The 54,769-nt window shown below is 65.3% G+C and carries 54 protein-coding genes; 24 read left to right on the top strand and 30 right to left on the bottom strand.

Annotated features, from left to right (window positions below):
- Positions 1 to 45: 45 nt before the first annotated feature.
- Positions 46 to 2,652 carry a leucine--tRNA ligase gene (gene leuS, locus MF6396_RS19955; protein WP_054916346.1) on the bottom strand — a complete coding sequence of 869 codons (2,607 nt, stop codon included), beginning with the start codon at positions 2,650 to 2,652 and terminating at the stop codon, positions 46 to 48.
- A gap of 237 nt (positions 2,653 to 2,889) precedes the next feature.
- On the opposite strand from leuS, the gene MF6396_RS19950 reads away from it, so the two are divergent.
- Both MF6396_RS19950 and MF6396_RS19945 read left to right on the top strand, forming a co-directional pair.
- Positions 2,890 to 3,207: a hypothetical protein gene (locus MF6396_RS19950; RefSeq protein ID WP_043863893.1), complete on the top strand. Its 318-nt coding sequence runs from the start codon at positions 2,890 to 2,892 to the stop codon at positions 3,205 to 3,207.
- Positions 3,208 to 3,341: 134 nt separating this feature from the next.
- Positions 3,342 to 4,103 carry a YdcF family protein gene (locus MF6396_RS19945; protein WP_078481382.1) on the top strand — a complete coding sequence of 254 codons (762 nt, stop codon included), beginning with the start codon at positions 3,342 to 3,344 and terminating at the stop codon, positions 4,101 to 4,103.
- Here MF6396_RS19945 and lnt read toward each other — a convergent pair.
- The 5 genes from lnt to miaB form a co-directional block, all read right to left on the bottom strand.
- On the bottom strand, positions 4,100 to 5,617 hold the full coding sequence (lnt, locus tag MF6396_RS19940; RefSeq protein WP_078481381.1) for an apolipoprotein N-acyltransferase: 1,518 nt from the start codon (positions 5,615 to 5,617) through the stop codon (positions 4,100 to 4,102). The genes MF6396_RS19945 and lnt overlap by 4 nt on opposite strands.
- A gap of 8 nt (positions 5,618 to 5,625) precedes the next feature.
- On the bottom strand, positions 5,626 to 6,465 hold the full coding sequence (locus MF6396_RS19935) for an HlyC/CorC family transporter (protein WP_078481379.1): 840 nt from the start codon (positions 6,463 to 6,465) through the stop codon (positions 5,626 to 5,628).
- A gap of 5 nt (positions 6,466 to 6,470) precedes the next feature.
- Complete coding sequence (gene ybeY / locus MF6396_RS19930) at positions 6,471 to 6,965, bottom strand: rRNA maturation RNase YbeY (RefSeq protein ID WP_043863889.1); 495 nt, start codon at positions 6,963 to 6,965, stop codon at positions 6,471 to 6,473.
- Complete coding sequence (locus tag MF6396_RS19925; RefSeq protein WP_043863888.1) at positions 6,958 to 7,959, bottom strand: PhoH family protein; 1,002 nt, start codon at positions 7,957 to 7,959, stop codon at positions 6,958 to 6,960. Before MF6396_RS19925 ends, ybeY begins: the two co-directional genes overlap by 8 nt.
- 122 nt (positions 7,960 to 8,081) lie before the next feature.
- Complete coding sequence (gene miaB / locus MF6396_RS19920; protein ID WP_043863887.1) at positions 8,082 to 9,410, bottom strand: tRNA (N6-isopentenyl adenosine(37)-C2)-methylthiotransferase MiaB; 1,329 nt, start codon at positions 9,408 to 9,410, stop codon at positions 8,082 to 8,084.
- A gap of 129 nt (positions 9,411 to 9,539) precedes the next feature.
- On the opposite strand from miaB, the gene MF6396_RS19915 reads away from it, so the two are divergent.
- The gene (locus tag MF6396_RS19915) at positions 9,540 to 9,866 is read left to right on the top strand and encodes a DUF1820 family protein (protein ID WP_043863886.1); all 327 of its coding nucleotides are present in this window, start codon (positions 9,540 to 9,542) and stop codon (positions 9,864 to 9,866) included.
- 8 nt (positions 9,867 to 9,874) lie between these two features.
- Here the strand turns inward: MF6396_RS19915 and MF6396_RS19910 are convergent, their stop codons facing one another.
- From MF6396_RS19910 to MF6396_RS19895, 4 genes are all read right to left on the bottom strand, one after another.
- Positions 9,875 to 10,423 carry a tetratricopeptide repeat protein gene (locus MF6396_RS19910; RefSeq protein WP_058540589.1) on the bottom strand — a complete coding sequence of 183 codons (549 nt, stop codon included), beginning with the start codon at positions 10,421 to 10,423 and terminating at the stop codon, positions 9,875 to 9,877.
- A gap of 224 nt (positions 10,424 to 10,647) precedes the next feature.
- Complete coding sequence (hemL, locus tag MF6396_RS19905; RefSeq protein WP_054916347.1) at positions 10,648 to 11,928, bottom strand: glutamate-1-semialdehyde 2,1-aminomutase; 1,281 nt, start codon at positions 11,926 to 11,928, stop codon at positions 10,648 to 10,650.
- A gap of 11 nt (positions 11,929 to 11,939) precedes the next feature.
- Complete coding sequence (gene thiE / locus MF6396_RS19900) at positions 11,940 to 12,566, bottom strand: thiamine phosphate synthase (RefSeq protein WP_078481378.1); 627 nt, start codon at positions 12,564 to 12,566, stop codon at positions 11,940 to 11,942.
- A gap of 23 nt (positions 12,567 to 12,589) precedes the next feature.
- Positions 12,590 to 13,387 carry a hydroxymethylpyrimidine/phosphomethylpyrimidine kinase gene (locus MF6396_RS19895; protein WP_054916370.1) on the bottom strand — a complete coding sequence of 266 codons (798 nt, stop codon included), beginning with the start codon at positions 13,385 to 13,387 and terminating at the stop codon, positions 12,590 to 12,592.
- A 261-nt stretch (positions 13,388 to 13,648) separates the two neighbouring features.
- Here MF6396_RS19895 and MF6396_RS19890 point away from each other — a divergent pair, with 261 nt between their 5' ends.
- The 4 genes from MF6396_RS19890 to MF6396_RS19875 all read left to right on the top strand — a co-directional run bounded on the left by MF6396_RS19890 (position 13,649) and on the right by MF6396_RS19875 (position 19,542).
- Entirely contained in the window at positions 13,649 to 15,637 is a 1,989-nt protein-coding gene (locus MF6396_RS19890; protein WP_054916371.1) for a sensor histidine kinase, read from the top strand.
- 74 nt (positions 15,638 to 15,711) lie between these two features.
- Complete coding sequence (locus MF6396_RS19885; protein ID WP_078481376.1) at positions 15,712 to 17,364, top strand: acyl-CoA dehydrogenase family protein; 1,653 nt, start codon at positions 15,712 to 15,714, stop codon at positions 17,362 to 17,364.
- Positions 17,365 to 17,433: 69 nt separating this feature from the next.
- Positions 17,434 to 18,906, top strand: coding sequence for an AMP nucleosidase (amn, locus tag MF6396_RS19880; protein ID WP_043863881.1), 1,473 nt, complete (start codon positions 17,434 to 17,436; stop codon positions 18,904 to 18,906).
- Positions 18,907 to 18,912: 6 nt separating this feature from the next.
- Positions 18,913 to 19,542 carry a pseudouridine synthase gene (locus MF6396_RS19875; protein WP_043863880.1) on the top strand — a complete coding sequence of 210 codons (630 nt, stop codon included), beginning with the start codon at positions 18,913 to 18,915 and terminating at the stop codon, positions 19,540 to 19,542.
- On the opposite strand, the gene MF6396_RS19870 is transcribed toward MF6396_RS19875, so the two are convergent.
- Both MF6396_RS19870 and MF6396_RS19865 read right to left on the bottom strand, forming a co-directional pair.
- Complete coding sequence (locus MF6396_RS19870; RefSeq protein WP_043863879.1) at positions 19,539 to 19,742, bottom strand: DUF2788 domain-containing protein; 204 nt, start codon at positions 19,740 to 19,742, stop codon at positions 19,539 to 19,541. The genes MF6396_RS19875 and MF6396_RS19870 overlap by 4 nt on opposite strands.
- Before the next feature lie 55 nt (positions 19,743 to 19,797).
- On the bottom strand, positions 19,798 to 20,274 hold the full coding sequence (locus MF6396_RS19865; RefSeq protein WP_043863878.1) for an Lrp/AsnC family transcriptional regulator: 477 nt from the start codon (positions 20,272 to 20,274) through the stop codon (positions 19,798 to 19,800).
- Positions 20,275 to 20,674: 400 nt separating this feature from the next.
- On the opposite strand from MF6396_RS19865, the gene MF6396_RS19860 reads away from it, so the two are divergent.
- Positions 20,675 to 21,472 (top strand): DUF6515 family protein, encoded by a 798-nt coding sequence (locus MF6396_RS19860; RefSeq protein ID WP_078481375.1) that lies wholly within the window; start codon positions 20,675 to 20,677, stop codon positions 21,470 to 21,472.
- An 89-nt stretch (positions 21,473 to 21,561) separates the two neighbouring features.
- On the opposite strand, the gene MF6396_RS19855 is transcribed toward MF6396_RS19860, so the two are convergent.
- Both MF6396_RS19855 and MF6396_RS19850 read right to left on the bottom strand, forming a co-directional pair.
- The gene (locus MF6396_RS19855) at positions 21,562 to 22,434 is read right to left on the bottom strand and encodes a cation diffusion facilitator family transporter (protein WP_054916351.1); all 873 of its coding nucleotides are present in this window, start codon (positions 22,432 to 22,434) and stop codon (positions 21,562 to 21,564) included.
- 21 nt (positions 22,435 to 22,455) lie between these two features.
- Positions 22,456 to 22,875, bottom strand: coding sequence for a hypothetical protein (locus MF6396_RS19850; protein ID WP_043863875.1), 420 nt, complete (start codon positions 22,873 to 22,875; stop codon positions 22,456 to 22,458).
- Positions 22,876 to 22,993: 118 nt separating this feature from the next.
- On the opposite strand from MF6396_RS19850, the gene hrpB reads away from it, so the two are divergent.
- The gene (hrpB, locus tag MF6396_RS19845; protein ID WP_078481373.1) at positions 22,994 to 25,519 is read left to right on the top strand and encodes an ATP-dependent helicase HrpB; all 2,526 of its coding nucleotides are present in this window, start codon (positions 22,994 to 22,996) and stop codon (positions 25,517 to 25,519) included.
- A gap of 3 nt (positions 25,520 to 25,522) precedes the next feature.
- Here hrpB and MF6396_RS19840 read toward each other — a convergent pair whose 3' ends face one another.
- Both MF6396_RS19840 and MF6396_RS19835 read right to left on the bottom strand, forming a co-directional pair.
- A complete protein-coding gene (locus tag MF6396_RS19840) occupies positions 25,523 to 26,602 on the bottom strand; it encodes an endonuclease/exonuclease/phosphatase family protein (protein ID WP_078481412.1) in 1,080 nt (359 codons plus the stop codon).
- Between the two features lie 63 nt (positions 26,603 to 26,665).
- Complete coding sequence (locus tag MF6396_RS19835) at positions 26,666 to 27,340, bottom strand: hypothetical protein (protein WP_043863873.1); 675 nt, start codon at positions 27,338 to 27,340, stop codon at positions 26,666 to 26,668.
- Positions 27,341 to 27,492: 152 nt separating this feature from the next.
- On the opposite strand from MF6396_RS19835, the gene MF6396_RS19830 reads away from it, so the two are divergent.
- From MF6396_RS19830 to MF6396_RS19820, 3 genes are all read left to right on the top strand, one after another.
- Positions 27,493 to 28,248 (top strand): DUF2076 domain-containing protein, encoded by a 756-nt coding sequence (locus tag MF6396_RS19830; RefSeq protein WP_054916353.1) that lies wholly within the window; start codon positions 27,493 to 27,495, stop codon positions 28,246 to 28,248.
- Positions 28,249 to 28,344: 96 nt separating this feature from the next.
- Positions 28,345 to 28,824, top strand: a complete 480-nt coding sequence (locus MF6396_RS19825; RefSeq protein ID WP_043863871.1) for a LabA-like NYN domain-containing protein — start codon at positions 28,345 to 28,347, stop codon at positions 28,822 to 28,824.
- Between the two features lie 18 nt (positions 28,825 to 28,842).
- A complete protein-coding gene (locus MF6396_RS19820) occupies positions 28,843 to 29,448 on the top strand; it encodes a 3'-5' exonuclease (RefSeq protein WP_043863870.1) in 606 nt (201 codons plus the stop codon).
- On the opposite strand, the gene MF6396_RS19815 is transcribed toward MF6396_RS19820, so the two are convergent.
- Positions 29,445 to 29,903 carry an Lrp/AsnC family transcriptional regulator gene (locus tag MF6396_RS19815; RefSeq protein ID WP_043863869.1) on the bottom strand — a complete coding sequence of 153 codons (459 nt, stop codon included), beginning with the start codon at positions 29,901 to 29,903 and terminating at the stop codon, positions 29,445 to 29,447. The genes MF6396_RS19820 and MF6396_RS19815 overlap by 4 nt on opposite strands.
- 152 nt (positions 29,904 to 30,055) lie before the next feature.
- Here MF6396_RS19815 and yedA point away from each other — a divergent pair, with 152 nt between their 5' ends.
- From yedA to MF6396_RS19800, 3 genes are all read left to right on the top strand, one after another.
- Positions 30,056 to 30,988 carry a drug/metabolite exporter YedA gene (gene yedA / locus MF6396_RS19810; protein ID WP_058540581.1) on the top strand — a complete coding sequence of 311 codons (933 nt, stop codon included), beginning with the start codon at positions 30,056 to 30,058 and terminating at the stop codon, positions 30,986 to 30,988.
- On the top strand, positions 30,985 to 31,839 hold the full coding sequence (locus MF6396_RS19805; protein ID WP_153046102.1) for a hypothetical protein: 855 nt from the start codon (positions 30,985 to 30,987) through the stop codon (positions 31,837 to 31,839). Before yedA ends, MF6396_RS19805 begins: the two co-directional genes overlap by 4 nt.
- A 66-nt stretch (positions 31,840 to 31,905) precedes the next feature.
- Positions 31,906 to 33,237 (top strand): DEAD/DEAH box helicase, encoded by a 1,332-nt coding sequence (locus tag MF6396_RS19800; RefSeq protein ID WP_054916356.1) that lies wholly within the window; start codon positions 31,906 to 31,908, stop codon positions 33,235 to 33,237.
- Positions 33,238 to 33,303: 66 nt separating this feature from the next.
- On the opposite strand, the gene MF6396_RS19795 is transcribed toward MF6396_RS19800, so the two are convergent.
- A complete protein-coding gene (locus MF6396_RS19795) occupies positions 33,304 to 34,539 on the bottom strand; it encodes a TIGR03862 family flavoprotein (RefSeq protein ID WP_078481370.1) in 1,236 nt (411 codons plus the stop codon).
- Between the two features lie 151 nt (positions 34,540 to 34,690).
- Positions 34,691 to 35,605, bottom strand: coding sequence for a histone deacetylase family protein (locus MF6396_RS19790; RefSeq protein WP_054916358.1), 915 nt, complete (start codon positions 35,603 to 35,605; stop codon positions 34,691 to 34,693).
- A 98-nt stretch (positions 35,606 to 35,703) separates the two neighbouring features.
- On the opposite strand from MF6396_RS19790, the gene MF6396_RS19785 reads away from it, so the two are divergent.
- Positions 35,704 to 36,129, top strand: a complete 426-nt coding sequence (locus tag MF6396_RS19785; RefSeq protein ID WP_043863863.1) for an EamA family transporter — start codon at positions 35,704 to 35,706, stop codon at positions 36,127 to 36,129.
- On the opposite strand, the gene MF6396_RS19780 is transcribed toward MF6396_RS19785, so the two are convergent.
- A complete protein-coding gene (locus MF6396_RS19780; RefSeq protein ID WP_078481369.1) occupies positions 36,095 to 36,940 on the bottom strand; it encodes a phosphatase PAP2 family protein in 846 nt (281 codons plus the stop codon). The two genes, MF6396_RS19785 and MF6396_RS19780, sit on opposite strands and share 35 nt — an antisense overlap.
- A 2-nt stretch (positions 36,941 to 36,942) precedes the next feature.
- Positions 36,943 to 37,635, bottom strand: a complete 693-nt coding sequence (locus MF6396_RS19775; protein WP_078481367.1) for a histidine phosphatase family protein — start codon at positions 37,633 to 37,635, stop codon at positions 36,943 to 36,945.
- A gap of 106 nt (positions 37,636 to 37,741) precedes the next feature.
- On the opposite strand from MF6396_RS19775, the gene MF6396_RS19770 reads away from it, so the two are divergent.
- The 4 genes from MF6396_RS19770 (at position 37,742) to MF6396_RS19755 (ending at position 40,175) form a co-directional block, all read left to right on the top strand.
- A complete protein-coding gene (locus tag MF6396_RS19770; protein WP_161493041.1) occupies positions 37,742 to 38,059 on the top strand; it encodes a TonB-dependent receptor in 318 nt (105 codons plus the stop codon).
- Between the two features lie 14 nt (positions 38,060 to 38,073).
- On the top strand, positions 38,074 to 38,643 hold the full coding sequence (locus MF6396_RS19765; protein ID WP_043863860.1) for a GNAT family N-acetyltransferase: 570 nt from the start codon (positions 38,074 to 38,076) through the stop codon (positions 38,641 to 38,643).
- 75 nt (positions 38,644 to 38,718) lie between these two features.
- Positions 38,719 to 39,588: an acyl-CoA thioesterase II gene (tesB, locus tag MF6396_RS19760; RefSeq protein ID WP_078481364.1), complete on the top strand. Its 870-nt coding sequence runs from the start codon at positions 38,719 to 38,721 to the stop codon at positions 39,586 to 39,588.
- Positions 39,585 to 40,175, top strand: a complete 591-nt coding sequence (locus MF6396_RS19755) for an HAD family hydrolase (RefSeq protein ID WP_078481363.1) — start codon at positions 39,585 to 39,587, stop codon at positions 40,173 to 40,175. Before tesB ends, MF6396_RS19755 begins: the two co-directional genes overlap by 4 nt.
- 66 nt (positions 40,176 to 40,241) lie before the next feature.
- On the opposite strand, the gene MF6396_RS19750 is transcribed toward MF6396_RS19755, so the two are convergent.
- The 3 genes from MF6396_RS19750 to MF6396_RS19740 all read right to left on the bottom strand — a co-directional run bounded on the left by MF6396_RS19750 (position 40,242) and on the right by MF6396_RS19740 (position 44,267).
- Positions 40,242 to 42,713: a TonB-dependent siderophore receptor gene (locus tag MF6396_RS19750; protein ID WP_078481361.1), complete on the bottom strand. Its 2,472-nt coding sequence runs from the start codon at positions 42,711 to 42,713 to the stop codon at positions 40,242 to 40,244.
- Positions 42,714 to 42,817: 104 nt separating this feature from the next.
- A complete protein-coding gene (locus tag MF6396_RS19745; RefSeq protein WP_078481359.1) occupies positions 42,818 to 43,765 on the bottom strand; it encodes a FecR domain-containing protein in 948 nt (315 codons plus the stop codon).
- Between the two features lies 1 nt (position 43,766).
- A complete protein-coding gene (locus tag MF6396_RS19740) occupies positions 43,767 to 44,267 on the bottom strand; it encodes a sigma-70 family RNA polymerase sigma factor (RefSeq protein ID WP_043863856.1) in 501 nt (166 codons plus the stop codon).
- A gap of 141 nt (positions 44,268 to 44,408) precedes the next feature.
- Here MF6396_RS19740 and MF6396_RS19735 point away from each other — a divergent pair, with 141 nt between their 5' ends.
- The 3 genes from MF6396_RS19735 to MF6396_RS19725 all read left to right on the top strand — a co-directional run bounded on the left by MF6396_RS19735 (position 44,409) and on the right by MF6396_RS19725 (position 46,253).
- Complete coding sequence (locus MF6396_RS19735; protein ID WP_043863855.1) at positions 44,409 to 45,419, top strand: zinc-dependent alcohol dehydrogenase family protein; 1,011 nt, start codon at positions 44,409 to 44,411, stop codon at positions 45,417 to 45,419.
- Between the two features lie 244 nt (positions 45,420 to 45,663).
- Entirely contained in the window at positions 45,664 to 45,912 is a 249-nt protein-coding gene (locus tag MF6396_RS19730) for a type II toxin-antitoxin system HicA family toxin (RefSeq protein WP_078481358.1), read from the top strand.
- Positions 45,912 to 46,253, top strand: coding sequence for a type II toxin-antitoxin system HicB family antitoxin (locus tag MF6396_RS19725; protein ID WP_078481356.1), 342 nt, complete (start codon positions 45,912 to 45,914; stop codon positions 46,251 to 46,253). Before MF6396_RS19730 ends, MF6396_RS19725 begins: the two co-directional genes overlap by 1 nt.
- A gap of 82 nt (positions 46,254 to 46,335) precedes the next feature.
- Here the strand turns inward: MF6396_RS19725 and MF6396_RS19720 are convergent, their stop codons facing one another.
- The 5 genes from MF6396_RS19720 to MF6396_RS19700 form a co-directional block, all read right to left on the bottom strand.
- Positions 46,336 to 48,627, bottom strand: a complete 2,292-nt coding sequence (locus tag MF6396_RS19720; RefSeq protein ID WP_078481354.1) for an autotransporter family protein — start codon at positions 48,625 to 48,627, stop codon at positions 46,336 to 46,338.
- Between the two features lie 290 nt (positions 48,628 to 48,917).
- The gene (locus MF6396_RS19715; protein ID WP_043863851.1) at positions 48,918 to 49,697 is read right to left on the bottom strand and encodes a class I SAM-dependent methyltransferase; all 780 of its coding nucleotides are present in this window, start codon (positions 49,695 to 49,697) and stop codon (positions 48,918 to 48,920) included.
- 117 nt (positions 49,698 to 49,814) lie between these two features.
- A complete protein-coding gene (locus MF6396_RS19710) occupies positions 49,815 to 50,870 on the bottom strand; it encodes a YkvI family membrane protein (protein WP_043863850.1) in 1,056 nt (351 codons plus the stop codon).
- Between the two features lie 96 nt (positions 50,871 to 50,966).
- On the bottom strand, positions 50,967 to 51,347 hold the full coding sequence (locus tag MF6396_RS19705) for a RidA family protein (RefSeq protein WP_058540570.1): 381 nt from the start codon (positions 51,345 to 51,347) through the stop codon (positions 50,967 to 50,969).
- A 28-nt stretch (positions 51,348 to 51,375) separates the two neighbouring features.
- Positions 51,376 to 52,512, bottom strand: a complete 1,137-nt coding sequence (locus MF6396_RS19700) for an NAD(P)/FAD-dependent oxidoreductase (protein ID WP_078481353.1) — start codon at positions 52,510 to 52,512, stop codon at positions 51,376 to 51,378.
- Between the two features lie 181 nt (positions 52,513 to 52,693).
- On the opposite strand from MF6396_RS19700, the gene MF6396_RS19695 reads away from it, so the two are divergent.
- A complete protein-coding gene (locus MF6396_RS19695) occupies positions 52,694 to 53,308 on the top strand; it encodes a helix-turn-helix domain-containing protein (protein ID WP_054916367.1) in 615 nt (204 codons plus the stop codon).
- A 63-nt stretch (positions 53,309 to 53,371) separates the two neighbouring features.
- On the opposite strand, the gene MF6396_RS19690 is transcribed toward MF6396_RS19695, so the two are convergent.
- Positions 53,372 to 54,409, bottom strand: coding sequence for an ABC transporter substrate-binding protein (locus MF6396_RS19690; protein ID WP_043863846.1), 1,038 nt, complete (start codon positions 54,407 to 54,409; stop codon positions 53,372 to 53,374).
- Between the last annotated feature and the right edge of the window lie 360 nt (positions 54,410 to 54,769).

Here is a 54,769-nt window from a genome sequence, read left to right as displayed (position 1 = left end):
TGAACCTTGTAGGCGGTGCGGGCGCCATCAAGGCGCCCGTTGCTCTCAGTTGGCGACGATATTGACCAGCTTGCCAGGTACCACGATGACCTTGCGGATGCTCAGGCCTTCGGTGAAACGCAGCACGTTCTCGTTGCTGCGCGCGGCGGCCTCGATTTCTTCACGGCTGGCACCGGCCGGCATTTCGATGTGCCCGCGCAGCTTGCCGTTGACCTGGATGACCAGTTCGAGGGTGTCCTGCACCAGCGCGCTTTCGTCGACCGCCGGCCAGCCGGCATCGATGATGGCCTGGGTGTGGCCCAGACGCTGCCACAGCTCGTGGCTGATGTGCGGGGTGATCGGCGCCAGTATCAGGGCCACGGTCTCCAGGCCTTCCTGGATCAGTGCACGGTCCAGGTCGGTGGCTTGCGAGGCCTTTTCCAGCACGTTCATCAGGGTCATCACCTGGGCGATGGCGGTGTTGAACTTGTTGTGCTGGCCCACGTCGATGCTGGCCTGGCGGATCGCCGAATGGGTGGCACGGCGTACCAGCTTCTGTGCGTCGTTCAGGTTGCCCAGCTCCAGCTTGCCCGGCAGGCCCTGGCCGACGTGGGCCTGGGCCAGGCGCCAGACGCGGCGCAGGAAGCGGTTGGCACCCTCGACGCCGGAGTCGGACCATTCCAGGCTCATGTCGGGCGGCGAAGCGAACATCATGAACAGGCGGCAGGTGTCGGCACCGTAGGCTTCGATCATCGATTGCGGGTCGACGCCGTTGTTCTTGGACTTGGACATCTTCTCGGTGCCACCGATGATCACCGGCAGGCCGTCGGTCTTCAGGCGCGCACTGATGGCCTTGCCCTTGGCATCCAGCTCGACTTCGACGTCGGCCGGGTTGAACCAGTCCTGGCCGCCGTTGCTGGCGACACGGTAGTAGGTGTCTGCCACGACCATGCCCTGGGTCAGCAGGTTCTTGAACGGCTCGTTGGAGGTGACCAGCCCTTCGTCGCGCATCAGCTTGTGGAAGAAGCGTGCATACAGCAGGTGCAGGATCGCGTGCTCGATACCGCCGATGTATTGATCGACCGGCAGCCAGTGGTTGGCCGCCTTAGGGTCGACCAGGCCCTGGTCGTAGTTGGGCGAGGCATAACGGGCGAAGTACCAGGACGACTCGACGAAGGTGTCCATGGTGTCGGTTTCGCGCTTGGCCGGCTGACCGCATTTCGGGCAGCTGCATTCGTAGAATTCAGGCAGGCGCGCCAGCGGCGAGCCGGCGCCGTCCGGAACCACGTTCTCCGGCAGGATGACCGGCAGTTGGTCTTCCGGCACGGGTACGTCGCCACAGGCGTCGCAATGGATGATCGGGATCGGGCAGCCCCAGTAGCGCTGGCGGCTGATGCCCCAGTCGCGCAGGCGGAACTGGGTGCGCGACTGGCCCAGGCCCTTGGTGATCAGTGCGGCTTCGATGGCATCGAAGGCGCCGGGGAAGTCCAGGCCGTCGAACGCGCCGGAGTTGATCAGCTGGCCGTGCTCGTTGTAGGCGGCCTGCCATTCGCTGCCCACTTGATCGCCGGCACTGGTGCGCACCACGGTCTTGATCGGCAGCTTGTACTTGGTGGCGAACTCGAAGTCGCGTTCGTCGTGGGCCGGTACGGCCATGACTGCGCCGTCGCCGTAGTGCATCAGCACGTAGTTGGCGACCCACACCGGGAGCTTCTCGCCGGTCAGCGGGTGCTCGACCAGCAGCGAAGTGGCCAGGCCCTTCTTCTCCTGGGTGGCGACGTCGGCTTCGGCAACGCTGCCGCTCTTGCACTCGTCGATGAACGCCTGCAGCTCAGGGTTGCCCTTGGCTGCGAGGGTCGCCAGCGGGTGCTCTGCGGCCACTGCCACGTAGGTGGCGCCCATCAGGGTGTCGGGGCGGGTGGTGAAGACTTTCAGCGTGCCCGCTTCGCCGATGCTGGCCTGGTCGTAGGGGAACTGCACTTCCATGCCGCGCGACTTGCCGATCCAGTTGCGCTGCATGGTCTTGACCTGTTCAGGCCAGCCCGGCAGCTCGTCGAGGCTTTCCAGCAGCTCGTCGGCGTAGGCGGTGATCTTGAAGTAGTACATCGGGATTTCGCGCTTTTCGATCAGCGCGCCCGAACGCCAGCCACGGCCGTCGATGACCTGCTCGTTGGCCAGTACGGTCTGGTCGGCCGGGTCCCAGTTCACGGTGCCGTTCTTGCGGTAGATCACGCCCTTTTCGAACAGGCGGGTGAACAGCCACTGCTCCCAGCGGTAGTAGTCCGGCTTGCAGGTGGTGATCTCGCGGGTCCAGTCGATCGCCAGGCCCAGGCTCTTGAGCTGGGTCTTCATGTAATCGATGTTTTCGTAGGTCCACTTGGCCGGTGCCACGTTGTTCTTCATCGCGGCGTTTTCCGCCGGCATGCCGAAGGCGTCCCAGCCCATTGGCTGCAGGACGTTCTTGCCGAGCATGCGCTGGTAGCGCGCGATCACGTCGCCGATGGTGTAGTTGCGCACGTGCCCCATGTGTAGCTTGCCGCTTGGGTAAGGGAACATCGACAGGCAGTAGTAGGTGTCCTTGCCTGGCTGTTCACTGACGTCAAAAGAGTGGTGCTCGTTCCAGTAAGACTGGGCGGCGGCTTCGATTTCGCGGGGCTGATAGAGTTCGTGCATGGCTACTTTGCGCTGAGAAATGGGAGACCTTATCCAGGCTGGTTCAAAACCGTTGTGCCCGGCAATCCGGTGTCAAGAGTGAACGCCGTAGCATACATGACCCCCGTCCATCGTGGGAAACCCTGATTGCACCGGATCGGCCGGCGTTCCGTTGGTCGCGGCAACGGGCTGGTTTTGGGAGTGCCGCTAAGCTGACGTGTGGGGGGAGATGAATCTTATCTTCAATGAGGTGAACGGATGGGAGAGTCGCAGCTGGAACCACTGAAGCCGGAGATTTACGAGCGGTTGCTCGATCGCCTGGGGCTTGCCCTGGATGTCGCCCGTACGGCCGCTCGATTGCGTGATGAAATGCCTGCCGAACTGGAACTGCGTGGCCTGAGCCGCGCCGAATTCGACGTGATCAGGGCCTATCTGGCGTCGTTGCCGGAGGGTGCGCCGGGTCGTGCCGAAGCGATGCAGCAAGCGCAGCCGCCGTCCAGGGCCAAGGTCGTCTGGCTCAAGCAGGCGGCGCGTTCCACCCACACGGCAAAGCCCGGAAAGCTGCACTGCAAATAGATAGGCAGTTGCCGGGCACAATCAGGCGCAGGCGGAGTGCGCCACTGGCACCATGATTCCCATTGATCGGCGCCTGGCGGCATTGTTGCCAGGCGCCGTTTGTCTGTAGCCTTGGGCATCCATGGAGGTGCCTGATGCCATTTCGCTATTTCATCAAACAACTAATTCTGCCGCCCGGCGTGCTGCTGTTGCTGCTGCTGGCAGCGTGGTGGCTGCGCCGGTCCTGGCCGCGTACCTCGCTGTTGTGTTTCATCGCCGGCCTGGGCGGGCTGTGGCTGATGAGCCTGCCGGTGGTGGTGGAGTTCGCGGCGCGCCAGCTGGAGCGTGTGCCGCCGCTTGCGACGCAGCAGTGGCAGGCGCTGGCCGGCCAGGCCGACGTGATCGTGGTGCTGGGCGCCGGGCGCGAGCGCGGTGATCCGGCCTGGGGTGGCGCCGACCAGCCCACCGGCGTGGCACTGGAGCGTATGCGCTACGCGGCGCAACTGGCCAAGGCCAGCGGCCTGCCGCTGTTGACCAGCGGTGGGCTGCACTACGGTACGCCGCCGAGCGAGGCGCGATTGATGGCCGATTCGTTGCAGCGCGATTTCGATGTGCCGGTACGCTGGCTCGAAGAGCAGAGCCGTACCACCTGGGAGAACGCCCAGATGAGCGCCGCGCTGCTGTTGCCGCAGGGCGTGAAGCGTGTGGTGGTGGTCACCCAGGCCTGGCACATGCCGCGTTCGGTGTGGAGTTTCGAACAGGCGGGGTTCGACGTGGTGGCGGCGCCGGTTGGCTATCTGGGGCATGCCTATGCACGCCCGTTCGGCGGCTGGATGCCCGAGAGCCGCGCCATGTGGCAGAGCGGCCAACTGCTCAACGAAGCAGTCGGCCTGCTGGGTTATCGCCTGTTCTACTAGACCGTCTTGGCAATGCGGCTGGCCAGCAGGGCCCAGCCGAACAGGCCCAGGCACAGGAGGGTCAGCGGCCAGGAGCGCCAGTGCAGGTAGGGCGTGAGTTTCTGCATCGGCACCACTTCACCGTAGAGGATGCCGCGTTCGAACTGCGGAATCTGCGCGGTGATCTTGCCGAACGGGTCGATCAGGCCGGTGACACCGTTGTTGGTGGCGCGGATCATCCAGCGCCCGGCTTCCAGGGCGCGCATCTGCGCCATCTGCAGGTGCTGGATGGGGCCGATCGACTTGCCGAACCAGGTGTCGTTGCTGATGGTCAGCAGGATGTCGCTCTTGGCGGCAAGGCTGGCGGCCAGTTCCGGGTAGACCACTTCGTAGCAGATCATCGGCGCCAGGTGGTAGCCCTTGGCCTGCAGCATGGCCTGGTCTTCGGGGCCGCGGGCGAAGTCCGACATCGGCAGGTCGAAGAAGGCGATCAGGCCACGCAGCATGTCCTGCAGGGGCACGTACTCGCCAAAGGGCACCAGCTTCTGCTTGAGGTAGGTGCCGTCACCCTCGCCGACCACGGTGATGCCGTTGTAGTAGCGCCGCTGCTGGTGCACCACCTCACGTACCGGCACACCCGTGATCAGCGCCGAATGCCGGTCAGTGGCGAAGCTGCCCATCATGTCCAGGTAGCCCTGGGCCTGCTCCTTGAGCACCGGCACTGCGGTTTCGGGCCACACGATCAGGTCCACGGGCCGGGAACTGAAGCTCATGTCGCGGTACAGCGCCAGTTGCCGGTTGAGCTGCTCGGGGTCCCACTTCAGTTCCTGCTCGATGTTGCCCTGGATTGCCGCGACCTTCAGCGGCTCGCCCGAAGGCACGGTCCAGGCATGGCCCTTGAGTGCCAGGCCGATGATCCACGGGGCGAACAGCAGTAGCGCGCCGATGGCCATGAAGCCCTTGCGCTCGCGCAGGCGGTGCAGGTTGCACAGCAGGGCGGCGGTCAGGGCCAGGGTGAAGGACACCAGCCAAATGCCGCCCAGCGGGGCCAGGCCCGCCAGCGGACCGTCCAGCTGACTGTAGCCGGCATAGAGCCACGGGAAACCGGTGAGAAACCAGCCGCGGAACGCCTCCTGGCCCACCCACAGGGCGGCAAAGCACAGCGCGTCGGCCAGCGGTGCTTCAGGGCGGCGCAGCCAGCGCGCCCACAGCCAGGCCGGCAGGGCGAAAAACCACGCGATGGCGGCGAAGAACAGCAGCATCAGGCCGCCGGCCAGCAGCGCCGAGGCGCCGCCGTAGTCGTGGATGCTGACGTAGATCCACCAGGTGCCAGCACCGAACAGGCCGAAGCCGTAGCACCAGCCGCGCCACAGCGCCTGGCGCGGGCTCAGCTCGCGCAGGCCCAGGTAGAACAGCGCCAGCGACAGCAGCGATAGCGACCAGATGTCGAATGGGGCCAGGCTCAGCGGGGTGAGGGCGCCGGCCGCCACGGCCAGCAGGTTACCGGGCCAGCCGGGGCGGGTGATCCAGCGCATGGTTGTCCTTAACGGGTGATGGGGGTCAGGCGCAGCAGGTGAATCCGGCGGCTGTCGGCATTGAGGATGCGAAAGCGGTACGGGCCGATCTCGGTGGTTTCGTTGCGCTTGGGCAGGTGGCCGAAGGCGCTCATGACCAGGCCGCCGACGGTGTCGAACTCGTCGTCGGAGAACTCGCTGTCGAAGAATGCATTGAAGTTCTCGATCGGCGTCAGGGCCTTGATCAGGAAGTCGCCGCTGGGCAGCGGCTTGATGTAGCTGTCTTCCTCGACGTCATGCTCGTCCTCGATGTCGCCGACGATCTGCTCCAGCACGTCCTCGATGGTCACCAGGCCCGCCACGCCGCCGTATTCGTCGATGACGATGGCCATGTGGTTGTGGTTGGCGCGAAACTCGCGCAGCAGCACGTTCAGGCGCTTGGACTCGGGCACGAAGGTGGCCGGGCGCAGCAGGTCCTTGATGTTGAAGCTGTCGCCGTTCTCCTTGAGGATCAATGGCAACAGGTCCTTGGCCAGCAATACGCCAAGCACGTCGTCGTGGCTCTCGCCGACCACCGGGTAGCGCGAATGCGCGGCGTCGATCACTGCCGGCAGGAGCTCGCGCGGGGTCTGCGACGCCTTGATGCTGATCATCTGCGAGCGCGGCACCATGATGTCGCGCACCTGCAGGTCGGCGACCTGGATCGCACCTTCGACGATGGTCAGGGCCTCGCTGTCGAGCAGCTTGTTCTGGTGCGCTTCGCGCAGCAGCTCGAGGAGCTCCTGGCGGTTTTTCGGCTCATGGGCAAAAGCCTGGGTCAGTTTGCCCAGCCAGGACTTTTGCCCGTTGCTCGATCGATCTTCGCTCATGGCGGTTACTCGTGATCCTTGCAGATATCAGTGTGGGGTGCGTCGTGTTCGTCGTCGGCGTACGGGTCGGGGTGACCCAGTTCGGCAAGCAACGTTCGTTCCAGTGCTTCCATTTCCTCGGCCTCATCGTCGTCGATGTGGTCGTAGCCCAGCAGGTGCAGGCAACCGTGGATGACCAGGTGGGCCCAGTGGGCTTCGAGGGCTTTGCCCTGCTCGGCGGCCTCGCGCTCCACCACCGCCACGCAGATCACCAGGTCGCCCAGCAGCGGGATGTCGAGCAGGTCGTCGGGCACATCGGCCGGGAAGGACAGCACGTTGGTGGCGTAGTCCTTGTGCCGCCAGGTGTGGTTCAGCTCGCGACCTTCGGCTTCGTCGACCAGGCGGATGGTCAGTTCAGAATCGGCACTGCGCTGGCGCAGGGCCAGGGCGCACCATTGGCGGAACTGTTCTTCACTCGGGGCGCTTGCCTGGGTGGCCAGTTGCAGATCGAGCTCAAGCATCGTGCGGTTTGCCTTCGGTCGGGCCCGCCTGTGCATTCTCGAAGCGCTCGTAGGCTTCGACGATGCGCTGGACCAACGGGTGGCGCACGACGTCCTTGGGCTGGAAATGGGTGAAGCTGATGCCCGGCACGTCCTTGAGCACGCTGATGACGTGGGCCAGGCCCGACTTGGTGCCGCGCGGCAGGTCGACCTGGGTGATGTCACCGGTGATCACGGCAGTGGAACCGAAGCCGATACGGGTGAGGAACATCTTCATCTGCTCGACGGTGGTGTTCTGGCTCTCGTCGAGGATGATGAAGCTGTTGTTCAGGGTGCGGCCGCGCATGTAGGCCAGCGGGGCGATCTCGATCACCTGGCGTTCGATCAGCTTGGCCACGTGTTCGAAGCCGAGCATCTCGTACAGGGCGTCGTACAGCGGGCGCAGGTACGGGTCGATCTTCTGGGCCAGGTCGCCGGGCAGGAAGCCGAGCTTCTCGCCGGCCTCGACTGCCGGGCGTACCAGCAGGATGCGACGCACCTGTTCACGCTCCAGCGCGTCGACCGCGCAGGCCACGGCCAGGTAGGTCTTGCCGGTACCGGCAGGGCCGATACCGAAGTTGATGTCGTTGCCGAGGATTTCCTTCACGTAGCGCTGCTGGTTGAGCCCGCGTGGGCGAATCATGCCCTTGCGCGTGCGCAGCGAAACGCTGACTTCGTTGACTGCCGGGTTCTCCAGCGCTTCAACGGCCGATTCCTGCAGGAACAGGTGGACCATTTCCGGGGACAGCTCGGTGGCCTTGGTCTCGCGGTAGAGGCGGCGCAGCAGCTGCTCGGCAGAGGAGGTCAGTTTGGGTTCGCCGATCAGTTCGAACTGATTGCCGCGGTTGCGGATCTCGATGGCCAGGCGCTGTTCGATCAGGCGCAGGTGCTCGTCGAACTGCCCGCACAGGTTGGCGAAGCGATGAGCCTCGAAGGGCTCGAGGATGAAGCGATGAGGTTCTATGGGTGCGTTCAAGGTCGTTTTTAGCCGCCCTACGGCAATTTGGATGAATTCAAGGATAACCCCACCCGCGCTACGGTGAAAGCGCTGAAACGATCAAGGGTCGCCGGGCCGCTCGTCGGGCCCGGCGCAGGCCCTTATTGCACCAGCGAACCGAACAGCGAATGTGGCCGTGCATCGTCGATGTGGATGTCGACGAACTGGCCGATCAGCGTGGGATTGTCGCAGCGGAAGTTGACGATACGGTTATTCTCCGTGCGCCCCTGCAACTGCCCCGGGTCGCGTCGCGAATAGTCGGTTACCAGGATGCGCTGCAGGGTGCCGACCATCTGTCGGCTGATCTCGAAGCCCTGGTGGTCCAGGCGGTGCTGCAGTGCAGCCAGGCGTTCCTTCTTCAGCGCCTCGGGGGTGTCGTCCGGCAGGTCGGAGGCCGGGGTGCCCGGACGCGGGCTGTAGATGAACGAGTAGGAGAAGTCGAAGCCGACCTCGGCCACCAGCTTCATGGTGTTCTCGAAGTCTTTCTCGGTTTCGCCGGGGAAGCCGATGATGAAGTCGGAACTGATGCAGATGCCCGGTACCGCCGCCTTGAGCTTGCGCAGCTTGGACTTGTACTCCAGCACCGTGTGCCCGCGCTTCATCGCCGCCAGCACGCGGTCCGAGCCCGACTGCACCGGCAGGTGCAGGTGCTTGACCAGCTCCGGTACCTCGGCGTGCGCCTGGATCAGGCTGTCGGAGAACTCCAGCGGGTGCGAGGTGGTGTAGCGGATGCGATCGATGCCGTCGACGGCCGCCACCACCCGGATCAGCTCGGCGAGATCGGCCACGCGACCGTCGTGGGTCTGGCCCCGGTAGCCGTTGACGTTCTGGCCCAGCAGGGTGACTTCACGCACGCCGTTCTCGGCCAGGTGGATGATCTCGGCCAGCACGTCGTCGAACGGGCGGCTGACCTCTTCGCCGCGGGTATAGGGCACCACGCAGAAGGTGCAGTACTTGCTGCAGCCTTCCATCACCGACACGTAGGCAGTGGGGCCGTCGATACGCGGTTCGGGCAGGTGGTCGAACTTCTCGATCTCGGGGAACGACACGTCGACTTGCGGCAGGCGCGTGGTGCGCGCCGCGTCGATCATCTCGGGCAGGCGGTGCAGGGTCTGCGGGCCGAACACCACGTCGACATAGGGTGCGCGCTTGCGGATCGAATCACCTTCCTGGCTGGCCACGCAACCGCCCACGGCGATCACCATGTCGGGCTTGGCGTCCTTGAGCTCGCGCCAGCGGCCGAGCTGGGAGTAGACGCGGTCCTGGGCCCGTTCGCGGATCGAGCAGGTGTTGAGCAGGATGACGTCGGCGTCTTCGGCCCGCTCGGTCACCTCCAGCGCTTGATGTTCACCCAGCAGGTCGACCATGCGCGAGCTGTCATACTCGTTCATCTGGCAGCCATGGGTTTCGATATAGAGCTTCTTGGCCATGCGTGATCATCAGGTGATTCAAAGAACCGCGCATTATAGGGCGCGTGGTCGAGGGTTCCTAGCGCTGTCGTTCGGGCGGCTATGTTATAGTTTGCGGCTTATTTCCCCCTGTGACTGTTCCAGCCCCCAATGACCAAACGCGAAGCTCCCATCTACAAAGTCATCTTTCTCAACCAGGGCCAGGTGTTCGAGATGTACGCCAAACAGATCTACCAGAGTGACCTGTGGGGTTTTCTGGAGATCGAGGAATTCGTGTTCGGCGAGCGCACTCAGGTCGTGGTCGACCCGAGCGAGGAGAAGCTCAAGGCTCAGTTCGAGGGTGTGGTGCGCAGCTTCGTGCCCATGCATTCGATCGTGCGCATCGACGAGGTCGAGCGCCTGGGCACGCCGAAGGTCAGTGAAGCCCGTGGCGTCAGCAACGTGATGCCGTTCCCGATGCCGATGCCCGAGAAGTAACGGCTGCGTTACGGAAGGGGTGCGAAGGGCGTGCGACCGTCGACGGTCTGCAGCTCCAGCAGGTACTTGCGAAAGATCTGGCCGAGTACCTGGGTGGCCATCTCCAGTTCGTCGCGCTGCATTTTTGCCGACACTTCGTCGGCCATGTCCAGCGCGTCTTCAGCGCCGTTCACCGCGGCCATCTTCAGCACGATATAGGCCTGCACGTTGTTGGCGGCGACGCCTTCGCCGCGAAAGAACATGCTGCCCAGGCGATATTGCGCTTCGGCGTGGCCTTGCAGCGAGGCCTGCTCGAAATAGTTGAGTGCCTTGTTCAGGTCTTGCGGGGCGTTCTTGCCGTCGTAATAGAACTCGCCCAGCTCGTACTGCGCCTGTGCGTCGCCGGACTGCGCGGCCTGCTGGCAGCTGGCCAGGGCCTGTTGCAGTTCTTCGGCAGGCGTATTGAGGGTGCAGCGGCCTGCTGCCGGGATCAGCAACGAGTTACCGCCTGCGGTGGCCAGCAGGGGCTGAAGTAGCAACAGGCAGCCCAGTGCGAGGGCGCGGCCGGCGCGGTTCATGGTGATCGACTTACCTCTGCAAAGCTGCGGCCAATGTGTCTGGTGGCACATTATGGGATAAGCAGCGCCCACCTTACAAAGTCTTTACTCGATTTTCTGCCGAGGGAGGAAGGCGGGGAGGCTTGCGGTGGCTGTTCTGGCGTCTTTGCCGGCCAGGCCGGCCCGTGCAGATTGCATGAGATTGCATGCAACCTGCAGGGGCCGGCCTGGCCGGCGAAGCGGTTTCACAGCTTGGCGAAGGCCCGCTCGGCGGCATCCAGGGTGATCTTCAGCTCGGTCTCGCCGTGGGCGATGGAGGTGAAGCCGGCTTCGAATGCGCTCGGCGCCAGGTACACGCCGCCTTCGAGCATCAGGTGGAAGAAGCGCTTGAAGCGCTCGGCATCGCTGGCCATCACGTCGTCGAAGGTGACGATGTCGTCGGCGCCGCTGAAGTACAGGCCGAACATGCCACCGGCCTGGGTGGTGACGAACGGCACGCTGGCCGCATCGGCGCGCTGCTGCAGGCCATCGAGCAGGCGGCTGGTGAAGGCGCTCAGCTCGTCATGGAAGCCCGGACGGCTGATCAGCTTGAGGGTTGTCAGGCCCGCGGCCATGGCCAGCGGGTTGCCCGACAGGGTGCCGGCCTGGTACACCGGGCCCAGCGGCGCGATCTGCTCCATGATGTGGCGCTTGCCGCCGAAGCAGCCCACTGGCATGCCGCCACCGACGATCTTGCCGAAGGTCGACAGGTCCGGGGTCACCCCGTAGTGCGCCTGGGCGCCGCCCAGGGCCACGCGGAAACCGGTCATCACTTCGTCGAAGATCAGCACCACGCCGTGCTGGTCGCACAGGCTGCGCAGGCCTTCGAGGAAGCCCGGCGCCGGTGGCACGCAGTTCATGTTGCCGGCCACCGGCTCGACGATGATGCACGCCACGTCCTGGCCGACTTCACCGAGCATCTTCGCTACCGCGTCGATATCGTTGAACGGCAGGGTCAGGGTGTGCTTGGCGAACGCCGCCGGCACGCCGGCCGAGCTTGGCACGCCCTGGGTCAGCAGGCCGGAGCCGGCCTTGACCAGCAGGCTGTCGGAGTGGCCGTGGTAGCAGCCTTCGAACTTGATGATGCTGTCGCGACCGGTGAAGCCACGGGCCAGGCGGATCGCGCTCATGGTCGCTTCGGTGCCGGAGCTGACCATGCGCACCATTTCCATCGACGGCACGATCGAGCAGACCAGGTCGGCCATCTCGGTTTCCATCGCGGTCGGGGCGCCATAGGACAGGCCGTGGGCCAGTTGCTTGCGCACCGACTCCAGCACGTCCGGGTGGCTGTGGCCGAGGATCATCGGGCCCCACGAGCCGACGTAGTCGACATAGCGCTTGTCGTCTTCGTCAGTGACATAGGCGCCTTCGGCGTGCTTGAAGAACAGCGGCGTGCCGCCCACGCTCTTGAACGCACGCACGGGCGAGTTCACGCCACCGGGGATGTGCTTCTGGGCATTGGCAAACAGGGTTTCGGAACGAGACATGTCGGGCTCTCTCAGGCAGATGCGAACAGGGCGTTGAAGGCGCGGGCGCGGCGAGTGACCTCGGCCGTGCTGTCGGCGCCGAACAGGCCGTGAATCACCGCCAGCAGGTCGGCGCCATGGGCGACCAGCGGTGCGGCGTTGTCCAGGGTGATGCCGCCGATCACGGCAATCGGCAATTTGATGCGGCCACGGGCGTCCTCCAGCAGCTGCACGTTGCAGGCCGGGGCGCCGGGTTTGGTGGCCGAGTTGAAGAAGCGGCCGAAGGCGACATAGTCGGCGCCTTCGCGGGCCGCCTGCTCGGCCAGGTCGAGCTGGGCGTGACAGGTGGCGCCGATGATCGCGCTGCGCCCCAGCAGGGTGCGCGCCGGGGTCAGCGGGCCGTCGGTCTGGCCCAGGTGCACGCCGACGTCCAGGCGCGCGGCCAGCTCGGCATCGTCATTGATGATCAGGCGGGTGTTGTAGCGCTCGCACAGGGCCTTGAGCGCTTCGGCCTCGCCCAGGCGACGTGCGTGGTCCTGGCTCTTGTCGCGGTATTGCAGCAGGGTCACGCCACCTTCGAGGGCCGCTTCGACGTAGGCAAGAAAGCGGCCAGCCAACAGTTGGCTGTCGGTGATGGCATACAAACCACGTAACTTCATCGTGCAGGCCTCGGGGCGGTCGGTCAGGAACAGAAATCCAGGGGCAGGCGGCGTGGCACGTACTGGCCCTGGCCGAGTTTTTCGGCGTCACGCAGGGTGCGCCAGGTGTAGTCCAGCGCCGAGCGTACCGCGCTGTGCAACTGCTCGCCCAGGGCCAGGCGTCCGGCCAGGGCGCTGGCCAGGGTGCAGCCCGAGCCATGGTAGTCGCCCGGCAGGCGCTGGCAGGTCCAGGTGTGGTGTTCGCCGTCGCGGCTGTACAGGCGGTTGTGAATTTCGTGTTCGTCGCCGTGGCCGCCGGTGATCAGCAGGTGCTTGACGAATGGCAGCAGTTTTTCGGCGCATTCATCGGCACTGCCTTCGGGCAGTTCGGCCAGGATGCGGGCCTCGGGCAGGTTGGGCGTGGCAATGGTGGCCAGCGGCAGCAGCCGTTCGCGCATGGCGTAGCCGACCTCGTCCTTGCCCAGGCGACCACCGCCACCGGCGCGCAGCACCGGGTCGCACACCAGCGGCAGGTGCGGGTGGGCGCTGAGCAGTTCGACGATGGTGTCGACCATGGCCAGCGAGCCAAGCATGCCAAGCTTCACCGCCGCGACGGTCGAGTCGGTCAGCACGGCATTGGCCTGGGCCAGCACCCACTCGCGGTCGAGCACGCGGAAGTCACTGACATTGACGGTATTCTGCACGGTCAGGGCGGTGACGGCCGGGGCGGCGTGACAACCTTGAGCGATCAGGGCTTCGATATCTGCCTGCAAGCCGGCGCCGCCACTGGGGTCGTGGCCGGAGAGACAGAGGACAACGGGGCGGGAGCTGTAGGTATTCATGGTGCGCGAGCTTACCACCAAACGCTTTTGGCGGGTCTTCCAGGCAGGCGGTGTTTTTGATCGACAGGTCAGATTGCTTCTCTGATATAGGCTGAAAACCGCGAGATAGAGCCTCTGAATTGAATTGAAACAACACCGCTGGAAGCGCCGGGAACCTATGCTAGAGTGCTCGCCAATCGATAACAGGTACTGTCGGATTTCGTCGCCTCAAACGGACAGGAGGCCAACGCGACGCGACTGCACATGCCACGCCGGGGCTGTATGCGTAATTTGCTGACTTTCTTGCTGTGCTGTTTGCCACTGTTGGCCAGCGCTGCCGATTTCGACGACACCACCCGGCAGTTGCCGCTGGGCCGCCTGATGCAGGTGTATGAAGACCCCGATGGCAGCGCCAGCATCGCCCAGGTGAGCTCGCCGGACTTCGCCAGCCGCTTCGAGCCGCACCAGGCCGACGTGCTCAACGCCGGCTATTCGACCTCGGTCTTCTGGATCAGGCTCGACCTGCGCTACACCGCCACGGCCCAGGCGGCGCCACGTCACTGGTTGCTGGAGCTGGCCTACCCGCCACTCGATTACCTGGAGCTCTACCTGCCCGATGCCGCCGGGCACTACTACCTGGCGCAGCGCACCGGGGATGCCTTGCCCTACGCCAGCCGCCAGATCCGCCAGAACAACTACCTGTTCAATCTGCCGTTCGCCCCCGGCCAGGCGACTACTTTGTACCTGCGCCTGCACAGCGAGGGTTCGGTACAGGCGCCGCTGACGTTGTGGTCGAGCGATGCGTACCTGGAGGCGCAGCCCACGCGGCTGTATGTGCTGGGGCTGATCTACGGCGTGCTGCTGGGGATGCTGGTGTACAACCTGTTCATCTTCATCAGTGTGCGCGACAGGAGCTACCTCTACTACATCCTCTACATCGCCTCGTTCGGCCTGTACCAGGTCTCGGTCAATGGCGCCGGGGTGGCGTACTTCTGGCCGGACCACCCGTGGTGGGCCAACGCCGCCACCCCGTTGTTCATCGGCGCCGCGGGCCTGTTCGGTTGCCAGTTCGCGCGCAGTTTCCTGCAGATGGCCAGCCACAGCCGCGCCTTCGACCGCTTCCTGCAGGGGCTGATGGCCTGTTCGGTGCTGGTGATGGTGATGTCGCTGGCGCAGGACTACGGGATCGCCCTGCGCCTGGCTACCGCGCTGGCGCTGCTGTTCACGGTGAGCATCTTCGCCGCCGGGCTGTTTGCCTGGTGGCGCGGCATGCGCGTGGCACGCTACTTCATCATCGCCTGGTCGGCCTTTTTGCTCGGCGGGCTGGTCAACACCCTGATGGTGCTGGGCTACCTGCCCAATGTGTTCCTGACCATGTATGCCAGCCAGATCGGTTCGGCGCTGGAGGTGGGGCTGCTGTCGCTGGCCCTGGCCGACCGCATCAACAGCATGCGCGAAGAACAGGCGCGCACGCTGCGTGAGGCCGGGCTGACCCTGGAGCAGGCCAACCTGCAGCTGGCGCGCAGCAATCGCCTCAAGGACGAGTTCCTGGCCACCGTTACCCATGAGCTGCGCACCCCCATGAACGGTGTGATCGGCTCGCTGGAACTGATGCAGATGGCCACCAGCGAGCAGGAGCGTACCCCCTACCAGCACACCGCCAACGCTGCCGCGCAGAACATGATGCGCATGGTCGACGACATCCTGATTCTCACCGAGCTCAAGGCCGGTCGCCTGCAGGTGCAGACCGAGCTGTTCAGCGTGCATGGATTGCTTCACGAACTGCGCGTGCGCTTTCTGCCCAAGGCCCAGGAAAAGGGCCTGTTCTTCAACCTGGACCCGGGCATGGATCTGCCGGACGTGATCCACGGCGACCGGCGCAAGCTGGCCATGTGCCTGAGCTACCTGCTCGACAACGGGCTCAAGTTCACCCATCGCGGCGGCGTGCTGCTCAAGGTGCGGGCCACGCCCATGGGCGTCGATCAGGCGAGCCTGACCTTCAGTGTGCGCGACAGCGGTATCGGCTTTCACTGCCTGGACGAGGCAGCGCCCTACCAGCGTTTCTTCCAGGTCGATGGGTCGATGACCCGCGAGTACGGCGGCCTGGGCATTGGCCTGTCGATCTGTCGCAAGTTGGCGCTGTTGATCGATGCACAGCTGAGCCATCAGTCGAGCCCGGGCGAGGGCAGTTGCTTCGAACTGACCCTGACGGCCCGGGTGCCCAGCGGGTTTTCCGGGGCGCCCAGATCGGGGCAAATCGCGGCTGATTAGGCGTTTTTGTCACTTTGAGCCGGGGGCGGGGCGTGATTCACTGGGGTCACGTCCGGATCTGCCAGGAGCCCCCGATGAACCTGCACCAGTACGCCGAAACCCACGAAGTCACCAACCAGCCGCCCAGCCTCGACGGCGCCAATCTGTATCGCCTCGACCTGCCGCTGCAGCAATGGTCGCGCCATTACGGCGCGGGCTGGGCCGAGTCGCGCATCGATGCCTACGGCGCGCTGGCCGGTGGGCCGCTGATGGCCGCAGGCTTTCTGGCCAACCAGAACAAGCCGCAGTTCAGCAGCCATGACCGTTATGGGCATCGGATCGATCTGGTGGAGTTTCACCCGGCCTACCATGAGCTGATGCGGACTGCCATCGAGCATGGCCTGCCCTCGCTGCCTTGGGCCGAGCCGCGTGCCGGCGCGCATGTCGCCCGTGCCTCGATGACCTACCTGCACAGCCAGGCCGAAGCCGGTAGCGGCTGCCCGCTGACCATGACCTTTGCCGCGGTGCCGGCGCTCAGGCTGCAACCGGACCTGGCCGAGTACTGGGTACCCAAGGTGCTGGCCACCGCCTACGACCCGCGCAATGCCGGCGACCGGCACAAGGTGGGGGTTACGCTGGGCATGGCCATGACCGAGAAGCAGGGCGGTACCGACGTGCGTGCCAATACCACCCGGGCCTACCCGGTGGGCGCGCCGGGGCCGGGCCAGGCCTACGAGCTGGTGGGCCACAAGTGGTTCTGTTCGGCACCGATGTGCGACGCGTTCCTGACCCTGGCGCAGACCGACAAGGGCCTGAGCTGCTTTTTGCTGCCGCGCCATCGCCCGGATGACACGCGCAACCAGTTCTATATCCAGCGCCTGAAGAACAAGCTGGGCAACTGTTCGAACGCGTCCAGCGAGGTGGAGTTTCGCGGCGCCCTGGCCTGGATGATCGGCGAGGAAGGCCGTGGCGTGCCGACCATCATCGAGATGGTGGCCATGACCCGTTTCGACTGCATGGTCGGCTCCAGCGCGCTGATGCGCCAGGCCCTGACCCAGGCCGCGCACCACTGCGCCCACCGCACGGTCGGGGGCCGGGTGCTGGCCGAGCAGCCATTGATGCAGAATGTGCTCGCCGACCTGGCCCTGGAAAGCGAGGCGGCGCTGGCCCTGAGCCTGCGCATGGGGCATGCGCTGGACCAGCCCGACGACCCGCACCAGGCGCGCTTTGCGCGGCTGATGACGGCGGTGGGCAAGTACTGGATCTGCAAGCGCGCGCCGGCCATGATCAACGAGGCCGCCGAATGCATGGGCGGCGCCGGTTACGTGGAAGAGAGCATCCTGCCCCGGCTGTACCGCGAGGCCCCGGTCAACTCGACCTGGGAAGGCTCGGGCAACGTGCAGTGCCTGGACGTGTTGCGTGCCCTGTCCAAGGAGCCCGGTGTACTGGACACGCTGTTTGCGGAGCTGGGCGATGGCCATGGCGACCCGCGTCTGGCCGCACACATCGGCAACCTCAAGGCGGCCTTCGCCGATACCGGCGACATCCAGTACCGCGCCCGCCAGCTCACCGAGGACATCGCCCTGGCGGTGCAGGCCAAGCTGTTGCTGGAGGCCGGCAATGCGGCGGTCAGTGACGCCTTCATTGGCAGCCGGCTGTCCGGCAGCGGCCGGGTCTACGGCACGTTGCCGCGCGGGGCGGACGTGGCGGCGCTGGTGCAGCGGGCCACACCGAACTGGCCGCTCTAACGTGCGTGCCTTTGCCGGCGGATATAGGCAAGATGGGCCCATGCATGTCAGACAGACAGGAAGTACATTGTGAGCCGTACCGATGAAACCTTCGTTGTCGTGGAAACCGCCGAGCAAGCCGTCGACCAGTTGGCCGCCTTGCACGAATCCGCCACCGCCGCACTGAGCCAGGCGCTTAAGCGCTACCTCAAGGACCGCACCGAGCCCAATGCGGCCGAGCGCGCGCAGTTTCGTTACCCCGAACTGCGCCTGACCTACCAGTATCAGGGTGACGTACCGGTGATCACCCGGGCCTACGCCAAGGTTCAGTTGCCGGGCACCTACAGCATCACTGTGACTCAGCCGGCCGCGTTTCGCGGCTACCTGCTGGAGCAGCTCGGGCCCTTGATGCGCGACTTTACCGTGACGGTCGAAGTGGGGCTGAGCGAGCAGAACATTCCCTACCCCTATGTGGTCGAGCAGGGCGATGAACTGGCCGGCACCGGCATCACCGCTGCGGCGCTGGCGCGGGTGTTCCCCAGCACCGACCTGTCGGCGGCCACCGACGGCATCGCCGACGGGCTGTACGACTGGGCCAACGTCGACCCGCTGCCGCTGGCGCTGTTCGACGCGGCGCGGGTCGATTTCTCGCTGCGCCGGCTGGTGCATTACACCGGCAGCGACTGGCGGCATGTGCAGCCATGGATCCTGCTCACCAACTACCACCGCTATGTCGACCAGTTCATCACCCACGGCCTGGAGCAACTGCGCCAAGACCCGCGCTTCGTGCGCATGGTGCTGCCGGGCAACGTGGTGATCGAAAAGGCCATGGACAATGGCGAGGCCCAGGCGCTGGTGGCCGGGGTGGTGTGGCACCGCTACCAGATGCCGGCGTATCACCTGATTGCTGCCGACGGCCATGGCATCACCCTGGTCAATATCGGCGTGGGCCCGTCCAACGCCAAGAACATCACCGACCATCTGGCGGTGCTGCGCCCGCACTGCTGGCTGATGATCGGCCATTGCGGCGGCCTGCGCCAATCCCAGACCATCGGCGACTACGTGCTGGCCCACGCCTACATGCGCCGCGACGGCATCCTGGACCGTGTGCTGCCGCCCAATATCCCGATCCCGGCCCTGGCCGAGGTGCAGTTGGCGTTGCAGGAAGCGGCGGCGCAGGTGACCGGCGAACGTGGCGACGAGCTGAAAAAGCGCCTGCGCACCGGCACCGTGCTGACCTACGACGACCGTAACTGGGAGCTGCGCTGGGCCCAGGAGCGCCCGTTGATCAACCTGTCGCGGGCCGTGGCAGTGGACATGGAAAGCGGCACCATCGCCGCCCAGGGCTACCGCCTGCGCGTGCCCTACGGCACCTTGCTGTGCGTGTCCGACAAGCCGCTGCACAGCGAGATCAAGCTGCCGGGGGCGGCCAACGCTTTCTACAACCGGGCGGTCAGCCAGCACCTGAAGATAGGTATTGCGGCGCTCGACCTGCTGCGCACCGAACTGAACTCGCTGCACTCGCGTAAACTGCGCAGTTTCGACGAGCCGCCGTTCCGCTGAGGCCCCATGCCGTTACCCCCCCGTTCCAAGCCGCGGCCCGCCGCGGCCAAACCCGCCGGCCCGCGTCGCCAGGCCAAGGCGCCGCCGGCCGCGCCGCGTCTGCTCCTGTTCAACAAGCCCTTCGACGTGCTGACCCAGTTCAGCGACGGCGAGGGCCGCGCCACCCTCAAGGACTTCATCGATGTACCGGGCGTATACCCGGCCGGGCGTCTGGACCGCGACAGCGAAGGGTTGTTGCTGCTGACCAATGACGGCCAGTTGCAGGCGCGCATTGCCGACCCCAGGCACAAGTTGCCCAAGACGTACTGGGTACAGGTGGAGGGCGAGCCGACCGAGGAGCAGCTGCAGCGCTTGCGCGAGGGTGTGCAACTGAATGACGGCATGACCTTGCCGGCCCAGGCGCGTCATCTGGAAGAGCCGCAACTGTGGCCGCGCAACCCGCCGGTACGCTTTCGCAAGAGCGTGCCGACCGCCTGGCTGGAGTTGGTGATCAAGGAAGGGCGCAACCGCCAGGTGCGACGCATGACCGCGGCGGTAGGCTTGCCGACCCTGCGCCTGGTGCGCGTGCGGATCGGCGACTGGAGCCTGGATGGGCTGGACCAGGGCTGCTGGCGCGAGGTGCCGGCGCGGCGCTAGACGCCTTCGATGAAGCCGATGACCACGCTCTTGATGACGAAGGCGAGAATGCCCAGGCCCAGCACGAAAAACAGGATGAAGGTGCCGAACTTGCCAGCCTTGGATTTTTTCGCCAGGTCCCAGACGATGAAACCCATGAAACCAATCAGGATGGTGACCAGGATGGTCATCATCCATTCTTCGAACAACGCAGGATCCATCGATCTTCTCCGCCAGGTTGAAGCGCGCGATTATACGCCCGGCCCGCAGCGCTGACTAACGCAGGTGCGTAAGGGGCAGCTCGGTGCTGGCCAGCACCTGGTTGAGCACGAAGCTCGAACGCACGCTGGTGACGCCTTCGATGCGGGTCAGGTGGCCGAGCAGCAGCTTCTGGTAGTGGTCCATGTCCGGCACCACCACCTTGAGCTGGTAGTCGGCATCCATGCCGGTGACCAGGCTGCACTCGAGCACCTGGGGCAGGCTGCGGATGGCGGCCTCGAAGGTTTCGAAGCGCTCGGGGGTGTGCCGGTCCATGCCGATCAGCACGTAGGCGGTGAGGCTCAGGCCCAGCTTCTTGCGGTCGAGCAGGGCGACCTGGCGCGAGATGTAGCCATCGTCCTCCAGTTGCTTGACCCGCCGCGAGCAGGGCGAGGGCGACAGGCCGATCCGTTCGGCCAGTTCCTGGTTGGAGATGCGCGCATCGCGCTGCAGTTCGGCAAGAATGCTCAGGTCGTATCGGTCGAGCTTGCTCATGAATGAAGCCTTTTCTGTTTCGATTGCTGCGGATTATCAATCCTTAGTTAAAAATTGCGCAAGTAATGTTTTGTTGAGCAATTTTAGCAATCCTCTGTCGCAGCGCTTGCCTATGATGGTCAACAGAATCACTGCCCGGACACATGTCCACAGCGGCGGCCCCAATCAGGGGCGCTGCGGCCAGCAACCCCACCTGGTTGTGCTCGGCCCCCGGGCTGCACACTGTTCACAAGACAGCGTGAGGTGAGCCGGCGTCACAAGCGCCGAGCACGGACGAAAATCTCGAAGGGTGGCCTCAGGGTCACCCTTTTTTAATGTCCGCAATTTCATCTGGCGCCTGCTGGCGCGTGGCAGGCGGCCTGATAGAGTAGGCCATGAATGCCAGCGGGAGAGAAACAGCATGAAGTCGCGCATCTGGCAGTTGGCAGGTGTTGGTCTGCTTTGCCTGAGCCTGGGCGTACAGGCCCAGGACGAGCGTCGCGGACCACAGCAGGACCCCAATGGCGGCGAGCGCCCGCCTGCGTCCTCGCCGCTCAACGCGCGCCCGGACGAGGTCCGCCAGACCCAGCCGCCACGCCAGGGGTACTATCAGGACGTGCCGCGGCGCAATGACGCCAATCAGCACTGGCAGGCCGGCGGGCCGGGGCAGCGCCCTGGCGAAGGGCACGGCAATGGCTGGGGCCCCGGGCCTCAGTATCGGCCGGGGCACACCATAGACCGCTTCCCGGAACCGTACCGGCGCGTGCCGTATCGTGGCAGTGACTACTACTATTCCGGTGGCTACTGGTATCGCCCGCAGGGGCCGCATTACGTGGTGGTGGCGCCGCCTTACGGGGTACGGGTGAACTACCTGCCCGACTATGCGCGGCAGGTGTGGGTGGGCAGTGCGCTGTTCTTTCTGGCTGCAGGCACCTATTACCAGTACCTGGACGACAGCCGCGACTATGTGGTGGTAAGCCCGCCGGTGGCTGCGGCGCCGGCGCAACCGGGCAATGGCTATGACGTGATTGCCTACCCGGCCAACGGGCAGTCGCCACAGCAGGTCGATCAGGACCGCTACCAGTGTCACCGCTGGGCGGTGCAGCAGACCGGGTTCGACCCGGCATCGGCGACCTACGCGCCTGCGGCGCAGGTGACGGACACCTATCGACGGGCGCTGGGGGCGTGTTTGAGCGGGCGCGGTTACAGCGTCAACTGAAGCGCAACAGCTTCGCCGGCAAGGCCGGCTCCTACACGCACAGCGTGAATCCCGTAGGCGCCGGCCTTGCCGGCGAAGGGGTTGCTGTGTCACTCCACCGGGTCGGCATGCACCAGCACTTCGGCCTTGGGGTACTCCCGGCGGATCGCCGCCGCTGCCGCATCGCACAGCACGTGGGCCTCGGTCAGCGTCAAGGTGCCCGGCAGCTCCAGGTCCACCTGAACGAACCAGCGGTTGCCCGACACCCGGGTGCGCAGGTCATGCGCGCCCTGCACGCCAGGCACCGCGCACACCAGTGTCATCATCTGCTCGCTCACCTCGCCGGGCAGCTCCTTGTCCATCAGGATGGCCGAGCTTTCACGGGCGATCTGCAAGGCACTCCATAGAATGTACAGCGCGATGCCCAGGCCAAAGTACGCATCCACCTGTGGCCAGCCGAACCGCGCCAGCACCAGCGCGACCAGGATGCTGGCATTGAGCAGCAGGTCGGAGCGGTAGTGCAGCGAGTCGGCGCGCACGGCGGTCGAGCCGGTGAGGCGCACCACCCTGGCCTGCACCATCAGCAAGGCGACGGTCAGCCCCAGCGACAGCAGCATCACGACAATGCCCACCGTGGCATCACCCAGCGGCGTGGGATTTTTCAGGCGTTCGACCGCCTGTACGCCGATCAGTACCGCACTCACCCCGATGAACAGCGCCTGGGCCATGCCGGCCAGTGCCTCGGCCTTGCCGTGCCCGTAGCGATGATCGTCATCGGCCGGGCGCAGGGCATAGCGCACCGCCAGCAGGTTGAGGAACGAGGCCACGCCGTCGAGCATCGAGTCGGTCAGGCCGGCCAGCAGGCTGACCGAGCCGCTGAGCCACCAGGCCACCGCCTTGCTCACGATCAGGATGCTGGCGACCCCGAGCGAGGCATTGGTCGCCAGGCGCAGCAGGCGGGCGTGTTCGGCGCTGGTGTTCATCGGTCGTCCTTGTGCGGGCGGTCAGGCGGCGGGCTTGAGGCCGTACATCGCCAGTTGTTCAACGCTGCCCTTGTGCTGGATCAGGCGCGGGTCGTTCAGCGGCAGGCGCTGGCCCAGCTCGCTCTCCAGGATGGCCTGCAGGCGCACCTTGTCGACCTTGCCATCGGCAGCGATGGCCTTGTTCAGCGTGTGCGGGTCGACCTGGGCGGTCTTGCCGCCGGGCAGGTAGATGGCACCGGTGGCAAAGTCGACGCCGAAGGCGATCAGCCCGGGGATCACGTAGAACAGGATACCGATGGCATCCAGCGCCACGATCACCGGATCGACCTTGCCTTCGATCTGGCCGCGACGGTCGGGGAAGAACAGGGTGCCGCAAGCCGTCAGCTGGGTCAGCAGGGCAGCAACCACGGCACCGCCGATAAGGCGTGAAGGAATACGCATGTGAATCTCCGCAAAGTAGGCCGCACCGCTACCGGCGAAATGCCGGAGGGTGCAGCTAAGACCATGATAAGGCAGGCTCGGTTCGCCGTTATACTCGGCCGATTGTTCGAGGGCTACCATGAATTCATTACCGATCGATGCCGTGCTGCCGGCCTTGCGCACCGCCTTGCAGCAGCGCCACGAAGCCGTGCTCGAGGCACCGCCGGGCGCCGGCAAGACCACCCGCGTGCCACTGGCCCTGCTCGATGAGCCGTGGCTGGCCGGCCAGCGCATCCTGATGCTCGAACCGCGCCGGCTGGCTGCCCGCGCGGCAGCCGAACGGCTGGCCAGCGAACTGGGCGAGGCGGTGGGCGAAACCGTCGGTTACCGCATTCGCCTGGACAGCAAGGTCGGCCCGCGTACCCGCATCGAAGTGGTCACCGAAGGCATCCTCACCCGGCGCCTGCAGGACGACCCGGCGCTGGACGGGGTGGGCCTGTTGATCTTCGACGAATTTCACGAGCGCAGCCTGGATGCCGACCTGGCCCTGGCCCTGAGCCTCAACGGCCGCGAGCTGCTGCGTGACGAGCCGCCGCTGAAGATCCTGCTGATGTCCGCCACGCTGGAAGGGCAGCGCCTGTCTGCGTTGCTCGACGACGCCCCGGTAATCAGCAGCGAGGGGCGCATGTATCCGGTGCAGATGCGCTGGGGGCGGCCGTTCCAGCCCGGCGAGTTCGTCGAGCCGCGGGTGGTCGACACGGTGTTGCAGGCGCTGGCCGACGAGCCGGGCAGCCTGCTGGTGTTCCTGCCTGGCCAGGCCGAGATCCGCCGTGTGCACCAGGCCTTGCAGGAGGCCCTGGGTGAGCGACGCGAGATCCTGCTGTGCCCGCTGCACGGTGAACTCGATCTCGCGGCCCAGCGCGCCGCCATCGAGGCGCCGGCCGCGGGCCTGCGCAAGGTGGTGCTGGCGACCAACATCGCCGAAACCAGCCTGACCATCGACGGCGTGCGGGTGGTGATCGACGCCGGGCTGGCGCGGGTGCCGCGTTTTGACCCCGGTAGCGGCATGACCCGCCTCGATACCCAGCGCATCTCGCGCGCCAGCGCCACCCAGCGGGCCGGGCGCGCCGGGCGCCTGGAACCGGGCGTGTGCTATCGGCTGTGGTCCGAGGCCCAGCATGACCAACTGGCTGCCTACGGCAGCGCCGAGATCCTGCAGGCCGACCTTGCCGGGCTGGCCTTGCAATTGACCCGCTGGGGCGTAGCCCCGGCGCAGCTGTGCTGGCTCGACCTGCCACCGGCGGCGGCCTATGCCCAGGCCCAGGACCTGCTGGTGCGCCTGGGGGCGCTCAGGCCGGGGCAGTTGCTGGCGCTGACCGAGCATGGTCAGGCCATGGCCGAGTTGCCGGCACACCCGCGCATCGCACACCTGCTTTTGCGCGGCCAGGACCTTGGCCTGGCCCAGATGGCCTGCGATGTGGCGGCACTGCTGGGCGAGCGCGACATTCTGCGCGGGGCGGGCGCCGACCTGCACAGCCGGCTGGCCCTGCTCAGTGGCGAAACCCGTGCAGCCCGAGGCGGGCAGGGCGGGGTGCAGCGGGCGCGACAACTGTCCCGCCAGTACCGCAGCTACCTGCGCGGCAAGGCCGGCGCGGCCGTGGCCGACCCCGAACATTCCCGCTGGCTCGGTGCCCTGCTGGCGCTGGCCTACCCCGACCGGGTCGCCCAGCAGCGCCGTGCCGGCGGCGCCGAGTACCGGTTGGCCAACGGGCGTGCGGCGCTGTTCGGTGAGGCCGACGCGCTGATGAAGCAACCCTGGCTGGTGATCGCCGACCTCGGCAGCCGCCAGGGGCAGCGCGAAGAGCGCATCTACCTGGCGGCCGAACTCGACCCGGCGCTGTTCGACGACGTGCTCGCCGAGCAGGTGCGCCGCGTGGATCAACTGGATTGGGACGAGCGTGAGAACGTGCTGCGTGCCGAGCGCCAGCGCAAGGTCGGCGAACTGGTGCTCAGCCGCGAGCCGCTGACCGGGCTGGGTGAGGATGCGCGTGCGCGGGCGCTGCTTGACCTGGTGCGGCGCAAGGGCCTGGAGCTGCTGCCCTGGACCCCGGAGCTGCGCCAGTGGCAGGCGCGGGTGGCACTGTTGCGCGGGCTGGATGTTGCGGCGGCAGGCCAGAGCGAATGGCCGGACCTGAGCGACGCGGCCTTGCTGTCCAGCCTTGAGCACTGGCTGCAACCCTACCTGCGCAAGGTCACCCGGCCCCGTCATTTTGCCCAGCTCGACCTGTCGTCCATCCTGCGCAACCTGCTGCCCTGGCCGCTGCCGCAGCGCCTGGACGAATGGGCGCCGGTGCACATCAGCGTGCCCTCGGGTTCCAACATCCGCCTGGACTACAGCGAGACGCCGCCGATTCTGGCGGTGCGCTTGCAGGAACTGTTCGGCCTGGCCGAAACCCCGCGCATCGCCCAGGGCCGCCAGCAGGTGTTGCTGCACCTGCTGTCACCGGCACGGCGCCCGGTGCAGGTGACCCAGGACCTGGCCAATTTCTGGCGCAGCACCTACGCCGAAGTGAAGAAGGACCTCAAGGGCCGCTACCCCAAGCACTACTGGCCGGACGACCCGCTGGTGGCCGAAGCCACCGCGCGGGCCAAACCGCGCAAGTAGCCGCTAGGGCGGCGTCGGCAACAGCAGGCGCGCGCTCAGCGGCAGGTGATCGGAAATCTGCAGGGTGTCCTGCTGCAGCACCCGGGCGCTCAGGCGCTGCAGCTTGGGGCTGTGGAACAGGTAGTCCAGGGTGCGGTCCGGGCCGTTCAGGCGCGGGTCGTTGGGGTAGTGGGTCAGCCAGGCGCTGCGCTCGGCGCCACCGGCTTCGGCGTTGCTGGGGATCATCGGATACTTGTCCCACAGCAAGTGCAGGTCGCTGTCGGCGCCATAGTGCTGGCGCTGCTCGGGGGTGAGCCGGCGGTACTGGCCCAGCGGCAGCAGGTTGAAGTCGCCACCGATCAGCCACGGCGTGCCCTGGCTTTCGAGCTTGTCGAGCAGCGCGCCGAGCTGGCGCACCTGCTGGCGCTGGATATCGCTGCCGGGAACGAAGGGCGCCAGGTGCGTGTTGAGCACCGCCAGCGAGCCGCCATCACGCAGCGGCAGGTAGCTGGCCAGCACCGCCTGTTGCGGCTGCAGCAGGCGGCTCAGGGCGTTGTCGGGGGCCGAGGGCAGGGCCAGGCGTTCGGCCTGCTGGATGGGGTAGCGGCTCAGGGTCGCCAGGCCGCGGCCGACGCTGCCGAACACATGCCGGTCGGGCACGAAGTCCGCCTTCCAGTCGTAGGCCTGCACCGCACAGGGGTAGAGGTCGGCCAGGCGCTCGCGCAGCAGGGCCAGCTGGTCCTGGTAGGCGCTGGCCTTGGCGTTGGTGTCCAGTTCCTGCAACAGCACGATGTCGGGGTTGTCGGCGCGGATCACCCGCGTCACCTCGTCGAGGTTGAACGCCAGGTCCTGTTCGGTAGGGCGGGTGTCACTGCCCCGGCCTTCGTCATACCAGAACACGTAGCCCTTGCCGGCCAGGTACTGAATGTTCCAGCTCATGACCTTGAGCATCTGGCCCGGCACCAGTGGCGTGGCCGTGCCACGGCAGGCCACCGGCAGGGCCTCGCGCGGCTCGGGTTGCCAGCTCAGGTGACTGGCCAGCAGCCACAGCAGGGCAAGTATCAGCAGCAGGGTCAGCAGGGCATTGCGCAGTAGTCGGATCATCGGCTCGGCTTGGCGTCGCAGGTGAACCCGCAGCATACCCGAGCCGTTCGTCGCCTGCTTGGTTCAGCTCGGGTCGCGGGCCAGCGGCGGCTCGGTGACCAGCATGAACATGCGAAAGCTCACCAGGGTGCTGAACAGGGTGAGGAAGCCGTTGAAGCTGCCCACCAGCAGTTCCAGCCACAGCTCGGGCTCTTCGCCGATCAGGCTGCGGGTCAGCGCATCGATCAGCCACAACGGGATCATGGCCACGATCATGCACACCAGGATCTGCCAGAAGTGGCCCTTGCACAGCTCGAAGCTCTGACGCATGGCCGGCAGCGGTTGCAGGCCGCGCAGCACCAGCAGGTACTCGGCGAACACCAGGTTGACCATCACCCAGATGCCTGGAAGGATGAACAGCGCGCAGCCGGCCACGATCAGCAGCAGGCAGACGATCATCAGCAGCGCGAACGAGGGCCACAGGCGCAGCGACATGGCCAGCAGGTCGCGCTTGCGCGGCTCTTCACCCTGGCTGCGGGCGTCCAGGTAGAGGATCAGTGCGCCGCTGTAGAGCGGGTAGAACACTAGGCCCAGCAGCATGCCGTAGGCCAGGGTACGGGTCTGGCTGCCGAACTGTGCATAGATCGCCTGGGCCAGCAGCGTTTCGATGACGATCAGCGGCAGGCACAGCTTGGCGATGCTCAGCAGGTGGCGGCGGAAGAAATACAAGGAGTCTTGCAGAACGCTAAGCGGATTCATCAGTCGATATCGCAGTGACAGAGCAGGCCGCTACTTTAGCCCAGCGGTCGAACCTGAACAAAGTTTCATGCCGCGGGCCGATTGAATCGCCCATGCTGGAACCCCATCTAGTGCTCACCTGTAATCCCCCGGCTATCCAGTGAGGTCGCCCCATGAACCACGAAGAACAAACCTTGATCGACGGCCTGTTCGGCCGCCTCAAGCAAGCCGAGAGCGAAGGCGCACCGCGTGATGCCCAGGCCCAGGCGCGCATTGCCGAGCACCTGCAGCAACAGCCGTCGGCCCCTTACTACATGGCCCAGGCGATTCTGGTGCAGGAGGCCGCGCTCAAGCGCCTCGATGAACAGAACAGGCAATTGCAGGCCGATCTGAACCAGGCCCGCGCACAGGTGGCGGCCACTGCGCCGAGCAGCGGCGGCTTCCTGTCGAGCATCTTCGGCGGGGGGGCACGGCAACCCGAGCCGCAGCCGCAGCGCGCGGCCCAGCCGGCCCCGGCACCTGCCACCAGTGGTGGTGGCTGGCGTGAACCGGCCAGCGGCTTTGGCGGGCCCGGCGTGGCCCCTCAGCAGCAGGGTTTCAACGCCGCGCCCCAGGCCGCACCGGCCCGCGGCGGCGCCAGCAGCTTTCTGGGCGGTGCACTGCAGACCGCCGCCGGCGTGGCAGGCGGGGTGATGCTGGCGCAGGGCATCAGCAGCCTGTTCGGCCATCATTCGTCGCAGCCCCAGGAAGTCACCGAGATCATCAACGAAGCCCCGGCACCGGCCAGCGACAGCGGCTGGGGCGGCAACGACGAGCAGCGCCTGACCGCCGACAACGGTGGCTACGGCAATGATCAGGGCGGCTTCATGGACACCGACTACGGTGACGATGGCGGCGGCTTCTTTTCGGACGACGATTCCTTCGTCTGAGCCGCGCACATACCCGTACTGCCGTCAGGCTGGCATACTGGGCGCCGAAACGGCCCCGGTATGCGGGGCCGGCCCCTGGCGTGACGAGGAAGTGCGGTGAAGAAGATTGCGGTGTTCGCCGATGTCCAGAACCTCTACTACACCGTGCGCCAGGCCTATGGTTGTCATTTCAACTACGCCGCCTTCTGGGCGCACGTCAGCCAGGACGGCGAGATCGTCGAGGCGGTGGCCTATGCCATCGACCGCGGCGACAGCAAGCAGCAGCAGTTTCAGCAGATCCTGCGCAACCTCGGTTTCACGGTCAAACTCAAACCCTATATCCAGCGCAGCGACGGCTCGGCCAAGGGCGACTGGGACGTGGGCATCACCCTGGACGTGATCGACGCTGCTTCGCGGGTCGACGAAGTGGTGCTGGCCTCCGGCGATGGCGATTTCGACCTGCTGCTGGAACGGGTGATCAACCGTCATGGCGCCGAAGCGGTGGCCTATGGCGTACCGGGGCTCACCGCCAACTCGCTGATTCGCGCCGCCACCCGCTATGTGCCCATCGAAGGCGCACTCCTGCTCAAGCACTGAGAGCTACCCGAGGTTTTTGTGGAACGTATTGCGGTCATCGACTTTGAAACCACCGGCATCTCGCCGGGTGCCTACTGCCGCGCCACCGAAGTGGCGGTGGTGATGCTCGAACGCGGGCGCATCGTCGATCGCTACCAGAGCCTGATGAATGCCGGCGTGCCGGTACCGGCCTTTGTCGCCGGGCTGACCGGCATCACTACCGCCATGCTGCGCAGTGCGCCGGCCAATGCGCAGGTGATGAACGAGGTGGCCGAGTTCGTCGGCAGCACGCCCTTGCTGGCGCACAACGCCTCGTTCGACCAGAAGTTCTGGGACTACGAACTGAGCCTGATCGGACGCTCGCGGGTGCAGTCGTTCGCCTGTTCGATGCTGCTCTCGCGGCGCCTGCTGCCGGCTGCGCCGAACCACAAGCTCGGCACCCTGACGCGCTGGGCCGGGCTGCCCGACACCGGCACCGCTCACCGGGCCATGGCCGATGCCGAGATGGCCGCCAACCTGGCCCAGCACCTGGCCGGCGAACTGCGCCAGCGCCACGGTATCAGCGAGGTGTCGCACCCGCTGTTCTGCAGCCTGCAGAAGGTCCCGGCAGCCAAGGTTGCCGAAACCCTCAAGCGCTACCGCTAGGCTTTCTTGCCGTTGCTGTCGAGCTGGCCGAGCGGCACCCGTCGCTCTACCGCGCTGGACAGGATGATCGAGGTCTTGCTGAACCCGAACTGCGCCACGTGGTTGATCAGCTCTTCGAGTTCCGGCATCGAGCCGACCGCCGCCTGCATGATCACGCACGGATCGCCGGTGACCCGGTGGCACTCGGTGATCTGCGGGATACGCGCCAGGTCCTCATAGGTCTGCTGGTTGCCGTGGCTGGCCAGGCGCAGCTCGATCACGCACTGGATCGGCAAGCCGATCCGGCTCATGTCGACCTTGGCCTGGTAGCCGGTGATGACCCCGCTGGCCTCGAGCTTGGCCACCCGCTCGGCCACCGCCGGGGCCGACAGGTTGACCTTGCGCGCCAGTTCGGCGAAGGAGGCGCGGCCGTTGTCGAGCAAGGCGGCGAGGAGCATGCGATCGTACTTGTCCATGGGGCGTGGGTACCAGGTGTTGAAACGATGGCGAATCGGGCAAACATCCGTTTTTTCGAAAGTCTGGTGGCCGTATAAACAGGGTTTGTAACTTAAAATTACCCGTTTGGCTTTCTAAACTACAGCTCCAAAACCCTGATTTCGAGCCTCCCATGCCTGCCTCCCGTCGCTTTCCGCTGGTGCTGATCGGTGCCTTCCTGGCCTTGTACCTGGTGTGGGGGTCGACTTATCTGGTGATCCGCATCGGTATCGAGTCGTGGCCACCGCTGCTGATGGCCGGGGTGCGCTTTCTGATTGCCGGCAGCCTGCTGTATGGCTTTCTGCGCTGGCGAGGGGTGCCGGCGCCCAGCTGGGCGCAATGGAAGGCCGCCGGGGCCATCGGCATATTGCTGCTCAGCTGCGGCAACGGCGGCGTGACCCTGGCCGAACATGCGGGCGTGGCGTCCGGGGTCGCAGCCCTGGCGGTGGCGACTGTGCCGCTGTTCACCCTGGTGTTCGGGCGATTTTTCGGGCACCGCAACACGCGTCTGGAATGGGCCGGTATCGGCCTTGGCCTGGCCGGCATCGGCCTGCTCAACCTGGGCTCCAACCTGCAGGCCAGCCCGCTGGGCGCGGCGCTGATCCTGTTTGCTGCAGCGTCCTGGGCCTTCGGTTCGGTGTGGAGCAAGAGCCTGCCGCTGCCGGCCGGGCCGATGGCCAGTGCCGCCGAAATGCTGGTGGGCGGCGCGGCGCTGCTGCTGGGCAGCGCGCTCAGCGGTGAACGCATGACCCAGATGCCGACCGCTGCCGGCTGGGGGGCGTTGCTTTACCTGGTGTTCTTCGGTTCGATCCTGGCCTTCAGTGCCTACATGTACCTGCTCAAGCATGTGCGCCCGGCGGCGGCCACCAGCTATGCCTACGTCAACCCGGCGGTGGCGGTGCTGCTGGGCATCCTGTTCGCTGGCGAGCAGATCGGCGTGGAGGAGTGCGTGGCGATGGCGGTGATCATCGGCGCGGTGGTGTTGATCGGCGTTCCGCAATGGCGCAAGGTGCCGGCCAGCGTGGCCACCCCGGCTGACGCCTTGAGGGGTGAGTTGTCCAAGTGAAGCGTCGTATTGCCATGGCAGGCTTGTTGGTTGGGATGCTGTCCGGTTGTGATGAACAGGAAGTCGGCCTGGAGTTTCAGGTATCGGTTATCGACAATTACGCCCACGGCCATGCAGACCGGTATTACGCCGAAGCGGTCCGTAACCTGCTGGCCGAACAGCAGATCGACCTGGCCCGAGTGGAAATGTGGGCCGATGACGAGACCCCTTGGGTGGTGAACCTGCGCATGCCAGGCGACGTATTGACCCCGGCGCGGCGTGAGGCTCTGCAGACGACGGTCGACGCCGTGCTGGCTGCGCGCCAGGCAGTCACCGGCAACGTCACCCTGACCCTCGCGGATCAACCTGACCAGCCGATCGCGTTGCGGTTGGCCTTCCCCAACGATGTCGCGATCAAGAGCCATCCTACGCTCAGCGAAGCGATGCGCTCGCTGATCGAGAACACGGCGCGCGGTGAGGTCGATTGCCGGGTCCCGGTGAGGATCAGGGCCAACCTGCCCTTCGAGGTGCTCGACTACAGTCAGGGCGTGATGACGCTGCGCACCCCGGACCAGAAGCTCAGGCGCACGCCGGTTCGCCTGGAGTTCGCTGATGGCGGGTTGCGTAGTCAGGTAGCGCGTGGCCAGGTAGCCGTCAGCTTCAGCCGCGAGAAGGACCGCGACCACATGATCTTCGAACTGGGGTCGCTGGGCATGCACAGCTGGACGCCGATGTCGGCGCGCGATTCGAGCCTGAACGAGATCTACGGTCTGTGCCGTTCGCGCGCCAGCCAGCTGGGCAGGCCGCTGTCGCTGTTTGTCGGCAATGGCCTGGATCGCCTGACGTACGTGTACCTGCCGCCTGTGGATTGAAGCTCGGTGAACCCGCGCGAACAGGGTAAACTTGCGCCATTGCTGAATTCCCCAGACGGTATTGCCATGACATTCGCCAAACTTGGCCTGATTGAACCCTTGCTGCGCGCGCTCGAGCACCTCAAGTACACCACCCCGACACCTGTGCAGGCGGCGGCCATCCCGGCCGTGCTGGCCGGTCGCGACCTGATGGCGGCGGCGCAGACCGGCACCGGCAAGACTGCCGGCTTCGCCCTGCCACTGCTGCAGCGCCTGGTGATGGAAGGCGAGAAGGTCGCCAGCAACTCGGTACGTGCGCTGGTGCTGGTGCCGACCCGCGAGCTGGCCGAACAGGTGCACGCCAATATCGTCGAGTACGCCGAACACCTGCCGCTGCGCACCTACGCGGTGTACGGCGGGGTGAGCATCAACCCGCAGATGATGAAACTGCGCAAGGGCATCGACCTGCTGGTGGCCACGCCCGGGCGCCTGCTCGACCTGTTCCGCCAGAACGCGGTCAAGTTCAACCAGTTGCAGGCGCTGGTGCTCGATGAAGCCGACCGCATGCTCGACCTGGGCTTTGCCGAAGAGCTGCGCTCGATCTACGCGGCGTTGCCGGTCAAGCGCCAGACGCTGCTGTTTTCCGCAACCTTCTCCGACGAGATCCGCCTGATGGCCGGGCAGATGCTCGATGACCCGCTCAGCGTCGAGGTCAGCCCGCGCAACGTGGCGGCCAGCAGCGTCAAGCAGTGGGTCGTGCCTGTGGACAAGAAGCGCAAGCCCGAGCTGTTCATGCACCTGCTGCGCAAGCAGCGCTGGAAGCAGGTGCTGGTGTTCGCCAAGACCCGCAACGGTGTGGATGCGCTGGTGGAGCGCCTGCAGGCGCAGGGCGTGAACGCCGACGGCATCCATGGCGATCGCCCCCAGGCCACGCGCCAGCGTGCGCTGGACAGCTTCAAGGCGCGCGAGATCCAGATCCTGGTGGCCACCGATGTGGCGGCGCGCGGGCTGGATATCGACGACTTGCCGCTGGTGGTCAACTTCGATTTGCCGATCGTGGCCGAGGACTACATTCACCGTATCGGGCGTACCGGGCGTGCGGGCAATACCGGCGAAGCCATTTCGCTGGTGTGTGCCGACGAGGTGAACATGCTGTCGGCCATCGAGATGCTCACGCGCAAGACCTTGCCGCGCCATGAAGAGCCGGATTTCGTGCCGGAGCACCGGGTGCCGGAAACCGACGCCAGCGGGCAGGTGGTGAAGAAGCCGAAGAAACCGAAGAAGCCCAAGCAGGGCAGCGGCAAGGGCAGCCTGGGGCGCTGGACCGACAGCGGGGATACCCCCGCAGCCGCGCCGCAGGTCAAGCCGGTGCGCAAGGTGCCGACGTTCAATACCGGGCCGCGCAAGCGCAAGCCTTGATTGGGCACGGGCTGCGCTGCAGCCCTTTCGCCGGCAAGGGCTGTGCGTACCCTATAGGCGCCGGCCTCACCGGCGCAGCCACTCCAGCACCCCCAACCCCGCCCTTCGCCCACTGGCAAAGCACGCCGTCAGCAGGTAGCCGCCGGTCGGTGCCTCCCAGTCGAGCATCTCGCCCGCACAGAACACCCCCGGCAACCGGGTCAGCATCAGGTGCCGATCCATTGCCTCGAACTTCACGCCGCCGGCGCTGCTGATCGCCTCGTCCAGCGGGCGCGGTCGTACCAGCGTGATCGGCAACGCCTTGAGCGCTGCCGCCAGGCGCGCCGGGTCGGCAAACACCTCGGGCCCGGTCAGCTCGCGCAGCAGCGCCGCCTTCACCCCGTCCAGGCCCAGCTGACCGTGCAGGTGCCTGGCCATCGAGCGCGAACCACGGGGTTTGCGCAGCGCCGCCTCGATCTTGTCCACAGGCCGGTTCGGCAGCAGGTCGAGCAGCACCGTCGCGCTACCTTCGCGGTTGATCGCTTCACGAATCTGCGCCGACCAGGCATACACCAGGCTGCCCTCGACGCCGCCCTCGGTCAGCACGAACTCGCCCAGGCGCGGCGCCTGGCCGGCCAGGCTCAGGGCGATGTTCTTCAGCGGTGCACCGGCGAACCTGCCCTTGAGCACGTCGCTCCAACCCGTTACCTCGAAGCCGCTGTTGGCTGCCTGCAACGGCGAGATTTCCACACCCCGCGCCTGCAGCCAGGGCAGCCAGGCAGCGTCCGAGCCCAGCCGCGCCCAGCTGCCGCCGCCCAGCGCCAGCACCACGGCATCGGCCTGCACGCTCACCTCGCCCTGTGGACAAGTGATCCGCAGGGCGCCGTCGGCATCCCAGCCGTGCCAGCGATGCCGGGTGTGGATAACTACCCCGGCATCGCGCAGGCGCTTGGGCCAGGCGCGCAGCAGCGGGGCGGCCTTCATGTCGCGCGGAAACACCCGGCCGGATGTCCCGACGAAAGTGTCGATGCCCAGGCCGTGTATCCATGCCCGCAGTGCGTCGGCATCGAAGCCGTCGAGCAGGCGCGCGATGTCGTGTTCGCGTTCTGCATAGCGCGAGATGAACGCGGGGTAGGCTTCGGAATGGGTGATGTTCATGCCGCCCACGCCCGCCAGCAGGAACTTGCGCCCCACCGAGGGCATGGCGTCGTACAGGTCTACCCGCACACCAGCCTGGCTGAGGACCTCGGCGGCCATCAGCCCGGCCGGCCCGCCTCCGATAATGGCAACGTGGGGGGCGGTGGTTGGGGGAGTATCGGTCATGGGCGGCTGCAGGCTGGGGATAAAAGAGCGGGCATTCTACCCGACACGGCCCCGCCCAGGCACTGTACAAAAAACGATCAGTACGGTGCAGGCCCCGTGCCACAAGGGCCGGATGGGCTTGCGCTCAGGTTATCCACAGGCAGCTCCACAGTCATTGTGGGTAATCGAGTACCCGTTGTGCGCTGTGGTGCAGTATGCCGTGGCGTCGGGCCAGGGCGTGGCGGTCCTTGCTGTAGCCGCCGCCGATCAGGCCAACCACCGGGATATCGCGCCCCAGGCAGTGGCGCAGCACGGCTTCGTCGCGGGCAGCGACGCCTGCGTCGGTCAGTTGCAGGTAGCCCAGCGCATCGTCCTTGTGCACGTCCACGCCGGCGTCGTACAGCACCAGGTCGGGCTGATACAGCGGCAACAGGTAGTTCAGCGCGTCGTGCACCACCTTCAGGTAGTCGGCGTCGCCCATGCCGCGCGGCAACGGGATGTCCCAGTCGCTCTGGGCCTTGCGTGCCGGAAAGTTCTGTTCGCAGTGCAGCGACACGGTGATCGCGTCCGGGGTGTCGTGCAGGATGCGCGCGGTGCCATCGCCCTGGTGCACGTCGCAGTCGAAGATCAGCACCCGGTGCACGCGCCCGGCTTCGAGCAGGTAGCGGCTGATCACCGCCAGGTCGTTGAAGATGCAGAAGCCGGCCGGGTGATCGTAGTGGGCGTGGTGCGTGCCGCCGGCCAGGTGGCAGGCGATGCCATGCTGCAGGGCCTGTTCGGCGGCCAGCAGCGAGCCGCCGACCGCGCGCACGGTGCGCCGTGCCAGCGCTTCGCTCCAGGGCAGGCCCAGGCGACGCTGGTCTTCGCGGCTCAGGTCGCCATTCATGTAGCGCTCGATGTAGCCCCGCTCGTGGGCCAGGGCGAGGATGTCGCTGGGGCAGAGCTCGGGGCGCAGCAAGGCCGCATCGGTGGTCAGGCCGCTGTCGACCAGGTGGTCGCGCAACAGGCGGAACTTGTCCATCGGGAAGCGGTGCCCGGCAGGAAACTCCGGGCTGTAGTCGTCGTGGTAGATCAGGGGCAGGGGCATGGCAGCTTCTAACCGGGGCAGGCCTCGATCTTGCCAGTTGCTGTACAGCCAGCGCCAGCGATCTACACTGCGCGCAGGTTCTCGACAGGGGTGCACCCATGCTGGCTTCCTGGACGTTCTGGGCGATTCTGTCGGCGATATTCGCCGCCTTGACCGCCATATTTGCCAAGGTTGGCGTGACCGGCATCAATTCGGACTTCGCCACCCTGCTGCGCACGGTGGTGGTGCTGGTGAGCCTGGCGCTGATTCTGTTCGCCACCGGCCAATACCAGTCACTGGGGTCGATCTCGCCGCGCAGCTACCTGTTCCTGCTGCTGTCGGGGCTGGCCACCGGCGCCTCGTGGATCTGCTACTTCCGCGCCCTGCAGCTGGGGCAAGCCTCGCAGGTAGCGCCTGTGGACAAACTCAGCGTGGTGCTGGTGGCGGTGCTCGGCGTTACCCTGCTGGGCGAGCGACTCGACCTGCGCCAGTGGGGCGGCATCAGCCTGATCACTCTGGGCGTAGTGATGCTGGCATGGCGTTAGCGCGCAGAGGTGTTGCCGGTAACTCCAGCGGTGCCTTCAGCGGTGCCTGCAGCGCGGTGCGGCCATAGAAGCACAGCGCGGTCGGCAGGCAGGTCAGCCAGACGAAGATCCCCGCCCAGAAGGTGTGCGACATGTAGTGCCAGCCCTGCATCACGCGGGTGGTGCCGTACACCATGCCCAGCAGCACGATGAACCCCAGCAGCTTGCGTGCGTGCGCCCAGCGCCAGCGGCGGGCCACGAAGTACAGCGCCATCAGGGTGAAGCCGCTGGAGGCATGCCCGCCGGGCCAGCAGCGCCCGTCACCGGCCTTGTGCAGCAGGTCGAACTGTTGGTACCACTCCAGGCGCGGATGGGTACCGCCGTAGAATGTGGTCTCTACCGGGCAGTACACCCCGGTGTGGCTCTTGAGGTAGTGAATGATGGCGGTGCACAGTGCGAATGCCACCACCACGAACAGCAGGTCGCGTCGGTGCCGAGTGGTGAAGCGCAGCACGCCGGCAATGCGGCTGCGTTGCAGCAGCCGGGTGGCGGCGGCCTGCGGATGGCGGGCGAAAAGCGGCCACACGAAGGACAGCAGGGCGCCGATCAGTGCGGCTTCGCCTGTCCAGTTGGGCAGGATGCGGGGCCACTTGTGGGTCACTTTCTCGAACCAGGCGTCGTGCAGCAGGGTGAACTGGCCGCTGGCCGGGTCGATGAACAACTGGCTGAACCAGCGGTCGAGGCCGGTGAGGTCGAAGGCCACGAACACGACCAGTGCCAGCAGCAGGGGCAGGCCCAGGTGGGTGAGGTAGAACGACTGGCGTGGCGACATGCTCATTGCTCCGCCCTGGCCAGCAGCTTGCGCCATTCGGGGGCGTTCATGCGGCCGAGGATTCTCGGTTTGCCGCTGGCGCCCACCGAGACGAATACGGCTTCGGCGTAGGCGCTGGAGCGTTCGCCACCGGGCACGTTCAACTGGCGTTCGAGCTGGTCTATGCAGCCGCTGTGGGTCACCAGCACCAGGTTGCGCTCGGCGGCCTTGCGCGCCAGGGCGTTGTCGGCGAAACCCTTGTTGCATTGCTGCAGCCAGTCCTCACTGGCTGCCAGCTTGCCGAACATGAAGTGCGCGGTTTGCTGGGTGCGGGTCAGGGGGCTGGTCAGTATGTCGGCATGCTCCAGGCCCAGGCGCTGCAGCCCTTCGCCCACCTGCGCCGCAGCCTGGCTGCCCGCCTGGGTGATACCTTGCGGATCATCCAGGCACGGGTTGCGCGAGCGGTCGCAACGCTCGGCATGCCGCACCAGCACGATGACTTCACCTTTGGCCCAGTCGGCATACACACCGCTGTTGCGCATCTGTCTTTCGCTACCCAGGTCCACGATCGCCAACCCTCTGACCAGCCACAGGCTTGAAACGGCCAGTGCAAGCAAGGTGCACAGGCCCAGCAGGAACGTCGCCGAAGGCAGGCGTCGTCGTCGCCCCGGACGGGCTGGGGTCAAGGTCTGGTCGAGTACTGCATCGTGCAACATGGGGCCGCTCCGGCTACCGCGAGAATGTCTGCACGGTAAGCAACGGCCTGTGGTGAATCGGTGAAGGCGATGTGAAAGCCTTGTGGGGCAAGGGGCCAACAGCACGTTGCAGTTTCAATTCAATGAAGTAACAAGCCCAATCTCGGGCCTGGTGGCACTGGACGGCGATCGGCGTGTCAGCGGCCTGGAGCTGGGCGCCACCGGACGCATCACCGATGCCTGGGCGGTGTGGGCCGGCTACACCTACCTGGATGCCGAAGTGGTGAAGGCCGGTGGCAACGGCGTCAACGACGGCACCAGCCCACGTTCATCGCGCCCGACAGCTTCAGCCTGTGGACCTCCTACAACATCGATACACGCAGGGGCAGTCGGGGCTGGCGCCAACTACATGGGCCTGCCTACGCTGTACACTGCAAGGCAGTGATCACGGAGCAGGCAATGACCCCGATACTTGAACTGGAGAGCGCGCGGCTGCGGCTGCGCCAGTGGCAGGACGACGACCTCGCCGAGTTCGCCGCCCTGTGTGCCGACCCACTGGTGATGCAGTACTTCCCGGCGCCGCTGAGCCGGGTCGAAAGCGCCGCACTGATTGGCCGCATCCGCGGCCATTTTGCCGAGTACGGGTTCGGCCTGTGGGCCCTGGAGCGCCAGGACAGCGGGGCGTTCATCGGCATGACCGGCTTGCTCAATGTGAGCTTCGATGCGCCGTTCACCCCGGCGGTGGAGATCGGCTGGCGCCTGGCGCGGCGCCACTGGGGCCAGGGCTTCGCCAGCGAGGCGGCCTGGACCTGCCTGCGTTGTGCGTTCGCCCAGCTGGGCCTGGACGAAGTGGTGTCGTTCACTACCCAGGGCAATCTGCCGTCGCAGAAGGTGATGCAGGCCATCGGCATGCAGCCCGATCCGCTGGGCGACTTCGAGCACCCGCGCCTCGAGCCAGGCCACCCCTTGCGCCCCCATGTGCTGTACCGGATCAACCGCGCCCAGTGGCAGGCCACCTTGCATGGCTGAATCGCAGAACATACAGGCCGCCAATGACAAACCCTGTATTATTTGCGCCCTGGGCCTTGCTTTGGAGAATCTCGAATGAGCCACGTGTTGGACGATCTGGTCGACCTGTTGAGTCTGGAGGCGATCGAGGAAAACCTGTTCCGCGGACGCAGCCAGGACCTGGGCTTTCGTCAGCTGTACGGGGGCCAGGTACTCGGCCAGTCGCTGTCGGCGGCCAGTCAGACGGTCGAAGAGGCGCGCCACGTGCACTCGTTGCACGGCTATTTTCTGCGTCCGGGCGATGCGTCGATGCCGGTGGTGTATTCGGTGGACCGCGTGCGTGACGGCGGCAGCTTCAGCACCCGCCGGGTGACGGCGATCCAGAAGGGCCAGCCGATCTTCACCTGCAGCGCCTCGTTCCAGTACGACGAGGAAGGCTTCGAGCACCAGGGCCAGATGCCCCAGGTGGTCGGCCCCGAAAACCTGCCGTCGGAAGTGGAACTGGCCGAGCGCATGGCCGATCAGTTGCCCGAGCATATTCGCGACAAGCTGCTGTGCGCCAAGCCCATCGAAGTGCGCCCGGTGACCGAGAAGGACCCCTTCAACCCCAAGCCCGGCGACCCGGTGAAGTACGCGTGGTTTCGTGCCGACGGCAACCTGCCCGACTCCCAGGCGCTGCACAAGTACATGCTGGCATACGCCTCGGACTTCAGCCTGCTGAGCACTTCGCTGATGCCCCATGGCAAGTCGGTGTGGCACCGCGACATGCAGCTGGCCAGCCTCGACCATGCGCTGTGGTTTCACGGCAACCTGCGCGCCGATGACTGGCTGCTGTACGCCATGGACAGCCCGTGGGCGGGCAATGCGCGCGGCTTTGCCCGTGGCAGCATCTTCAATCGCGCCGGGCAGCTGGTGGCCTCGTCGTGCCAGGAAGGCCTGATTCGCCATCGCAAGGACTGGGCATGAGCCTGCGCTCGATTCGCCACTGGGTGTTCGACATGGACGGCACCCTGACCATCGCCGTGCATGACTTTGCGGCCATTCGCGTGGCGCTGGGCATCCCGGCGCAGGACGACATTCTTACCCATCTGGCGGCCCTGCCTGCGGCAGAGGCGGCTGCCAAGCATGCCTGGCTGCTGGAGCACGAGCGCGAACTGGCAGTGGCCTCGCAGGCGGCGCCGGGGGCGGTGGCGCTGGTGCGCGAGCTGGCGGCGCGGGGCTGCCGACTGGGGATCCTGACGCGCAATGCGCGCGAGCTGGCGCATGTGACGCTGGAGGCGATCGGCCTGGCCGACTGCTTCCCGGTGCAGGACATCATCGGCCGCGACGAGGCCCCGCCCAAGCCGCACCCGGGCGGGCTGCTGCAACTGGCCCAGGCGTGGGACGTGGCACCGGCGCAGATGGTGATGGTCGGTGACTATCGCTTCGATCTGGACTGCGGGCGTGCGGCGGGTGCGCGCACGGTGCTGGTGAATGTGCCGCAGAACCCGTGGCCGCAGCTGGTGGATTGGCATGCGGCTGATTGTGGGGTGTTGCACGGGATGCTGGAGTAGGTCCGTGCTGGCCTCTTCGCCGGCCTTGCCGGCGAAGAGGCCCGGATCATCGACCCAGGCCTTCGATCAGAACGCCCAGCGCGTAGTCAGCATCAGGTTGCGCGCTTCGCCATAGTAGGTGGTGTCGAAGTTGCCCAGCCCGGCCAGGTAGCGTTTGTCGAACACGTTGTTGGCGTTGAGCGTGAAGCTCAGGTGGTCGTTGTACTGGTAGCGGCCCATCAGGTCGACCAGGGTGTAGCCACCCTGCTTGATGAAGGTGTAATCCTTCACCGTAGGGCTGTAGATCTGGCCGTAGAACGCGCTCTGCCAGTTCACCCCGCCACCCACCGTGACCTTGTCCAGCGCCCCCGGCAGGCGGTAGGTGGTGAACAGCCGCAGCAGTTGCTCAGGCTTGGTGGTGCTCATCGGCGAGCCGAAGATGCGCTGGTGGTCCTTGTCGCGAGAACGCGCATAGGTATAGCCGGCCGACAGGTTCCAGCCCTCCTGCAGTTCGCCGGCAATCTCCAGCTCCACGCCCTCGGTGGTTGCGCCGCGGGTAGCCTTGTAGATCCCCTCGTTGGTGTTGGTGGTGCCGGTCTTCACCGCCACGTTGTCCTGCTCGATACGGAACAGCGCCAGGCTGGCATTGAGCCGCCCCTCGAAGTAGGCCGCCTTCAGCCCTGTCTCGTAGCTGTCGCCCTCCACCGGATCCAGCGGGGTGCGGTTTGCGTCCTTGTAGGTCTGTGGCTGGTAGATCGAGGTGTAGCTGGCATACACCGAGTAGGTGTCGTCCAGGTCATACACCACGCCGGCATACGGGGTCACCACGCCATGCTGCTTGTAGCCGGCCTGGTTGTCGCTGAAGTACACCGGGTTGAGGCCGTCGTAATCGTAGTTGTCGTTGTACTTGAAGGTGCTGACGCGGGTGCCGAGGATCAGCGACAGGTCGTCGGTGGGGCGCAGGCGGGTGGCGATGTACGCGCCGTTCTGGCGCTTGGTCTGCTCGTACTTGCCGTTTTTCGGGAAGTCCGGCACGCCGATCTTGCCGTTCCATTCGTAGATGTTGCCCGGTGTGCCGCCCAGGCTGGTGTCCCAGGTGGCGCCGGTCTGGCGCGAGTTGGCCGCGTTGAAACCCATTACCAGGTCGTGCTGGCGGCCCAGCAGGGTGAAGGGGCCGGACAGGTTGATGTCGGCGGTGTTCTGCACCCGGTGACCTTCCCAGCGGCCCCAGAACATGAACATGCCTTCGCCCGTGGCACGGTCGGGATTGCCGCCGCTGGCCGAGGCCAGGCGCGTGTCGTGGTCGCTCTGCAGCTGGTTGACGCTGAGCTTCAGGCTCCAGTCGTTGGCCAGCGCCTGCTCCAGCGAGGCGAAGTAGGTGCGGTTCTGGAAGTCGCGACGGCTCCAGTCGGCCCCCGGGTTGAACCGGCGCGAAAAGTCGGTGCGTCCGCCATCGGCGAAGTACACCGGGTTGCCGGTCCAGGAGGTGCCGCGCGGGGTGGTGGTCTGCTGGTCGATACCCACGGTCAGCAGGGTGTCGGGGGTGACGTCGACTTCGAGGATGCCGTAGTACACCTCTTTCTTCTGCTGGTAGTGGTCCTGGTAGCCCTTCCTGTCCTGCTGCGCGCCGACGAAGCGCCCGCGCACGCTGCCGCTGTCGTTCAACGGGCCGGAAACATCGCCTTCGCCACGGTAGTCGTCCCAGTTGCCGGCGCTGCCCGACAGCGAGGCCTGGAACTGCGCGGTGGGTTTCTTGCGGATCAGGTTGACGGTGGCCGAAGGGTCGCCGGAGCCGGTCATCAGGCCGGTGGCCCCCTTGAGCACTTCGACGTGGTCGTAGATCGCCATGTCGACATGCGCGGTGCCTTCATCGTACACGCCGTCGTAGATGGTGTTGACGCCGTCGTACTGGAAGTTGGTGATGGCCAGGCCACGGCTGGAGAATTCGGTACGGTCGCTGTCGTAGGCCTGGGCGGAGACGCCGGGGGTGTTGCGCAGCACGTCGGTGATGCTCTGCGCGCCCTGGTCATCCATCTGCTGGCGGGTGACCACGGTGACCGATTGCGGGGTTTCGCGGATCGACAGCGGCAGCTTGGTGGCGGTGCGGGTAGCGGCGGTGGTGTAGGCGCCGGTGTTTTCGGTGGTCTCGCCAAGGGTATTGCTTTCGATGCTGGTGGCCCCCAGCTCGACGGCGCCGCCGTTGCCGGCTGGCACCAGCACGTAGCCGCCATTGGACTGGCGCTGGGCCTGCAGGCCGCTGCCCGCCAGCAGTCGCGCCAGGCCTTCATCGATGCTGTAGCTGCCCTGCAGGCCCGCCGATTGCAGGCCCTGGGTTTGCCGCGCATCGAACGACAGGGTGATGCTGGCGCGGGTGGCGAACAGGCTCAGCGCGGTGCCCAGCGGGCCTGCGGCGATCTGGAAGTGGGTGCTTGCGCTTTGTGCCAGGGCGTTTGACGGCAGCACCGCCAGCAACGGCAACGGTGCCAGCGGCAGGCTGAGCAGGGCCAGGTGGACGGCGCGTAGCAGAGGGCGAGGCGCTCGCGGGCAAGGGGCGGACATGCAGGTTTTCCTTCGATTGGCTGGGCAGGGTCGCGGCTTTTTTTCCGCTTTAACTGCGTAGCCGAATGAGAATGAAAATCGGCAACCCGTTTTTCGATGTTTTTTCAGACCGGCTCGACGCTCACCCAGTACCGCGTGAGGTAGCGCACCTTGACCGGCAGCGAGGTGCCCAGGTTCTGCAGGACGGTGTCGGTATCGTCGATGCGAAAGGCGCCGGACAGGCGCAGGTCGGCAATGCGCTCATCGCAGCGCAGCAGGCCGGGACGGTAGCGGCGCAGCTCCCTGATGAAGTCGGCCAGGCGCCACTCGATCACGGTCAGCATGCCGTCGGTCCAGGCACCTGTGCCGGGGGCCGCGCTACCGACCGCTCCGAGTTGATGCGCGTCGAAGCTCACGCTTTGCCCGCTGTCCAGGCGCAGCACTTGCCCGGGCTGATCGGCGGGGCGGACCTCCACGGCGTGCTCCAGTACGCTGACCCGGCTCAGGCCGCCCTCGCTGTGCACGCTGAAACGGGTGCCCAGGGCGCGGATGCGGCCTTCCGGTGTTTGCACCAGGAAGGGCCGGCCTGCGGCGTCGGCGGCGGTTTGCACCATGATTTCGCCGCTGTACAGGCGCAGCAGGCGCTGCTGGCCGTCGAATTCGATATCCAGCGCGGTGTCGGTGTTGAGTTCCAGTTGACTGCCATCGGCCAGTGTCACGTGGCGGCGCTGGCCCTTGCCGGTACGCAGCCCGGCCATCAGCTCGCGGCCCGTGTCGCTTTCGCGCACGGCCCAGCCGGTGATGCCCACGCCCATCAGCAAGGCCAGGGTCTTGAGCACGGCGCGGCGTCGCGCGCGTACGCCGGCCAGGGTCGGCAGGGCCACGTCGGCGGGCAGGCGGCCAAGCTGGCGCTGCAGTTTTTCCACCCGCGCCCAGGCCTGGGCATGGGCCTGGCTCTTGCCCAGCCATTCCCGCCAGGCCTGCACCTGGGCCTCGCTGGGCGGCGCGGCATTGAGCTTGACGTACCAGCTGGCCGCCGCCTCCAGGGTTGAATAGTCCAGGGGCTGGGCCATGTCAGTCGTCCGTCAGCAGCAGGCAGTGGGTCATGGCGCGGATCATGTGTTTTTTCACCGTGGTCACCGACACGCCCATGCGCTCGGCGGTGGCCACGTAGCTCAGGCCCTCGAGCTGCACCGCCAGGAAGATCTGCCGGGTGCGTTCGCCCATGCCGTCGAGCAGGGTATCGACGGCCACCAGGGTTTCGAGAATCAGCAGGCGCGTTTCGGGCGACTCGACGACGCGCTCCGGGCGGGTGGCCAGTTCGGCGAGGTAGGCCTGTTCCAGGGCCTTGCGGCGAAACTTGTCGACCATCAGCGCATGGGCGATGGCGCCCAGATAGCTGCGCGGTTCACGAATGGTCTGGGCATTGCGTGCGGTCAGCACCCGGATGAAGGTGTCCTGGGCAAGGTCTGCGGCATCGCTGGCGTTGCCCAGGCGCGCGCGCAGCCAGCTTTTCAACCAACCGTTGTGTTCGCTGTAGAGCGCGTGCAGGGCAGCGTGATCGGGTGCGGGCATGGCGCGGAGGACACTGAGTAATTGATAATTAGTCGCATTATTGTGGTTTGCCGGCGGATTGTGCAAGTGCTGGTGCTTGACCTGCGTCAGGCACGGGCGAAGACTGGTTGACCCTTTACAGACACGAGCGAGGCGCTTCCCATGAGCCACAAGGCCATTTACGTTCAACCCGGCGGCGGATATGACAAGGTGCAGGTGGGCACGTGCGAAGCGCCGGCGCCGCAGGCGGGCGAGATCACCGTGCGCCTGCGTGCCAACTCGCTCAACTACCACGACTTTGCCGTGGTCAGCGGCATGTGGGGGCCTGCCGAACCGCGCATTCCGATGGCCGATGGTGCCGGTGAAGTGGTGGCCGTGGGCGCCGGGGTCAGCGAGTTCGCTGTCGGTGATGCGGTGGTCAGCACCTTCTTCCCCGACTGGCTGGATGGCGCGCCGCTGATCGAAGGCTTTGCCACGGTGCCGGGCGATGGCATCGACGGCTATGCCCGCGAGCAGGTGACGGCCCGTGCCACGTCGTTTACCCATGCGCCCAAAGGTTGGAGCCACGCCGAAGCGGCCACGCTGACCACTGCGGGCTTGACCGCCTGGCGTGCACTGATGGCCGACGACGCACTCAAGCCAGGTGACACGGTGCTGGTGCAGGGCACCGGCGGGGTGTCGATCTTCGCCTTGCAGTTCGCCAAGCTGGCGGGTGCCACGGTGATCGCCACCTCGTCCAGCGACGCCAAGCTCGAACGCCTCAAGGCCCTGGGCGCCGACCACCTGATCAACTACCGCACCACCCCGGCCTGGGGCGAGCAGGTGCGCAGCCTGACCCACAATCGTGGTGTGGACCATGTGATCGAGGTGGGCGGCCCGGCCACGCTGGAGCAATCGATGATTGCCGCGCGCATTGGCGGGCACATCTCGTTGATCGGTATCCTCACCGGCGTGGCGGGGCAGTTGCCGCTGGTGCAGGCGCTGGTGCGCCAGTTGCGCCTGCAGGGGGTACTGGTAGGTAGCCGTGCCCAGCAGCAGGCCATGGTGCGCGCCATCGACGCCAACGGCCTTCGCCCGGTGATCGACAAGCACTTTGGCCTGGAGCAGATCGCCGATGCGTTCCGCTATCAGGAAACCAACCAGCATTTCGGCAAGATCGTGCTGGATATCTGAGGCACGCCCCGACACGACAAAGCCCGCTTCTGGCGGGCTTTGTCGTGTCTGATTCGAGGAAATCAGGTAAGGCGGGTAGGCAGTTTCCTCAATTGGGATGAGAGGTGTCTTGATCACTGTGGGGCTGCTGTTCACAGCGGTTCATCTGGGGTTTCCTGGCGCGCCTGAGTCTGCAGGTGAACGAAAAGGCATGAATTGTCTTGGCGGAATCTTGCGACTAAAATCAGTCGCAGTCGGAGGTTCAATGTCCCGCCACGAAAAGCTTCTGGCCAAATTGAGCAACAAGCATTCCGTATTCACCTGGGGTGAGCTGACCGCGCTTTTGAGCGGCTTTGGATATCGACAGATCAACGGTAACGGAAGCCGAGTGAAGTTCGATAACGGGAATCCGCTGGCGATGATCAACTTGCATAAGCCACATCCCGGCAACGAGCTGAAGGCTTACATCAGATGCCAGGTTATTGAACACTTGAAAGCCGGAGGGTTGATTTGATGGGCACACTGTTGCATTACAGGGGGTATCACGGCTCCATTGAAGCCAGCCCAGAAGACAACTGTCTATACGGCAAGGTGCAGTTCATCCGGGCTCTGGTGAGCTATGAAGGAGAGACTGTGGCACAGTTGGACGCGGCATTTCGCGAGGCCGTGGCTGACTATCTACACACATGTGCAACCTTGCATCAGGCTCCCGAAACCCCATGTAAAGGCTCATTCAATGTGAGGGTTGGCCATGACCTGCATTTGGCCGCCAGCGTGGTTGCCAACCGGCAGAGTATTTCGCTCAACGACCTGACGCGCCGGGCATTGACCGCCTACCTGAGTCACCATGAGTAGTACGATACGCTTGCAGCGCGCCTGAATACGCGCCACGACAAAGCCCGCTTCTGGCGGGCTTTGTCGTGTCTGGCGGTTGAGGTCAGAAGTCGTAGCGCAGGTTGGCGGTGAAGGTGTCGGCATCGAAGCCGCTGCTGGTCAGGTAGTTGTACGACCCCCCCACGCTCCAGGCACCGACGCGGTAGGTTGCGCCCAGGCCCAGCTCGTAGCTGTCGCGGGCCGGGGTGGCGCCGCGGGTGGTGAATGGCGTGCCACCCAGCACGAAGGTGGAGGTGGTGCCGGCCTTGTCGCCGATGAAGTCATGCCAGGCCATCAGCTTGGCTTCGGGCTCCAGGCTGCCCACGCCCAGGTCGAAGGCGGCTGCCAGGCGTGCGCCCAGGCCCATCTCGCCGATTTCGTAACGCTGGCTGCCGACGTTGAGCGCCGCCGAGCTGCCTTTTTCACGGTACGAGTCGATCGAGACGTTGGCGTAGCGCGCGCCGATCTGCGGCTCGAGCACTACCTGGCGGTCGAGCTGGAAGGTGTAGCCGGCCAGCGCGTTGACGCCGAAGATCTCGCTGTCGTAGTCGGCCTTGGCGCGGCTGCCGGCGATGTAGCGTTTGGACTCGTTGTCGTTCCAGCCGTACATCACCGAAGCGTCGACGAAGTAGTTGTCGATGGTCCAGTTGCCGTACAGGGTCAGGGCATGGCCGCTGACATCGGTCTTGTTGCCCCGGTCGGATTTGACGTCGCTTGTCAGGTAGCTGTACGCCAGGCCCACGGTGGTATCTGGGTCGAGCTTGCCGTCGGCGCCCACGGCGATGCCGTTGGTGTTGGCATCGTAACCGTCGATACCGTGGCGACGATCCTGATCGGCATCGCTGGACAGTGCCTGTACCCATACGCCAGTGCCCGACAGGCCTTCACCGGACGACAGGCCGTTGCGGGCATTGCTGGAGCGGCGGGTGACGGCGTTGCCTACCAGGGTCTGGCTGCTGGTGGCGGCATTGATCACGCCGCGGCTGACATCCGGGGTCAGGGTTTCGGCGAGACTGGCCAGTTGCGCATCGCTGCTGGCGTTGGCGAAGGCCTGGAATACCGGATCGCTTTCGCTGAGCTGGCCCATCACGGTGTTCTTGAACGGTTGTATGGCATTGACTGCATTGCGCGAAGCACGGGCGCCGAGCAGGTTCTGCTCGATCGCTTCATCGCTGCGGGTTGCGACCAGCGCCTTCACATCCTGGCCCTCGATGCCGAAGTTTTTCACTTCGAGCAGCGCCGAGGACGAGACCACCGACAGGTTCTGCGCCTCTTCCCAGGTGCCGGAGCTCAGCAGGGTGTAGCGGGTGCCCTGGGCCGGGGTGCGGAAGTCGTCGGAGCGGGCTTGCAGCTCGATCTGGCTACCTGCGGAGAAGTAGGTGTTGCCGGTCACCTTGAGGATCGGTGAATCGGGCAGGGTCGTGTTGTCCAGCAGCAGACGCAGGCGTGCGGTGTCGCTGTCGAGGTCGAGATCGCCGTCCAGCGTGGTGTGCGGCGCCAGCAGGGTCAGGGTGCCACCGTCGATGTCCACGTAGCCGGCACGGATGGTCGAACCGTCGAAAGCCACGTCGCCTTTGACCAGCACGCCACTCAGCCCCAGCAGATCACCTTTTACCTGGCCGCCGGACCAGTAGAAGTACGACTGCGCGTTGCTGTCTTCGGCCAGAATCGCCGCAGTGCCGCCTTCGAGCAGGCCGGCGGTCTGGGTGATCGAAAAGAGGTTGCTGCCGCTCAGGTTGACCAGATGGATGCCGATGCCATCTGCCGAAATGGTGCCGCTGTTGTTGATGTTGCTTTTGTAGGGCGGGGTGATGGACCCGCTGAAGACGGCATTCTCGACTTCGATACCGGCCGAGTCGGCGCCACGCGCGGTGATGGTGCCGCTGTTGATGATGCTCGACTGGGTGGAGGTGATCATCATGCCGTTGGCGTTCTGGCCCGTCACGGCAATGCTGCCGCTGTTGATCACATCACCGGCAATATTGGCCAGGTACAGGTCCAGGCCCATGGCGCCTTCGCCGGTCACGTTGATGCTGCCCTGGTTGACCAGGTTGCCGCCGATGCTGGAATCGAGCGTGAGGGAAATGGCCGAGGGGATGTCGGTGGCACTCGCCGCGCTGAGGTTGATCGCGCCGCTGTTGGTCAGGTTGCCCAGCACAGTGACATCGATCAGCTCGACGCCGGCGTTCTGCGATGTGCCGCTGAAGGTGGCGCTGCTGAAGGTATCGCCGGTATTGCTGTAGGCGCCGGAGCTGAGGTCGTGATTCAAGTCGATAGCGGGAGAGGCATTGGCCGTGGCTGTAGCAGCGGCAATGGAAAGCGCCAGCAGTGAGCGGCGCAGCGATGCAGTATTCAAGAGGGTGTCCCTTCCAGGGTCGGAAACCGACGCGGGACAACCAGCGCATGCTGCGTCTGTATCGGCCATCCCTGCCGGCTTGTCAGTGAGTGCTGAATCAAGCGCTGGGTACTGTACAGGATGGTTGTAGGACAATTCAGCAGCAAAAGCCGGGTAGGCTGCTTTTCACGGAAAAAATGTGAATCAGCCTGCATCTGTAGGGAAAACAGGCAGATTGGCGGGAATTTAATCGATCGTGTGGGGTCGACCGGTGTCGTCCTGGCGAAGGCCAGGACGTCTTGCAACCGCAATCAGGCGAAGCTGATGTTGATGCGCTGCTGGCCGTAAACGACTTTGGCGGCAGAGATCAGCTGGTGCGGGATCTCCACGAACGGAATATCGGAGTTGGTCAGGGCGATGTCCACCAGTTGCACCATGATCGAGTTCTTGCGCACCAGGATCACGTCCGACCAGTCGGTGTTGGTCATGGCCAGCGGGATGAAGTCGGAGCGCTTCATGAAGCTGCTCAAGGCTTCCAGCACGCCCAGGTTCTGCTTGGTGCCATTGGGGCTGTGGCAGCAGTCGTTGAGCAGGATGAAGCCATCCGGGCCGACCAGTTCCTGGTAGTACATCAGGTCGCGCAGGATGAATTCGTACTGGTGGCTGGCATCGATGTACACCACGTCGAAGGTCTCGATGCCGGTACGCGGCTGGATCGCATCGATGGCGCTGATGGTGTCGGCGCGGATGACGGTGACGTTGTCCTTGTCGGCGAAGCGGTCCAGGCATTGCTGGTAGAGGTTGTCGAAGGTGGCCTGCTCATGCATCGGGCCGCCGTAGTAGTAGGCGTATTTCTCTGGCGGCTCGACCCATGGCGGCAACTGGTCGAATGGGCTGTAGTCGTCATTGGAGGCAGGGCTCCAGCTGTCGATCAGCACCATCTTTTCCGGGGTCAGGGCCTGGTAGAGCTTCATCGCGTTTTCGCCGCGCAGCACTCCCAGTTCCGCTACCACCGGCTGCTTGCCATAGGCGGTAAACACCGCGTTGAGTACGTGATAGAAGGTTTCACGGTAGGTTGTGCAGACTTTCATCGGTGACCTGCTCTGCTGCTAGTTCGGTTGCCAAGCATATCGGCCTGGCAATCGATTTCGAGAGGGCCGGTTCGATGCAATTTGTGACGCGCCGATCAGCGCGTCACTGTGCATTGCTCAAGCCTGGGCCAGGCGGCCGACGCGTAGCCAGCCAAGCACGACCGCGCCAATCAGAAGGAAGCCCAGGTAGCCGAACAGCGGGTAGACCTGACCCACCAGGCTGACGAACCCGACCAGGCTGCCAACGAACGCCAGGGCGCCGGCGGCCGCCGAGCCGATGCGGAACGTGCGGGTGCCCGCTGGCAGCAATCGCGCCGAAAAGGAGTACAGGGTGCCGACGGCGGTGTTGAGGATCATCAGGAAAATGACCACGGCCATCACCAGGCCAAGCACCGGTGAAATCTCGGTGGCGATGGACAGCATGGGCATGGGCAGGTCGGCCACGCTGTCCAGGCGCGACAACAGCCCCAGGCTCATCACCAGCATCAGCACCCCCAGCAACGCGCCGCCGAAGATGCCACCCCAGATGGCGTGCTTCTCGGTCTTTGCGGTGCCGCCCATGATCGACAGAAAGGGCACCCCGGCCACGATGTTGTAGGACACGTACAACAGCGCCCCCAGCAGCCAATGGCTGGCGCCGGCGTCCTGCTGGCTGGCCAGTTGATCGAGCTCGCCGAAACTCAGGCCTCGGGTGGCCACACCATACAGGGCCACCGCTACTGCCGTGAGAATCAACAGCGGGGTGGCGGCGCCGATCATGCCAATCACCTTCTGCACATCCAGGCACACGATGGCGACCACGATCACGGTCACCGCCAGGCTGCCGAACAGGGCCGGGATGCCGAACTGCTGCTCCAGCAGGGCACCGCCACCGGCCAGCATGACCACGGTCACCGCAAACATGAAAAAGGTGATCATCAGGTCGACGAAGGCACCCAGGTAGCGTCCGCACAGGGCGTTCACCACGTCTTTATGGGAGCTAGCCCGCAGGCGGCTGCCCATGCCTGCCAATGCCATGCCCAGAAAGATGAACAGTGAGGCGCTGACCACTGCCCCGAGCAATCCCCATACGCCGAAATCGACGAACATCAGCAGCAGTTCCCGACCGGAAGCGAACCCGGCGCCGACAATCACACCGACGAACGCGCCGGCTATTTTCAGGCTCTCTTTCATGACGATTTCCCTCGAATTATTGTTGTTAGGGCTTATGGGCCGGGCCACTTTCCGTGGCCTTGCCGGGGCATCGCAGTGGCAGGCGGCAAGGGTGTGCTAGCGGGCGCCGACCCAGGCCTGGACTTCGATCTCTACGTCGACCCCCAGTGCCAGCTGGCTGCCGCCGACCGTGGAGCGCACCGGAAAACCATTGTCGAAGTAGCGCTTGTACACCTCGTTGAAACCGGCGAAATGTTGCATGTCGGTCAGCCAGACCGTGGCCTTGACCACCTGATCGAACCCCACACCGCACTCGGTCAGGGTTTCGCCGATACGGCTCATGACCGCCTCGGTTTGCTCGCGGATATCCCCGAGCACCACGTTGCCCTGTGGGTCCATTGGTACCTGCCCCGAGAGAAACAGGAAATCGCCGACACGGATGGCCTTGGAGAACGGGTAGGGCAGATGGCTGGGGTAACGCTGCAGTTGTTCGGACATGGCATTGAACCTCGTGGGTGATGAATGATTAACGCAAGCGGGCAGGTGCCAGGCGCTGTGGCTCGACACCTTGATGAAGCAGTGTTTGGGGCAGCGGCTGATCGAGCAACTGGGCGCAGGCCAGTTGCGACACGCCGGCCGCAGACTGGATGCCATAGCCGCCCTGTGCCGCGAGCCAGAAGAAGCCTTCGCGGTGATTGTCCCAGCCGACCACCAGGTCGCCATCGGCGACGAACGAGCGCAGGCCGGCCCAACTGTGACGCGGGCGGCGGATGGTCAGGGAGGTGGCGGCCTCGATGTGGTAGATGCCGGTGGCGATGTCCAGCTCTTCGGGCATCACGTCATGGGGCGGCACGGGGTCGGCGTTGGCCGGGGAGCCCAGCAACTGGCCGGCATCAGGCTTGAAGTAGAAGCTTTCGTCGATGCCGATCACCGTGGGCCAGCGCGAGAAATCCATGCCCTGGGGGCCGTCGAAGGTAAAGGCTGTGCGTCGGCAGGGCTGCAAGCCGATGGGCTTCACGCCACACTGCTGCGCAACCTCATCAGCCCAGGCGCCTGCGGCATTGACCAGCGTGCGCGCGCGCAACTGGCGACCGTCGGCCAGGGTCAGGTGCCAGTGGCCGCCTTCGCGACTGGCGACGCTCAGTTGCGCATCGCATTGCAGCACACCACCGGCACGGCGCGCGGCGCGCAAGAAGCCCTGGTGCAGCGCATGCACGTCCAGATCGCGGGCGTCGGTTTCGAGCATCGCGCCAACCATTGCTTCCGGGTTCAGGCACGGCACCAACGCGAGCGCATGCTCGGTATCGATCAACGACACATTGCCAGCCTGTGCTGCACCGGCAGCGAAGGTCTGTTCCAGCAGAGGCTGTTGCCCCTGGCCTGCGACATACAGGCAACCGCGAGGCTCCAGCAGCGCATGCTCGGTGAAATCAGCGGGCGGTTGCTCATAGAAAGTGCGGCTGGCGCGGGTCAAGGCCTGGATCTGCGGTGTTCCATAACTTTCCATGAACATGGCTGCGGAACGACCGGTGGCGTGATAGCCCGGCTGGCTCTCGCGCTCGAGCACCACGACCCTGGCTTGCCCAGCCAGGCGATAGGCCAGGGAGGCCCCCGCAATACCGCCGCCAATGATGGCGAAATCGAAACATTCGCTGTCGTGCATACCGAGGTGCCTCCTGTTCCGAGTGGGAGAAGCAATGTCTTCGCCGCTGTTCTTGTAATTCTCAGATACGAGAAATGTAAGATATGAGAATTTTCCAGTCAACCTATTACCTTGAGGTATTATTTTTGGCCCTTGCCCGGCTTGGCCCAAGGCATCGTTTCCGTATGGCAGAGAAGTTTGCATGAGCTCCGATCCAGTCTCGCGTTCCCCGGCCCACCCCTTGATAGATCGCGCCCAGGTGGGTGCCCGTCTTCGTGTCATACGCAAGAATCAGAAGCTCACGCTCAAGCAATTGTCCGAGCGTTCAGGCGTGGCGCTGTCGACCCTGTCGAAGATGGAGCTGGCGCAGGTATCGGTGAGTTACGAGAAGCTGGCGGCGGCAGCGCGGGCATTGGGTGTGGACATCGCCCAGCTGTTCAGCCCGGCCAAGGTGAGCGTGGGGGCGGTACAGCCCACGGTGGTGAGCACGGCCATCGATACGGCGGCGGGTTACAGCACGGGCAACTACGAGTACCACCCGATGGCGGGGGATTTTCCCGGGCGCAACATGACGCCGATGTATGCCCGCATCTGCGCGCGTGAGATGAGCCAGTTCGAAGACTACATTCGCCACCCCGGGCAGGAGTTTGCCGTGGTGCTTTCGGGCCGTGTGCGCATTCAGTTCGAAACGGGTGAATCCGTCAGCGTTGGTTGCCGGGAGACGGTGTATTTCAACAGCGCGATCGGGCACATCTACCTGGCTGAGGGCGAGGCGGGGAGTGACGCCGAGGTGATGGTGGTAATGACGGAGGTCTGACCTTGTGCTCGGCAGATTCCGAAAGCCATGGGGTGAGTGCCCCATGGCTGGCCGTTCAGGGGGTTAGCGCGACGCCCAGGCGTTGAAGCGTTGCTCCAGTTGTTCGCCATGGTCGGCCCAGAACAGCGGGTCTACCGGCACCTGCTGGGAAAGGTTCGCTGGCGCGGTGGGCAGTTCGGCGATGCGGTCCTTGTCGAGCAGTTGCATGGCCTGCAGGTTGGCGGCGCCGTAGTCGATATGTTCGGCGAAGCTTTTTTGCTGCGCGGGGTCGAGCGTGAAGGCAATGAACTCGCGGGTTTTCTCCTGGCGTGAAGCGCCCCGCGGGATAGCCCAGGAATCGAACTCGTAGAGGCCGCCGGACCAGACGATGTCCAGGTCGTACTTTTTCTTCTGCTTGGCCGAGAGGCGGCCGTTGTACACCGAGCTCATCACCACATCCCCCGCGGCGAGATACTGAGGTGGCTGGGCACCGGCTTCCCACCACTGGATATGCGGCTTGATCTCATCCAGCTTGGCGAAGGCGCGGTCCTGGCCTGCCTTGGTGGCCAGCAGCGTGTAGACGTCAGCGTGCGCTACCCCGTCGGCGATCAGGGCGAATTCCAGAGTCGATTTGGCCAGCTTGCGCAGGCCGCGCTTGCCCGGGAATTTCTCCACATCCCAGAAATCTTTCCAGCCGGTGGGGGCTTGCTTCAGCTTGCTGGTGTTGTAGGCCAGCACCGTCGAGTACACCAGAAACCCTATGCCGCAGGGCTGGATGGCCCCGGGAACGAAATGCTTGGTATCGAGGCCGATCTGAGCTGGGTCCAGCGTCTCGAACATGCCCTCTTCACAGCCCCGGGCGAGCTCGGCGGACTCCACCTCCACGGCATCCCAGGACACGCTGCGGGTATCGACCATGGCCTTGACCTTGGCCATTTCGCCGTTGTACTCGCCGGAAATGATCTTGCTGCCCCGGGCTTGTTGCCAGGGCTTGTAGAAGGCCTTTACCTGGGCCTCCTTGTTGGCGCCACCGAAGGAGACGATGGTGAGGTCGGCCGCGAGGCCGTGACTGGCAGTGACTATCCCCGTTGCGAGTGCTGCGAATTTCAGAGCTTTGATCATTATTGTTATCTCCTACTGTTCAAGGGTGATTGCACATCACTCGAGACACCGGGATCAATCGGTCCTCCCAGACGAGAGACATCCGGTTCTCGTTCCAGCGCTGCAGGGCAAACCGCACAGCCAACAGCAAGGCTCGCCACGCAGCGCAGTGTTCTCCTAAGGTGGTTTTGTGGTGCCCTAAGGTTTCATGGGGGTAAGGAGGGTAAAAGCTGACTTTTTCGATTCTTGGATTGCCCCCGGTGTCAGGATAGTTGTCGCCTCTCCGATTTTTCCTAAAAAAGCATATCGGGGGCGGAAAGAGACTGGTCGTGCCGTACTATTCACCTGAACGCAGAGCCGCATTACTTAAAATGCTGCTTC

The sequence above is a fragment of the Pseudomonas sp. MF6396 genome, assembly GCF_002018915.1.
Taxonomy (GTDB): domain Bacteria; phylum Pseudomonadota; class Gammaproteobacteria; order Pseudomonadales; family Pseudomonadaceae; genus Aquipseudomonas; species Aquipseudomonas palmensis.
Note: the sequence above shows the minus strand (reverse complement) of the source record. Positions and strands in the feature narration are given on the sequence as shown.

What these genes read in the sequence shown, in the direction of transcription:
- MF6396_RS19890 (WP_054916371.1), top strand. Translation starts at nt 13,649, where the DNA reads ATGCGTAATTTGCTGACTTTCTTGCTGTGCTGTTTGCCACTGTTGGCC.
- MF6396_RS19865 (WP_043863878.1), bottom strand. Translation starts at nt 20,274, where the DNA reads ATGAGCAAGCTCGACCGATACGACCTGAGCATTCTTGCCGAACTGCAG.
- leuS (WP_054916346.1), bottom strand. Translation starts at nt 2,652, where the DNA reads ATGCACGAACTCTATCAGCCCCGCGAAATCGAAGCCGCCGCCCAGTCT.
- MF6396_RS19750 (WP_078481361.1), bottom strand. Translation starts at nt 42,713, where the DNA reads ATGTCCGCCCCTTGCCCGCGAGCGCCTCGCCCTCTGCTACGCGCCGTC.
- MF6396_RS19795 (WP_078481370.1), bottom strand. Translation starts at nt 34,539, where the DNA reads ATGACCGATACTCCCCCAACCACCGCCCCCCACGTTGCCATTATCGGA.
- thiE (WP_078481378.1), bottom strand. Translation starts at nt 12,566, where the DNA reads ATGAAGTTACGTGGTTTGTATGCCATCACCGACAGCCAACTGTTGGCT.
- MF6396_RS19895 (WP_054916370.1), bottom strand. Translation starts at nt 13,387, where the DNA reads ATGAATACCTACAGCTCCCGCCCCGTTGTCCTCTGTCTCTCCGGCCAC.
- MF6396_RS19935 (WP_078481379.1), bottom strand. Translation starts at nt 6,465, where the DNA reads ATGAGCGAAGATCGATCGAGCAACGGGCAAAAGTCCTGGCTGGGCAAA.
- MF6396_RS19710 (WP_043863850.1), bottom strand. Translation starts at nt 50,870, where the DNA reads ATGAAAGAGAGCCTGAAAATAGCCGGCGCGTTCGTCGGTGTGATTGTC.
- MF6396_RS19835 (WP_043863873.1), bottom strand. Translation starts at nt 27,340, where the DNA reads ATGAATCCGCTTAGCGTTCTGCAAGACTCCTTGTATTTCTTCCGCCGC.
- MF6396_RS19830 (WP_054916353.1), top strand. Translation starts at nt 27,493, where the DNA reads ATGAACCACGAAGAACAAACCTTGATCGACGGCCTGTTCGGCCGCCTC.
- ybeY (WP_043863889.1), bottom strand. Translation starts at nt 6,965, where the DNA reads ATGCTTGAGCTCGATCTGCAACTGGCCACCCAGGCAAGCGCCCCGAGT.
- tesB (WP_078481364.1), top strand. Translation starts at nt 38,719, where the DNA reads ATGAGCCACGTGTTGGACGATCTGGTCGACCTGTTGAGTCTGGAGGCG.
- MF6396_RS19785 (WP_043863863.1), top strand. Translation starts at nt 35,704, where the DNA reads ATGCTGGCTTCCTGGACGTTCTGGGCGATTCTGTCGGCGATATTCGCC.
- yedA (WP_058540581.1), top strand. Translation starts at nt 30,056, where the DNA reads ATGCCTGCCTCCCGTCGCTTTCCGCTGGTGCTGATCGGTGCCTTCCTG.
- MF6396_RS19690 (WP_043863846.1), bottom strand. Translation starts at nt 54,409, where the DNA reads ATGATCAAAGCTCTGAAATTCGCAGCACTCGCAACGGGGATAGTCACT.
- MF6396_RS19755 (WP_078481363.1), top strand. Translation starts at nt 39,585, where the DNA reads ATGAGCCTGCGCTCGATTCGCCACTGGGTGTTCGACATGGACGGCACC.
- MF6396_RS19730 (WP_078481358.1), top strand. Translation starts at nt 45,664, where the DNA reads ATGTCCCGCCACGAAAAGCTTCTGGCCAAATTGAGCAACAAGCATTCC.
- MF6396_RS19740 (WP_043863856.1), bottom strand. Translation starts at nt 44,267, where the DNA reads ATGCCCGCACCCGATCACGCTGCCCTGCACGCGCTCTACAGCGAACAC.
- MF6396_RS19780 (WP_078481369.1), bottom strand. Translation starts at nt 36,940, where the DNA reads ATGTCGCCACGCCAGTCGTTCTACCTCACCCACCTGGGCCTGCCCCTG.
- MF6396_RS19885 (WP_078481376.1), top strand. Translation starts at nt 15,712, where the DNA reads ATGAACCTGCACCAGTACGCCGAAACCCACGAAGTCACCAACCAGCCG.
- MF6396_RS19840 (WP_078481412.1), bottom strand. Translation starts at nt 26,602, where the DNA reads ATGATCCGACTACTGCGCAATGCCCTGCTGACCCTGCTGCTGATACTT.
- hemL (WP_054916347.1), bottom strand. Translation starts at nt 11,928, where the DNA reads ATGTCTCGTTCCGAAACCCTGTTTGCCAATGCCCAGAAGCACATCCCC.
- MF6396_RS19725 (WP_078481356.1), top strand. Translation starts at nt 45,912, where the DNA reads ATGGGCACACTGTTGCATTACAGGGGGTATCACGGCTCCATTGAAGCC.
- MF6396_RS19870 (WP_043863879.1), bottom strand. Translation starts at nt 19,742, where the DNA reads ATGGATCCTGCGTTGTTCGAAGAATGGATGATGACCATCCTGGTCACC.
- MF6396_RS19695 (WP_054916367.1), top strand. Translation starts at nt 52,694, where the DNA reads ATGAGCTCCGATCCAGTCTCGCGTTCCCCGGCCCACCCCTTGATAGAT.
- MF6396_RS19735 (WP_043863855.1), top strand. Translation starts at nt 44,409, where the DNA reads ATGAGCCACAAGGCCATTTACGTTCAACCCGGCGGCGGATATGACAAG.
- MF6396_RS19700 (WP_078481353.1), bottom strand. Translation starts at nt 52,512, where the DNA reads ATGCACGACAGCGAATGTTTCGATTTCGCCATCATTGGCGGCGGTATT.
- MF6396_RS19790 (WP_054916358.1), bottom strand. Translation starts at nt 35,605, where the DNA reads ATGCCCCTGCCCCTGATCTACCACGACGACTACAGCCCGGAGTTTCCT.
- MF6396_RS19855 (WP_054916351.1), bottom strand. Translation starts at nt 22,434, where the DNA reads ATGAACACCAGCGCCGAACACGCCCGCCTGCTGCGCCTGGCGACCAAT.
- MF6396_RS19950 (WP_043863893.1), top strand. Translation starts at nt 2,890, where the DNA reads ATGGGAGAGTCGCAGCTGGAACCACTGAAGCCGGAGATTTACGAGCGG.
- MF6396_RS19945 (WP_078481382.1), top strand. Translation starts at nt 3,342, where the DNA reads ATGCCATTTCGCTATTTCATCAAACAACTAATTCTGCCGCCCGGCGTG.
- MF6396_RS19765 (WP_043863860.1), top strand. Translation starts at nt 38,074, where the DNA reads ATGACCCCGATACTTGAACTGGAGAGCGCGCGGCTGCGGCTGCGCCAG.
- MF6396_RS19875 (WP_043863880.1), top strand. Translation starts at nt 18,913, where the DNA reads ATGCCGTTACCCCCCCGTTCCAAGCCGCGGCCCGCCGCGGCCAAACCC.
- MF6396_RS19850 (WP_043863875.1), bottom strand. Translation starts at nt 22,875, where the DNA reads ATGCGTATTCCTTCACGCCTTATCGGCGGTGCCGTGGTTGCTGCCCTG.
- MF6396_RS19715 (WP_043863851.1), bottom strand. Translation starts at nt 49,697, where the DNA reads ATGAAAGTCTGCACAACCTACCGTGAAACCTTCTATCACGTACTCAAC.
- MF6396_RS19775 (WP_078481367.1), bottom strand. Translation starts at nt 37,635, where the DNA reads ATGTTGCACGATGCAGTACTCGACCAGACCTTGACCCCAGCCCGTCCG.
- MF6396_RS19910 (WP_058540589.1), bottom strand. Translation starts at nt 10,423, where the DNA reads ATGAACCGCGCCGGCCGCGCCCTCGCACTGGGCTGCCTGTTGCTACTT.
- MF6396_RS19860 (WP_078481375.1), top strand. Translation starts at nt 20,675, where the DNA reads ATGAAGTCGCGCATCTGGCAGTTGGCAGGTGTTGGTCTGCTTTGCCTG.
- MF6396_RS19705 (WP_058540570.1), bottom strand. Translation starts at nt 51,347, where the DNA reads ATGTCCGAACAACTGCAGCGTTACCCCAGCCATCTGCCCTACCCGTTC.
- MF6396_RS19915 (WP_043863886.1), top strand. Translation starts at nt 9,540, where the DNA reads ATGACCAAACGCGAAGCTCCCATCTACAAAGTCATCTTTCTCAACCAG.
- lnt (WP_078481381.1), bottom strand. Translation starts at nt 5,617, where the DNA reads ATGCGCTGGATCACCCGCCCCGGCTGGCCCGGTAACCTGCTGGCCGTG.
- MF6396_RS19800 (WP_054916356.1), top strand. Translation starts at nt 31,906, where the DNA reads ATGACATTCGCCAAACTTGGCCTGATTGAACCCTTGCTGCGCGCGCTC.
- MF6396_RS19815 (WP_043863869.1), bottom strand. Translation starts at nt 29,903, where the DNA reads ATGGACAAGTACGATCGCATGCTCCTCGCCGCCTTGCTCGACAACGGC.
- MF6396_RS19745 (WP_078481359.1), bottom strand. Translation starts at nt 43,765, where the DNA reads ATGGCCCAGCCCCTGGACTATTCAACCCTGGAGGCGGCGGCCAGCTGG.
- hrpB (WP_078481373.1), top strand. Translation starts at nt 22,994, where the DNA reads ATGAATTCATTACCGATCGATGCCGTGCTGCCGGCCTTGCGCACCGCC.
- miaB (WP_043863887.1), bottom strand. Translation starts at nt 9,410, where the DNA reads ATGGCCAAGAAGCTCTATATCGAAACCCATGGCTGCCAGATGAACGAG.